This is a genomic window from Caldimonas sp., assembly GCF_046291045.1.
In the GTDB taxonomy this organism is placed as follows: domain Bacteria; phylum Pseudomonadota; class Gammaproteobacteria; order Burkholderiales; family Burkholderiaceae_C; genus Caldimonas.
In genome coordinates this window covers 1-57671 of record NZ_JBKBSL010000017.1, presented here as the reverse complement: position 1 = coordinate 57671, position 57671 = coordinate 1, and the positions used below count along the sequence as shown (strand labels likewise).

The following is a 57671-nucleotide window of genomic DNA, read 5'->3' as shown; positions in this document are numbered from 1 at the left end:
TGGGGCTGCCAGCGTCCTGGGCACCATGCGGGCCCTGGCCGAGCTCCGGCCCCGACTGAACGTGGTCGGCCTGATTCCGGCCTGCGAGAACATGCCCGATGGCCGCTCGGTCAAGCCGGGCGACGTGGTGACCAGCCTGTCGGGTCAGACGATCGAGATCCTCAATACCGATGCCGAAGGGCGTCTGATCCTGTGCGATGCGCTGACATACGCCGAGCGCTTCAAGCCCGCCTCGGTGGTGGATGTCGCCACCCTGACGGGGGCTTGCGTGATCGCGCTCGGACATCACCACAGCGGTTTGTTTACAGCCGACGACGCGCTGGCCGAGGCCCTGCAGGCGGCCGGCCAGGAGGCGCTGGACACGTGCTGGCGCATGCCGCTGGACGAGGAGTACGACGAGGCACTGAAGAGCAACTTCGCCGACATGGGTAACGTCGGCGGCCGCGCAGGCGGCGCGATCACGGCGGCCATGTTCCTGCGCCGGTTCACCGGCAAGTACCGCTGGGCGCATCTGGACATCGCCGGCACCGCCTGGAAGAGTGGTTCGGCCAAGGGAGCGACAGGCCGCCCGGTGGCCCTGCTGGCGCGCTATCTGCTCAGCCAAGCGCGCTGAAAGCCGCCTGCCCCGTGACGGCCATTGCTTTCCATTTCAACGTGCCCGACAAGCTGGCCTATGCGTGCCGGCTGCTGCGCAAGGCCAGCCGCGCTGGTGCCCAGGTCGGCGTGGTGGGCCGCGACGACGACTTGGCGGAGCTTGATCGGGCCCTGTGGGTGTTCGACCCGGTCGATTTCCTGCCTCATGCCCGTCTGCCCCTGCCCGAGGGCGACGTCGGCCGGCGTCTGGCTGAGCAGACCCGCCTGTGGCTGGCCTCGGACCCCACCGCGCTGCCACACCGCGAGGTGCTGGTCAATCTCGGGGACGAGGTGCCAGCCGCCTTCGATACGTTTGGGCGTCTCATCGAGCTGGTCGGGGCCGGCCAGGACGATCGCCGATTGGCTCGCCTGCGCTGGAAGCACTACCAGTCCCGAGGGTACGCTTTGACGTGGCACGAGGTGGGCGGCCGTTGAACACGGGCTCGGTCGGGGCAGCCAGGGGTTCGGATCGGCCCCTCCCGGTGGGACTGTGGGTGATCCCGGGACGTGACGCCGACGCAACATCAATCAGGGGCAACGCCATGGAGTTTTCTGCCCGGATTGATATACAGTTTGCGCTTCCAACCCGAGGCGCGGCATGGCCGTGCCCCAACTCAAGTTCGCAGCTCATTTTTCAAGGACATCTATGAAGAAGCTGACTCTCTTGGCAACTGCGGTCGCCTTGGCTGGCTTGGCCGCATGTGGAAAGAAGGAAGAGGCGCCCGCCGCCGCCGCGCCGGCTGCGGCCCCCGTCAGTGAGGAGGTGGTCCGTCTGGGCCATGTGGGCCCCACCAGCGGTGCGATCGCGCACTTGGGCAAGGACAACGAGATGGGCGCACGCCTGGCCGTCGACGAACTGAACGCCCAGGGCCTGGTCATCGGTGGCAAGAAGATCAAGTTCGAGCTGCTGGCCGAAGACGATGCCGCCGACCCGAAGCAGGGCACCGCAGCGGCCCAGAAGCTCGTCGATTCGGGCGTCAAGGGCGTGATCGGCCATCTGAACTCGGGCACCACCATCCCTGCGTCGAAGATCTACAGCGACGCTGGCATTCCGCAGATCTCGCCGTCGGCCACCAATCCCCGTTACACCCGTCAGGGCTTCAAGACCACCTTCCGCGTGGTGGCTGACGACGTTCACCTGGGCGGCACGCTGGGCCGTTATGCCGTCACCACTCTGCAGGGCAAGGCGATCGCCGTGATCGACGACCGCACCGCCTATGGCCAGGGCGTGGCCGACGAGTTCGAGAAGGGGGTGAAAGAAGCCGGCGGCAATGTCGTCGCGCGCGAATTCACGCACGACAAGGCCACGGACTTCACCGCCATCCTGACCACCATCAAGGGCAAGAACCCCGACATCGTCTTCTACGGCGGCATGGACGCCGTGGCCGGCCCGATGCTGCGCCAGATGAAGTCCCTGGGCATCAACGCCAAGTTCATGGGCGGCGACGGCATCTGCACGGGCGAACTGCCCAAGCTGGCGGCCGGCAGCATGGGTGACGAGCAGGTCTACTGCGCCGAGGCCGGTGGTGTCGAAGGCGAGCAGAAGGCGGGCATGGACGCCTTCAAGGAGAAGTTCAAGCAGAAGTTCGGCATCGACGTGCAGCTCTACGCTCCGTACGTGTACGACGCCACCATGGCGATGGTCGAGGCCATGAAGAAGGCCGACTCCGTCGACCCGGCCAAGTACCTGCCTGAGCTGTCCAAGATCGAGTACAAGGGCGTGACCGGCACGATCGCTTTCGACGAGAAGGGCGACATCAAGAACGGTGCCCTGACGCTGTACACCTACAAGGGCGGCCAGCGCGAGCAGCTCGCCGTGATCCGCTGATTTCTCGATCAGCCGATCTCCAGAAAGGGCGTCCCCTCCGGGACGCCCTTTTTTTGGTTTGGTTTCCGACATCCGCGGCCGGGTAGTAGTAGAACGGGGCCACCTTGTTGAAGCCCAGTTTCTCATCGTCGAAAGGGCCGACGAACTCCGCGGCGTCCAGGGTGCCTTTTTCCAGCGCCGGGTAGACCTCGCCGGCCGGCACTGGGCGCCACTCGGGCGGGCAGCAGCACCGACTCCAGGCACACGATGGCCTCGCTGTTCAAGCTACGGCAGTGCAGCTCAGCAGCGGCCTTCAGCCGCTCGTACAGAGCATCGGGGATGTTCTTCAAGGTCAGGGAGGCAGGCATGGCACCTCAAGCAACCGTGTGTGGCGCGGATTGCGGTGTCATCCCGATGCGGGCAAGCAATAAAGACAAAACCCCGCAGAGCGAGGCTACATGCGGGGTTCTGGCGGAGAGGGCGGGATTCGAACCCGCGGTGGGCTATTAACCCACACACGCTTTCCAGGCGTGCGACTTAAACCACTCATCCACCTCTCCAGAGGTGTTCATGGGGCCTGTTGGCCGAAGCTATAGATTATAGCAAGTTTGGTCTGGCTTGAGAAAGCCGTCCTTGGCCGGGGGGGGGGCTGGTATTCAGCGGCTCGCGGCTGTGCCGCTCTTCATGAGGGTCATCGCGGTCCCGATCAGGGCTGATACCTCGGTCATGTTGCCAGGCACGATCATGGTGTTGTTCTTCTGGGCGAGCTGGGCATAGGCTTCGACGGCCTTCTCGGCCACCTTCAGGTTGACGGCTTCCGCGCCGCCGGGCTGCTGGATGGCCGCGGCGATCTTGCGGATGGCCTCGGCCGTGGCCTCGGCCACGGCGACGATGGCGGCAGCCTGGCCCTGAGCGATATTGATCTCGGCCTGGCGCTCCCCTTCGGACTTGTTGATGAAGGCTTGGCGCTCGCCTTCGGCGATGTTGATCTGCTCCTGCTTGCGTCCCTCGGAGGCGGCGATCAGGGCACGCTTCTCACGCTCGGCCGTGATCTGGGCCTGCATGGCGCGCAGGATCTCGTTGGGCGGGGTCAAGTCCTTGATCTCGTAGCGCAGCACCTTCACCCCCCAGTTCGAAGCGGCCTCGTCCAGGGCATTGACGACGGCGACGTTGATTGCCTCGCGCTCCTCGAAGGTCTTGTCCAGTTCCATCTTGCCGATCACCGAGCGCAGGGTGGTCTGGGCGAGCTGCGTGATGGCAATGATGTAGTTCGACGAGCCGTAGCTGGCGCGCATCGGGTCGGTGACCTGGAAGTACAAGATGCCGTCGACGGCGAGCTGTGTGTTGTCCTTGGTGATGCACACTTGGCTGGGCACATCCAGCGGTATCTCCTTCAGCGAGTGCTTGTAGGCGACGCGGTCGATGAAGGGCACGAGGATGTTCAAGCCAGGGTTGAGCACACCGTGAAAGCGGCCCAGGCGCTCGACCACCCAGGCGTGTTGCTGCGGGACGACCTTGAGTGATCGCGCGATGAAGATCACGGCGATGACCAGCGCGACGAGGGCGACGATTTCCATGGTTCCTCCGATAGCGGGATGTGCAGATTCAGCGATCGACGAGCAAACGGTTGCCTTCGACCGAGCGGATGACGTAGACGCCGGGCTCGGGCGTACCCGCCCCGGCATAGCGGGCCGTCCAGATGGAGCCACGGTAGTTCACGCGGGCGGTGTGGTCCGGCTGCCACTGTTCGATGGTGATGCTCTCGCCGATGTCGAGATGGTTGTGGTCGGGCCGGCCGTCTGAGCCGCGCGCGGGGTTGCGGCTGCGCTGCCAGCGCCACAGGGCGACAGCGCATGCGCCGACGATGGCGGCTGCCACGAGCTGACCGGCCAAGCCCAGCCCGGTGTGGGCTGCGACGGCGCCGGCCGCCAGGCCCAGGGCCATCATGAGCAGATAGAAAGTGCCGGTGAGCAGTTCGGCGACCACGGTCAAGCCGGTCAGGAGCCACCACCAGGTGGCGTCGTGAAATTCCATGACTGGTGTCCTCCGGACGCAATGATGGAGCCGCTCGCAGTGTACGCGGCGGCGCGCGGGGCGACCTGCTTGCGCCCCTCGGGCGCTGTGGTACCGACGGAACAGACCGACCGGCGTCACGGCCCGAGGCCGATGCAGGCTCTACACTTTGCGGTTTGCATTTTCGACTCGCGCTCCGAGGGGCTTGCCATGCTGCGCTTTCACTTTCCTATCGTGATCATCGACGAGGACTTCCGCTCGGAAAATGCGTCTGGCTTGGGGATCAGGGCCTTGGCCGATGCGATCGAGAAGGAGGGCTTCGAGGTGCTGGGCGTGACCAGCTACGGCGACCTGTCCCAGTTCGCCCAGCAGCAGAGCCGGGCCAGCGCCTTCATCTTGTCCATCGATGACGAGGAGTTCGGCTCGGGCTCGAGCGAGGAGGTGGATGCGGCCTTGAAGAACCTGCGCGCATTCGTCAGTGAGATCCGCTTCAAGAATGCCGAGATCCCCATCTATCTGTACGGTGAGACGCGCACTTCGCAGCATATCCCCAACGATGTGCTCAAGGAGTTGCATGGTTTCATTCACATGTTCGAGGACACGCCGGAGTTTGTGGCGCGCCACATCATTCGCGAGGCCAAGAGCTACCTCGACTCGCTTGCGCCGCCGTTCTTTCGTGCCCTGGTGGGCTATGCCCAGGACGGCTCCTATTCTTGGCACTGCCCCGGCCACTCGGGCGGTGTGGCCTTCCTGAAGAGCCCGATCGGGCAGATGTTCCACCAGTTCTTCGGGGAGAACATGCTGCGTGCCGATGTGTGCAATGCGGTGGAGGAACTCGGTCAGTTGCTTGATCACACCGGACCGGTGGCTGCCTCCGAGCGCAATGCGGCTCGCATCTTCAATGCCGACCACTGCTTTTTCGTGACCAATGGCACCTCGACGTCCAACAAGATGGTGTGGCACCACACGGTCGCCCCGGGTGACGTGGTGGTGGTGGACCGCAACTGTCACAAGTCCATCTTGCATGCCATCACGATGACTGGTGCCGTGCCGGTGTTCCTGACGCCCACTCGTAATCACTACGGCATCATCGGGCCGATTCCGCAACGCGAGTTCACGCCCGAAGCCATCCAGAAGAAGATCGCGGCCAACCCCTTGCTCAAGGGGGTGGACCCGAAGAAGGTCAAGCCGCGTGTGCTGACCATCACGCAAAGCACCTACGACGGCGTGCTCTACAACACCGAGATCATCAAGTCGATGCTCGATGGTTATATCGACACGCTGCATTTCGACGAAGCCTGGCTGCCGCATGCGGCCTTTCACGACTTCTACTCGGGCATGCACGCCATGGGCAAGCACCGGGCTCGCACGAAGGAGTCGCTGGTGTTTGCGACTCAGTCCACGCACAAGCTGCTGGCCGGTCTGTCGCAGGCGTCGCAGATCCTCGTGCAGGATTCGCAGACCCGCAAGCTCGACCGGGCGCTGTTCAACGAGGCCTACTTGATGCACAGCTCGACGTCGCCGCAGTACGCGATCATCGCCTCGTGCGATGTGGCCGCGGCCATGATGGAGCCTCCGGGTGGCACGGCCCTGGTGGCCGAGAGCATCCTCGAAGCCCTGGATTTCCGCCGCGCCATGCGCAAGGTGGAGAAAGAGTTCGGGTCTGATTGGTGGTTCAAGGTCTGGGGGCCGGACAAGCTGGTCGAATCGGGGATCGGCCAGCGCGAGGACTGGATGATCAAGGGCTCAGCCAAGTGGCATGGCTTCGGCAAGCTGGCCGAAGGCTTCAACATGCTCGATCCGATCAAGTCGACCATCGTCACCCCAGGCTTGGATCTCAACGGTAAGTTCGCCAAGACCGGCATCCCGGCCTCGATCGTCACCAAGTACCTGGCCGAACATGGCGTCGTGGTCGAGAAGACAGGGCTGTACTCTTTCTTCATCATGTTCACCATCGGCATCACCAAGGGGCGCTGGAACACGATGCTGACGGCCCTGCAGCAGTTCAAGGACGACTACGACAAGAATCAACCGATGTGGCGCATCTTGCCGGAGTTTTGCGCCCAGCACCCGCGCTACGAGCGCATGGGTCTGCGCGACCTTTGCCAGGGCATCCACGAGATGTATGCCAAGCGTGACATCGCACGCCTGACGACGGAGATGTACCTGTCCGACCTGCAGCCGGCCATGAAACCCAGCGATGCGTATGCACGCATTGCCCATCGAGAGACCGAGCGCGTGGAGATCGACAAGCTCGAGGGCCGGATCACGACCTCTTTGCTGACGCCGTATCCGCCGGGCATCCCGCTACTCATCCCCGGCGAGCGCTTCAACCGCAAGATCTGCGATTACTTGCGCTTCACCCGCGAGTTCAATGCGGCTTTCCCGGGCTTCGACACTGACGTGCACGGCTTGGTGGAAGAGGACGACGCCAACGGGCACCGGCGATACTACGTCGATTGTGTGCGCTGAAAGCGTCTGTCACAGCACGTGGGAGATGAGCATGCCCGGAGGATGATCCGGGCCTGAGGTGTCGCCACTTGGTGTCGTTCGGGGAATGCTGCCGCCCGTTTCGCGCCGCACGGCCACGCCCACGGCCACCATGTCCACCACCAGCAGGTGCAAGATGCGCGAGATCATCGCGAGGAAGGTGGCGCTGTCCTCGTTGTGATCCACCGGGATACACACTGTGGCCTTCTTGGCCAGCGGTGACTTGCTGGCCGTGATGGCCAGGACGGCCGCGCCGCGGTCGCGTGCCAGGGTGGCGGCTCGCACCAGCTCAGGCGGCTGGCCCGAACTGGAGATGAAGACCGCCACATCCTGCGGCCCCAGCAGCTCGGCGGCCATCGACTGCATCGACGCATCGGTATGCGCCACAGAGGGAATGCGGAAGCGGAAGAGCTTGTGCTGGGCATCCAGGGCGACTACGGCCGAGTTGCCCATTGCATAGAACTCCACGCGCTTGGCTTGGCGCAGCCGTTCGATGGCTTGGTCTACGGCTTCGACGTTGAGGGACTCGCGGAACTGCACGATGGCCGAGATGGTGTTGTCCAGCACCTTGGCACACAGGTCGGGGGTCGCATCTTGCCGGCGCACTTGGGTGCGCTGCACGGGGATGTTGCCGGTCAGGCCTGAGGCCAGCTTGAGCTTGAAGTCGGCCAGTCCCTGGAAACCGAGCGAACGGCAGAAGCGGATCACCGTGGGCTGGCTGACCTCGGCCATCTGGGCGATCACGGCGATCGCATCGTTGAGCACCGTGCGCGGGTTGTCGAGGACGAAGTCGGCCACCCGCCGCTCGGCTGGCGTCAGGTTGGGCCGCGCTGCGCGCACCCGCTCCATCAGCGGGTTGCCGCCTTCGTGGGCCGGCACATGCTCGGCCAAGAGCGAGGACACACCGTGGAAGGCCGGATTCTCGGCGGTGAGCACATAGGTGGGAATGCGGGCCACGTAACCCGAGAAGCGCCCCTTGGCCTCAAAGCGCTGCCGGAAGCCCGAGCGCAGGAAGAACTCGCCCAGCCGCGGCACGATACCCCCGCCAATGTAGATGCCGCCGGTGGCTCCCAGGGTGAGAGCCAAGTTCGAGGCCACCGTGCCCAGCATATTGCAGAAGGTTTCGACGGCCTCGACGCACCAGGGGCACAGGTTTTGGATCGCGCGCTGGACGATGTCGGTGGTGCTCAGCCGGGCCGGCAGGTCGGAGCGGCCTTCGGTCAGGGCCTGGTAGATGATCTCGATGCCCGGGCCCGAGACCAGCCGTTCGGCCGAGACGTGGGTGAGCGACCTCCAGGCGTACTGCAGCACTTTGAGTTCACGCTCGTCGGCCGGAGAAAAGCTCACATGGCCGCCTTCGGTGGCCAGGGTGGCCCAGCGGTCTCCCACCGGCACCAGCCCCGAGACGCCCAGGCCGGTGCCTGGCCCGAGCAGTCCGATCACGCCGTTGGCCTGGGGTTCGCCGCCGCCAACCTGTGCGCGACCTTGCTCGCCCACACGGGGCAGCGACATGGCCAGCGCGGTGAAGTTGTTCACCACCAGCAAGGTGGACAAGCCCAGCAGACGCTGCGCGCCGGCGATCGAAAACGCCCAGTCGCGGTTGGTCATGCGCACCCAGTCGCCTTCGATCGGGTTGGCGATGGCCACGGCCGCGTGGCGAGGCTTCAGGCCGGCAGGCAGGCTGTCGAGGTAGGCCTGCACCACCTCCACGAAGCCGGGATAGTCGGCGCAGGGCAGCACCGTGACATAGTCGAAACGTCCGGGCTGCTGCTCCAGACAGAAGCGCGCATAGGTGGCGCCGATGTCGGCCAGCAAGCGCGGGTCGGGGTAGGGTGCGATGAAACCTGGCATGTCAGGTCCTCCCGTGGCCACGAGCATGGGCGTGGTGAGGACCGAACCGGCAGCATGGGATGGGGACGAAGGCATGGCAGACATTCTCCATGCGCACTGTACCCAAGATTGGGCCCAAGATTGGGCACCAGGCGGGTCGCTGGGCCGCTAGGACACTGCAAGGCTTCATGGGGTGGCGCGGCTCACCGTCCCGTCGCGACCGGGTCACGCTCTAGCAGCACGACCCGGCCGGCCTCCAGGCTCACCTGCCCATTGTCGACGACCACTGGTCGGCCGGTGTAGGCATCGCGCAGGCGCTCTCCATTTTGGAAGACTTGTCCCACCGGCAGGGTGACCGGCCCTGGGGCGGTCAAGGCCACCACGACGCGGTCCCCACTGGCGGTGTCGATGCGGCTGAACACATAGGGCGCAGCCTGCAACTGCTCGTGCACGCCGCGGGCGAGCGCCACATGACGGGTCCGGAAGGTTCCGAGCTTGCGCCAGTGGGCCAGGAGCTCGGCATCGATGCTACCCCAGTTCATGAACGAGCGGGTCGATTGCTGGGGGTCGGTGCGCGGGCGATGTCCTTCGGGTCTCGCGGTCTCGTCGCCGTAGAAGATCTGCACGCCGCCGGGCGCCAGCATCAGCGCGGTGCCGGCCTCGTACAGACGCTTGCGGTTGAAAAGTTCGGTGTCATGCGAGGAGATGTAGGCGAGATTGATGAACCCGGGCCTGCCGGCATAGACGCGTGCGTACTGTGCAAACAGGGCTTCGGGCTCGCTGAAGCGGCGCCCCTGCTGCTGGAAGTTGAAGTCGATCATCGCGTCGAATCCGGCGTCGTGCAGCGCGCTGCGCTCGGGTCCGTGGCCCCAGTATTCGCCCACCATCCAGAACGGCTCGTCGTCGATCTTCTTGTCAGGATTCCTGGCCTTCCATTCGGCCAGGGCTTGGGTGGCTTCGCGCTTGAGTTCGGCCCAGGCCTCGGGCTCGACATGCTTGACGGTGTCGGCGCGGAAGCCATCGATGCCATACTCGCGCACCCAGTCGGTCAACCATCGGATGAGATAGCCGCGCACCGTGGTGTCGGGCAGATCCCGAGCACGCGTGTCGGGCTTGTTGCGCAGGAAGGTGGGCAGCTTGACGGCCTGCTTGCTCTCGGTACGGAAGTCAGGCAGGTAGGCCAGTTGCATCGTGCGGTCGTCTCGACCACCGTCGATGTAGCTGGGCAGTCCGGCACGCACCCAGTCCCGACCCCACCATTCGCCGAAGGCGAAGCTGTTGTAGTCGATGAAGCTGTGGTAGTTGCGCAGGGTGGCCTGCTCGTGGCCGGGCCACAGGACCTTGGGCACCAACTCTGCGGCCGTGCGCAGGTCCAGGTAGCCGGGATGGTTGAGGACCACGTCGAAAAGCACACGGATGCCTTGTGCATGAGCGGTGTCGACCATCTCGCGCAGTTCCTCCGAGGTGCCCATGTTGCGGTCGAGCACGGTGTAGTCCAGCGCGTAGTAGCCGTGGTAGGCGTAGTGTTTGAATTCTTTGTCACCGCCCACCACCCAACCGCGGATCTGCTCATAGGGGGCCGTGATCCACAGGGCATTCACCCCCAGCGCCTTGAAATAGCCTTCTCTGAGCTTGATCGTCAGGCCCTTGAGATCCCCGCCGTGGAAGGTGCCTACATCGTCCTTGGGGTTGGCCTCTCGCTGGCGTCCGTAGCTGTCGTCATTGCCAGGGTTGCCGTTGAAGAAGCGGTCGGTGATGACGAAGTAGACGATGGGGTTGTCGGCGAATCGCCCCGGCACGCTGTGCGGCATGGCGGTGCCGGCCTGTGAGGCCTGAGAGGCCGGTGCGGCGGGGGCGGACGCGGGGGGAGGGGTCGCGGTGCCGCAAGCAACGATCAGGGGGGCGAGCAGCAGGGCCGGATGTCGAAGTTTCATGGCGGAAGGCAGGACGGGGCCGGCGCCAAGCTGGCGGCACGGGCCACAATGATGAACGGCCCCCGCGGCTCGCTGCATGCGAGCGGCGAGGGGCCAAGGCGTCTCAGTTCACTTGCAGGGCTTGGCCTCGCGGGCCTTCTTCGCATCGGCCAGCGAGGTGTAGATGGCGCGGTCGCCGTTGTTCACCCAGATCTGCTTGTGGGCCTTGCCATCGAAAGCCATGTCACGGCCACCCTGGTCCTTGGTGTCACCCTTGTGGATGATGTAGTTCACCCGGCCGTTCACGTAGTCGTCCAGCTTGGTGTGCCAGTACACGCCAAAGTCGTCCTTGCCGGTGGGCATCATGGGCTTTTGCCACTCGATGCCTGGCAGGGGGATGCCTCCATCCTTCCAAAGGTGTACGCCCCAGCCATCGTAGTTGTTGTCGCAGCGGTTGTAGTGGATGGACACGTACCCGGCGGGCGGCGCAGAACCCTGGGCCAAGGCCCCGATGCCGCTGGCAAGCGCGGCGGCGGCCACGGTCGCTTTCAAAAAGGAAGAAATGCGCTTCATCGTGATGTCTCCTTGCAGGTGGTTGGGGAGCGGTTGGGGATTCGTCGTGCAGGCGTCAGCCTTTCAGTCCGCCGGCCGTGAGGCCGGAGACCATCCATTTCTGGGCGAGGATGAAGACCACGGTGATGGGCAGCCCCGAGAGGATGGCAGCGGCGGCAAAGTCGCCCCACAGGTAGCGCTGTTCGTAAAGGAAGAGCTTGGAGCCCACGGCCAGCGTGAGCTGATCCTGACCCTGCAGCAGCACCGACGCCACCGGATACTCGATGATGGCGTGGATGAAGGCGAGCAGGAAGACGACCAGCAGGATCGGCACGGCCATGGGCAGCAAGACCAGCCGGAACGCCTGCCACGGCGAAGCGCCGTCCACTTTGGCCGCCTCCTCGATCTCGGAGGGGATGGTGTCGAAGTAGCCCTTGATCGTCCAGGTGAACAGGCCGATGCCTCCGGCATAGGCCAGCAGCAGCGAAGCATGGCTGTCGATGCCGAAGAAGGGGAAGACATTGCCAATGCGGTCGAAGATGGCGTAGATGGCCACCAGCGCCAGCACGGCCGGGAACATCTGGATCAGCAGCAGGGCGGAGAGGGCCTGCGACTTCCCGCGGAACTTCATGCGGGCAAAGGCATAGGCCGCGGTGGTGGACAGCAGCAGGGTGATGATCCCCGACAGCGTGGCCACCTTCACCGAATTCCACAGCCAGCGCAGGACGGGGAAGGGGGGCTCGACCATGCGGCCGTCGGGCCCCTCGTAGGGGATGCCCAGCGCGAGCTTCCAGTGCTCCAGGCTGATCTGGTCGGGGATCAGGCTGCCGGCGGCGAAGTTGCCCGGACGCAGCGAGATCGACAGGATCATCAGGAACGGGAAGATGATGACCGCGATGAGCGCGATCAGGAAGGCGTGAGCGGCCAGCACACGCCAGCGATGGGACTTGTCGAGAACGATGGCCATGGTGGGGAGTGCTCCTGGGTTCGTCTCAGCGGGCTTCGTCCTTGGTGATGCGCGTGGCGCGCAGGTTGATCCACGACAGCAGTGCCACCATCGTGAAGATCACCGTGGAGATGGCGGCGGCCAAGCCGAAGTTCTGTCCTGAATCCTCGAAGGCGATGCGGTAGGTGTATGACACCAGGATGTCGGTGGTGCCAGCCGGGATTTGGGTGTCGAGGAAATCGGGCCGCCCGCCGGTGAGCAGGTTGATCAGCACGAAGTTGTTGAAGTTGAACGCAAACGATGCGATCAGCAGCGGTGTGAGCGGTTTGATGACCAGAGGCAGCGTGATGCGAAAGAAGTTGGTGAGGGGTCCGGCGCCTGCCACGGCCGAGGCTTCGTAGAGATCCGACGGGATGGCTTTGAGCAGCCCCATGCATAGCACCATCATGTACGGGTAGCCCAGCCAGGTGTTGACGATGAGCAGCATCACCTTGGCGAGGAAGGGGTCCGAGAACCACGCGGGCTTGATGCCGAACAGGCCGTGCAGGATCAGATTGATTTCGCCGAAGTTGTTGTTGAAAAGTCCTTTGAACACCAGGATGGAGATGAAGCCCGGCACGGCATAAGGAAGGAAGAGCAAAGTCTGATAGACCCCGCGGAAACGCAAGGCCTCCCAGCTCAGCAGCACGGCCAGCACCATGCCCACCGAGGTGGCGAACAGCACGGTCAGCGCTGCGAAGACGACCGTCCAGATGAAGATGCGCACGAAAGGCTCGCGGAAGGCCTTGTCGGTGAAGATGCGCAGATAGTGGGTGGCTCCGATGTTCACCTGGAAGCCAGGAGCCACGTTCTCTCCGGCCTGGTTCTGGTAGAAGCCGGCCTCGAAGTTCGGGCGCAACACCGAGCCGTCCTGCCGGTTCGTGAGGCTGCCGTCGGCATTGCGTGCATAGAGCTTCTGGACGGGGCCGAACTGGCGCAGGCCGCTCATGCGCACTTCCGTGCCGTCGGGCATGGTGACGGTGAGGGCGCGTAGACGAGGCTGCAGGCCAATGAGCTCGCGCAGTTCGACGGGGGCCAGGCCTGGTGGGTCTGCCTGGGCCGCGACAGCGGCCACCGGGCCCGGCGTCGGATCGTCGAGATCGAGTTCCGGACTGAGGAAGATCTCGCCGGTGTCAGGATCTTCGAAGCGACCGACATGGCGGTGTCCGTCGCTGAGCAGCGTGAAGCCATAGCTGCGACCCTCGGCCTGGTAGGTCTCGTCCAGGAAGTAGGCCGTGGCGCGCTCGAAGCTGAGCAGGTTGCGCGAGCTGTAGTTGGTGAAGCTGATGGCCACCGTGTACAGCATCGGAAAGACCACGAAGATGACCACGGCGGCGATGCCCGGAAAGAGATAGCGCCAGGCATACAGGCGCTGCGAGGTATAGATCCAGGCTGCCAGGGCAATCACCACAAGCAAGGTGCCAGCCAGCAGCGTTTCGCCGGCAGCGTGGACGAGGGTGACGAGGTACAGCGCTCCCAGGGCCAGCACGGTGCCGGCGACCGGGGAAGCCCAACGCTGCAAGACGGAAGTCTGAGTCATACGCAATCTGCGGGTGGTCCGGCACGGATGCCGGACCACCAGGGAGCAGCCCTCGCGGGCAGTGGGTCAGGTCACTTGGCGGTGATGCGCTTGGCCGCGGCGTCCAGGGCCTCTTTGGGGCTTTGGCGTCCTTCGGTCATGTTTTGCAGCGCCGAAGCCATCGAGGACCAGAAGCGCCCCATCTCGGGGATGTTGGGCATGGGGGCGCCGTCCTGGGCGCTGGCCATCGTGGCCTGGATGTTCGGGTCGCTCTTGAGCTGGTTGAAGAAGGCCTTGGACGCAGGCGTGCCCAGGGGCACATCGTCGTTGATGGCCTTGAGGCCTGCCACGCTGAGCATATGGTTCTCGATGAACTCGACGGCGATGTCGCGGTTCGGAGAAGACTTGTTGATCATCGCACCCATCACGCCCACGAAGGGAGCGGCCTTTTTGCCAGCCACGGTGGGGATTTTGGCCACGCCGAAGTTGATCTTGGACTTTTTCAGGTTGTCCCAGGCCCAGGGGCCGTTGATCATCATTGCGACCTTGCCCTGGTTGACGGCGGCTTCCATGTCGGCGTAGCCGGCCCCCTTGGGCATCACACCGTCCTTGATCATCTTGGCGATCAGCTCGGCGCCCTTGAGGGCACCGGCATTGTTCACGCCGGTGTCGGCCGGGTCATAGGTTCCATCGGGCTTCTGCTTGAAGGCATAGCCTCCATTGGCCGCCAGCAGCGGCCAGGTGAAGTAGGTGTTGTTGTAGTCCCAGAGGATGGCCTTTTTGCCCTGGGCCGACAGCTTCTTGTCCAGCGCAATCACCTCTTCGAAGCTCTTGGGCGGGGTGGGCACCAGATCTTTGTTGTAGATGAGGGCCACCGCCTCGATCGAGATCGGGTAGCCCCAGGTGCGGCCACCGATGTTGAAAGCCTTCCAGGCCAGTGGGTCGATGTCGTCGATGATCTTCTTCGATGGGCTCACGGGCTGCAGCAGGCCGCCCTGGATCCACTCGCCCACGCGGTCGTGCGCCCAGATCCAGATATCGGGGCCCTTGCCGGCAGCCGCAGCCTGCTGGAACTTGCCCGGGGCGTCTTCCGGATGCTCGACCGTCACTTTCACCCCGGTTTTCTTTTCGAACTCATCACCGACCTTCTGCAGGCCGTTGTAGCCTTTGTCACCGTTGATCCAGATCAGCAGCTTGCCGGGCTCGACGGCCAGGGCCGGGGTTACGAAACCGGCTGAAAAGGCCAGCGCGGCGGCCGCAGCCACCAGCTTGATGCGTTGACGTTGAATGTTCATGACTTGCTCCTTTGGTTTCGGCCAGGTCGGCGCTTGGGTATGTCCAAAGACACGGTTGGGGAAAAGGGGGCGACGGTCATCCCGCGCGGGGCAGGGCCTGTCCGTCGACATCGAAGACGTGGCAGCGCTGGGGGGCCAGGCCCAGGTGGGCGGTGTCGCCGATGACCAGCGGGTTGTCCGGGGACGCACGCACGACCACGGGCGCCTGGGCGCCGGGAACGTCCACATACAGGTAGGTGACATCACCCAGGTGTTCGGCCGCCTGCACCGTGCCGCGCAGTTCGTTGGCCGGTGCGGCGGTCTGGGTGTCGATGTGTTCGGGGCGCACGCCCACGGTCACCTTTGCGCCGGCGGCCAGACCGGTGGCATCGACGGCCGCGCGGATGGCGCGTCCGTCGGCCAGCCGCAATAGGGCTTCGGTGGCGGCCGCCGACTCCAGCGTGGCCGAAATGAAGTTCATCTTGGGCGAGCCGATGAAGCCGGCCACGAAGAGGTTGGCCGGGCGGTGGTACAGCTCCATCGGCGTGCCCACTTGTTCGATGCGGCCCGCATGGAACACCACGATGCGATGGGCCAGGGTCATGGCCTCGACCTGGTCGTGGGTCACATAGACCATGGTCGTCTTCAGTTCACGGTGCAATCGGGCCAGTTCTACCCGCATCTGAACCCTGAGGGCGGCATCGAGGTTGGACAGCGGCTCGTCGAACAGGAAGACGCCCGGCTTGCGCACGATGGCACGGCCGATCGCCACACGTTGCCGCTGCCCGCCCGACAGGGCCTTGGGCTTGCGCTCCAGCAGATGCTCGATCTGCAGGATCTGCGCAGCGCGTTTCACGGCGGCTGCCTGTTCGTCCTTGTTGACCCCGGCCAGGCGCAGCCCGAAGGCCATGTTCTCGGCCACCGTCATGTGAGGGTACAGGGCATAACTCTGGAAGACCATCGCAATGCCTCGCTTGGCAGGAGGCACCTCGTTGACGAGTTGACCGCCGATGTACAGCTCGCCGCTGGTGATGTCTTCGAGACCGGCGATGCAGCGCAGCAACGTGGACTTGCCGCAGCCCGAGGGGCCGACGAAGACGATGAACTCGCCGTCGTGGATGTCTAGGTCGATGCCGTGCAGCGTCTCGATCTCGCCGTAGGACTTGCGCAACGCCTTGAGTTGGAGGTGGGCCATGGGTCGGGTCGGTTCAGGCTTGGGACATCACACCATCTTGCCGAAGTAGGCGCCGTGGGCGGGCAGGGTGAAACGCTGAGCCTGGCGATGCGCGCCGGCAAAGCCATGGCCTTCCAGTGCCGAAGTGGCCGGTGCCTGCGCCAGCTCGAAGCTCACCGGCTCGGGCCCCAGGTTGAACACGGCCAGCACTGCATCGCCGGGCAGGCCGGCGGCCGGGGTGCGGGCCAGCGCCAGCACGGGCTCGGGAGCATCGAAGAAGCGGATGTCGCCGGTCACGAGCGCCGGCTGCGTTTTGCGCCAGGCGATGAATCGGCGCAGCGCCTGCAAGGGCGACGCGGGATCGGCCTCGCTCACGTCCACTGCTCGTGCGAGATGTTCGGGCGGAACGGGCAGCCAGGGTTCCACCGTGGCGTCCCCGCTGAAGCCTCCATGCGGCCGCGTGCTCGACCAGGGCATGGGCGTGCGGCAACCGTCGCGACCCTTGAATTCGGGCCAGAAGGCGATGCCGTAGGGATCCTGCAGCTTCTCGAAGGGGATGTCGGCTTCGGTCAGGGCCAGTTCGTCCCCCTGCCACCAGCACACGCTGCCGCGCAGGCTCATCAGCATGGCGCCGGCCACCTTGATGTAATCGGGCGAGGCGCCCGGGCCGCCCCAGCGCGTCATCACGCGGGCCACATCGTGGTTGCCGAAGGACCAGCAGGCCCAACCGTCCTTCATCTGGGCTTCTAGCTCCTCGACCTGCTGGCGGATGTAGGTGGCGCTGTGTTCCGCCGTGAGCAAGTTGAAGCTGTAGGCCATGTGCAGCTTGTCGCCATCGGCCGTGTAGGCAGCCATGGTCTTGAGCGAGTCGTCGTCCCCAATCTCCCCCACGCTGGCGGCTCCGTACTCGTTCAGCAGGGCCCGCACGCGCTGCAGGAAGGTCAGGTTCTCCGGTTGGGTCTTGTCGTACAGGTGGCGCTGCATCCCGTAAGGGTTGGTCTCCATGACCGTCTTGGTGTCGCGGCGGATCGCCGGCGGGTTGTCGCGCAATTGCCGGTCGTGGAAGTGGAAGATGCAGGCATCGAAGCGGAAACCGTCCACGCCGCGGTCGAGCCAGAAGCGGATGTCTCCCAGCACCTGCTGTTGCACCGCCGGGTTGTGGAAGTTCAGGTCAGGCTGGCTCGTGAGGAAGTTGTGCAGGTAGTACTGTCGCCGGCGCGAATCCCATTGCCAGGCCGAGCCGCCGAAGACACTGAGCCAGTTGTTTGGGGGGGTGCCATCCGGCTTGGGGTCGGCCCACACGTACCAGTCCGCCTTGGGATTGTCGCGGCTGGCGCGGCTTTCGACGAACCAGGGGTGCTGGTCCGAGGTGTGCGAAAGCACCTGGTCGATCATGACTTTCAGGCCCAGTTCGTGTGCGCGCGCCACCAGGCGGTCGAAGTCGGCCAGGGTGCCGAACATCGGATCGACGTCGCGGTAGTCGGCGATGTCGTAGCCGAAGTCCTTCATCGGTGAGCGGAAGAACGGTGAGATCCAGATGGCATCGACCCCGAGGCTGGCCACGTAGGGCAGGCGCTCGACGATGCCAGGCAAATCGCCGATGCCGTCGCCGTTGCTGTCGGCGAAGCTGCGGGGGTAGATCTGATAGATGAGGGCGCCGCGCCACCAGTCGGTGGGCTGGGCGCGCAGGAGCGAGGCAGTGGTCACGTCGAAAAGTCCGTCGGTATCCGGTTGGGTGCGAAGCCCAGGTGCAAGGCGATGGGCACGGCATGTCGATGCCCATCGCCTTGCAGGCGGCGCGGGGCCGCCCGTGCAGTCGAGCCGCCGTGCCGGCTCAGGCCGGCACCGGCCCGATCACCACCAGGTTTCGGCCTGCACGCCGTAGGTGATGCCGTATTTCTTGTCGGCGAACACGTTGTTCGAGTTCGCATTCACGCCGTTGCGGGCCGCCTCGTTCCAGGTGGCGTAAGTCACGAAGCCGCGCAGCACCGGCCGCGACCAGAAGCCGCGCGACAGGGACAGCTGCGGCGCGATCGTCAGCTTGGTCAGCGTGGCCCACTTCGGATTGGTCTGGCTGTCATCCTTGGCCCGGTCCACGCCGAGCTCCATCGCCAGCGAGAAGTTGTCGCTGAAGTTGTACTGGGGACGCACGCCGAAGCTCATCCACTGGCGCTGCTCCAGATCCCAGGGGGCCTTCTTCAGGTTGTCCCAGATGAAGGTGCCCATGCCCGACCAGTTGCTGCCCGCCGGCGCGATGTAGATCTGTTCGACCAGGCGAATCGATTCGCCCTTGGTGCTGTTGTTGCCGCCGGCGTAGGCCGGGATCCAGTTCATGCCGGCTCCGTTGCCGCGGCCATACTGCAGCGCGAGTTTGTTGAAGCCGCCGAGAATGCCGCCCTGGAAGTGCTGGGCCGTCAGCAGGTAACCAGTCTTTTCGTCGCTGGCCGTGGCGTTGCTGCCACGGATCACCTGAGCGGCCAGCTCCAGCTTGCCGTTCGGGTTGACACCGATGTCGTAGAAGCGGAACTCATAGCGCTTGGCGGCGTTCACGCCCACGCCGCCACCGAACACGAAGCTGCCCGGCGCGCCGTCCAGGCCAGAGTTGCCGCCGTTCTGGTGGTAGGCAAAGGCGAACTTGGCCGGGCCCACGCCGATGTCTTCGATGCCGGCGCCGGGGCCGGTGTTGGCCCAGTAGTAGTAGTCGTTGATGTGGACGTCGTGGCGGTTGTAGAAGCGCTTGCCCACCCACAGCTTGGCGTCTTCGAGGGCACCCTCGGGGAAGAAGCCGCCGGCGATGACATAGTTCTCGCGGCTGGCGATGTCGAAGCTCTTGCCGTCACTCGAGGGGTTCTGGTCGATCACGCTTTCATAGTCCTGCGCCCCCTTCTCGCGCAGCGCCAGGCGCAGGTTGTACTTCGCCCAGGCACCGTCAGACTTGCCGAAGGGCACCGACACCGCCGCCTCGCCGTAGTTGTCGCATTCGTTGCCCAGGCGGTACTTGGCCTGCGCCGGGAAGCCCAGCCGGAAGCACTGCAGGTTGCCGCCTTCGCTGGTGCCGCCGACCTGGGTGCGCACGTAGCCGTGGAACTCGATGCCCTGCGCGAACGTGGCCGGCGCGGCGAAGGCGCCTGCCACGGCCGCGGCGGCAGCCAGCAGCTTGAACTTGTGATGCATAGTGGAACTCCTCATGGGTTGTGGCTTGGGGGTGTCATGCTGCGGACGGCCGAGGCCGCTTCACAGCGGTTGGGGAAAACCGACGGCGACAGCGAAAAAGAGGCGGCGCCCGGCCGGGCGCCGCGAACTCGCTCGCTCTGAAGACCGCTGGGCCACCACGGTTGCGGGCGGACGCCGCCAAGGAAGACTTGTCCGTCATGGCCATCTGTAGAATCACTACAAGTGATGATGTAGTTTGATAACAGACCGAACTCTAGTAACGAAACTACCTTTGCTGAACCAGGGATAACCCTTGATTGCAACTACTCTGGCGCCCGCCAGAAGTTCAAGGTCACCCGGAGATGCCCCGGCAAGCATGGACAGTGGGTTCGAACTCGTCTAGCATCATGATGTAGTTTACCTACATCATGTGCCGACCAGAAGTCGGTGCCAAAGGCTCATCGAGGAAGACAACATCGTGGATCAAACCTACCCCCGCCTGGTCGGGGACATCGGCGGGACGAACGCCCGTCTGGCCTGGGTGGCGGCGTCGGGTCGCCTGCCCGAACGTGTGAAGACCTATGCCTGTGCCGATCATGAGTCGCTGGAGTCGGTCATCCGGGCCTACCTCGTGCAGGAGGGCCTCGACATCCCGCCGTGGTGTGCGATCGGCATCGCCAATCCCGTGACCGGCGACTGGGTGCAGATGACCAACCACCACTGGGCCTTTTCCATCCGTGCCCTGCGCGAAAGCCTCGGGCTGCAGCGCCTGCTCGTGCTGAACGATTTCACGGCGCTGGCGATGTCGCTGCCCTCGTTGGCGGGCGGCGACCTGCGGCCTGTGGGCGGTGGGCAGGCCGTGCAGGGCGAGCCGAGGGCCTTGCTGGGCGCCGGCACGGGGCTTGGTGTCTCGGGCCTGCTGTCTTCGAGTGGTGGACGGCTCGTGCCGGTCAACGGCGAGGGGGGGCATGTGACGCTGGCGGCCGCCGACGAGGAAGAGGAGGTGGTCCTGCGTCTGCTGCGGCGGCGCTTCGGGCATGCCTCCGCCGAGCGGGCCTTGTCCGGCCCGGGGTTGGTCCATCTCTACGACGCCGTGTGCGAGTTGCGTGGTGTGGCGCCAGCGAGCCTGACGCCGGCCGACGTCTCGCGTGCGGCTTTGGCGGCCGAAGATCCCGCCTGCGAACAAGCGTTGGCGCTGTTTTGCAGCTTCCTGGGCAATGTGGCGGGCAATCTGGCGCTCACGCTGGGTGCGCGAGGGGGGGTCTACATTGGCGGCGGCATCGTGCCGCGCCTGGGGACGTGGTTCGACCGCTCCGCCTTCCGGCGGCGGTTCGAGGACAAGGGGCGTTTCAGTGCCTACCTCGCCGGGATTCCGACCTACGTCGTGCAGGCGGAGCATCCCGCCCTCTTGGGGGCCGCGCGAGCCTTGGACGAATTGAGCTGACGATGTGGATGAGGAGACGAGCGTGCAACACCCCCTTACCGGAACTCAAACTCAAACCTCTGTGGGCCGGCGTGTGACGGCGGCTGCAGCCGTGCTGCTGGCCCTGATGGCGGGGCTGACACAGCCGGTGCCGGTGGCGGCACAGGCGGCCGCCGACGCTTCGGTCTCGCAACGGGCGCGCGAGTGGCGCATCCACGAGCTCACCGTCGTCCGGCTGGCCCCCCCGGGAGCCGGGCAGCGACGCGCCCAACGCGCATCCCGCCACCGTGGCGCCGGAGGTCCTGCGCCGCGCGCTGGGCAGCATCACCACCGTCGTGCGGGGGCGCACGGAGAACCTGTTCAGCAACGACGAGCTGGACGACCTGGTCGGCCCGCTGGTGCAGGCTCTTGCGGCGGCCGGTCCGGGGCAGGATGTGGAGCTGCTCAGCACGGCCCGTCGCCATGGGAACTTCCTGAGCACGCCCTATGGCGTGACGGCGCGGCTGTTCGTCGGCGAGGAGGGGTTGAACCTGATCGTGCACGATGCACGCCTGGATTTCTTCCACGCCTACCGCGCCACGAAGGTGCTGCCGCGCTTTCAGTACGGCTCGCGCGCGCAGGCCGGCCCCTCGGCCGTGGCGAGTCCTCAAGGTCGGGCCCGGCGGGCCGACTGGCTGGTGTTCTCCTTGCAGTCCGCGGTCGCTGCGCCGGCGGCGGTGGCCGAGCCAGCCGTGGCACCTGGGCCAGCGGCCGCAGCCGACCCCGCCGGGCGACGGGATGAACGCTTTTTCGAGGAGCAGGCGCAGCGCCTGCGGGGTCTGCAGCGTCTGCGTGAGCAGGGTCTGATCACCGAAGAGGAATTCCAGCGCAAGCGCCGCGAGATCTTGCAGCTGCTGTGAGCGACTGCGCAGGGGTGGCCCGCTGTCGCGGAGGGGGCGCCTCACGGCTCGATCCGCGGTGGGCGCCTGGCCGAGCGGTTCGAGGGTTTCAGGCGTCGAGCAGTCCCGCCGGCACGCCGCCCATGACCTGACTGAATCCCCCGTCGACGTAGGTGATCTCGGCGGTCACGCCCGAAGCGAGGTCGGACAGCAAAAAGGCGGCGACGTTGCCCACGTCCTCGATCGTCACGTTGCGCCGCAACGGGGCGTTGGACTCGACGATCTCCAGAATCTTGCTGAAGCCTTTGATGCCCGAGGCGGCCAGGGTCTTGATGGGGCCGGCGGAGATGCCGTTGACGCGGATGCCTCGCGCGCCAAGCTGGGCGGCCAGGTAGCGCACGCTGGCCTCCAGTGAGGCTTTGGCCAGCCCCATCGTGTTGTAGTTGGGCACGGCGCGCACGGCACCCAGGTAGCTCAAGGTCAGCAGCGCGGCCTTGGGGTTCAGGCGGGGCAGGGCAGCCTTGGCCATCGCAGGGAAGCTGTAAGCCGAGATGTCATGTGCGATGCGGAAGGCCTCGCGCGATAGGCCGTCGAGGAACTCGCCGGCGATCGCTTCCCGTGGGGCAAAGCCGATGGAGTGCACGAAGCCATCGAAGCTCGGCCAGGCTTGGCCGAGCCGGTCGAACAGGGCCTGGATCTGGGCGTCGTCACCGACGTCGCAATCGAAGACCAGGTCGGAATCGAACTCGCGGGCGAACTCGGTGATGCGGTCCTTGAAGCGTTCGCCCACATAGCTGAACGCCAGTTCGGCCCCTTCGCGGCGGCACGCCTGCGCAATGCCGTAGGCGATCGAGCGGTTGGACAGCAGGCCGGTGATCAGAAAGCGCTTGCCGGCGAGAAATCCCATGGTGTCTCCGAGAAGGTCAAAGAAAGAAGATTTTGGCATGCAGCCCCTGGACGACGCCAGCCGGCGCCGGCTGCGCCGCAGGCAACACCGCAACGGGCCCAGGACTTGCTTGGTCCTGCCGGGCGAAGTACAATCCGACTTTCGCTAAGTCATTGTGAGCCATTGCAAATAATGGGCGGAGACATCCAGCCCATTTTTTTTGCTTGGCCCCGTTTGCTTTGCGGGTGGCTCGTTGTGCCGCAGGGCGCGGATGCTTGGCGGCGGATGCTTGGTGGCGGATGCTTGGTGCAGTTGCGGGGTGCAGTTGCAGGATGTGGGCGGTGATGCTGCAGGAGTGTTGGGAACACGATGGGTTGGCAGGCCTTGGTTGAGAACACGGTGACGGGGTTGGGTTATGACTTCGTCGAATGCGAGCGCAGTGCGGGCGGGCTGTTGCGCGTGTTCATCGACCGCGTGGTCGGCGATCCGAATGGCGCTTTCATCACCGTGGACGATTGCGAAAGGGTGACGCGTCAGCTCCAGTACGTCTTGGAGGTCGAGAATGTCGACTACCGGCGCTTGGAGGTGTCGTCGCCTGGGCTGGACCGGCCTTTGCGCAAGGAGGCCGACTACCGGCGCTTTGCCGGCCAGGAAGTGGACATCACCCTTAAACACGCCTTTCAAGGGCGCAAGAAGTACCGTGGCGTCCTGGAATCCCTGGACGAAGGATGGCGCCTCGTCCTGCGTGAGGGCACCCAGGAGCAAGCATTGGATTTTTCTCTGGACGAGGTGCGTGAAGCCCGCCTGGTGCCCGTGATCGACTTCAAGGGTCGGCGCAGGGGGCAGGCCGCGGCCGCATCCGCGGACAGTGCACAAGAAGACGGAGGTCAGGAATCATGAACCGCGAACTGTTGATGCTGGTGGACGCGATCTCGCGCGAGAAGAACGTGGAACGCGATGTCGTGTTCGGCGCGGTCGAGGCCGCCCTGGCATCCGCCACCAAGAAGCTCTACGAGGGCGAGGTCGACATCCGCGTGGTGATCGACCGAGAGACTGGTGAGTATGAGACCTTCCGCCGCTGGCACGTCGTGCCCGACGAGGCGGGGCTGCAGCAGCCCGACGCCGAGATCCTGCTGTTCGAAGCGCGAGAGCAGATTCCCGACATCGAGGTCGACGACTACATCGAGGAGCCGGTCGAGTCCGTGCCCATCGGCCGCATCGGCGCGCAGGCGGCCAAGCAGGTGATCCTGCAGAAGATCCGCGACGCCGAGCGCGAGCAGCTGCTCAACGACTTCCTGGCCCGAGGCGACAAGATCTTCGTGGGCACGGTCAAGCGTTTGGACAAGGGCGACCTCATCGTCGAGTCCGGTCGCGTCGAGGGGCGCCTCAAGCGCAGCGAGATGATCCCGAAAGAGAACCTTCGCACGGGCGACCGTGTGCGTGCGGTCATCCTGGAGGTCGATCCCACGCTGCGCGGTCCGCAGATCATCCTGTCGCGCAGCTCGCCGCAGTTCATGATCGAGCTGTTCCGCCAGGAGGTCCCCGAAATCGAGCAGGGCCTGTTGGAAATCAAGAGCTGTGCCCGCGACCCCGGCTCGCGAGCCAAGATCGCCGTGCTCTCGCATGACAAGCGTGTCGATCCCATCGGCACCTGCGTGGGTGTGCGTGGCTCGCGGGTCAATGCCGTGACCAACGAACTCGCCGGCGAGCGTGTGGACATCGTGCTGTGGTCCGAGGATCCGGCCCAGTTCGTGATCGGTGCGCTCGCACCGGCCAACGTCGTTTCCATCGTCGTGGACGAGGAGCGCCACGCCATGGACGTCGTGGTCGATGAGGAGAATCTCGCCATCGCCATCGGCCGCGGAGGGCAGAACGTGCGCCTGGCCTCGGAGCTGACTGGCTGGCGTATCAATATCATGACCGCCGAGGAGTCCCAGGCCAAGCAGGCCGAGGAGACCGGCGCGATCCGTCGTCTGTTCGTCGAGAAGCTCGACGTCGACGAGGAAGTGGCCGACATCCTCATCGAAGAAGGCTTCACCAGCCTCGAAGAGGTGGCTTACGTGCCCCTGCAGGAGATGCTGGAGATCGAGGCTTTCGATGAGGACACCGTCAACGAGCTGCGCACCCGTGCCAAGGATGCGCTGCTGACGATGGAGATCGCCCGTGAAGAAAAGGTCGAAGAAGTATCGCAGGATCTGCGTGACCTCGAAGGTCTGAATGCGGAGCTGATCGCCAAGCTGGCCGATGCCGGCATCCATACCCGCGATGACCTCGCCGACTTGGCTGTCGATGAGCTGACCGAGATGACCGGTGTCGATGAGACACAGGCCAAGGCGCTCATCATGAAGGCCCGAGAACACTGGTTCACGGCCTGAGAGGGGCTGCACAGAGGTTCCGCCCGTCCAGCCACCGCAAGCTCGTCAAGGATCACACACAATGGCCGTTACTACAGTCGCACAGTTCGCCTCCGAGCTGAACCGCCCCGCGGCGACGCTGCTCGAGCAGTTGAGATCCGCCGGGGTGGCGAAAGCCTCTCCGGACGACTCGCTGACCGAGTCCGACAAGGAACGCCTGCTGGACTACCTGCGCACGGCGCACGGGACTGCTGGCACCGAACGCAAGAAGATCACGATCACCAAGAAGTCGACCACCGAGATCAAGCAAGCCGATGCCTCCGGCAAGGCGCGCACCATCCAGGTCGAGGTGCGCAAGAAGCGCGTGTTCGTCAAGCGTGACGAGAGCGCGGCGCCGGTGGAAGAGGTGGCTGCTGCCAAGCCCGTCGTGGACGAAGCGGAGCTGCGCCGCCGTGAGGAAGAGGCCAATCGCCAAGCGGAGCTGCTTCGTCGCCAGGAAGAGGAGTTGGCCGAAAAGCGTCGGCAACGCGAGGAACAGGAACGGCGCCAGCGCGAGGAGGCCGAAGCCCGTGCGCGCGAAGCAGCCGAGCGCGAGGCCGCCGAGAAGGAGGCCCGCGCCGCGCAGGCGCGCCAGGCCGAGCTGGCTGCCGCCGGCAGCGACGTCGTCGAAGCCCCAACACCTGCGCCGCAGCCCGCAGCGGCGGCTCCCGCTCCAGCCCCGGTCGAACCGGCCAAGCCGGCCGTGCGCGTGGTCAAGGCCGTGGATGCCGAGGCCGAGGAGAAACAGCGCATGGCCGACCTGGAGAAGAGACGCAAAGCGGCCGAGGCCGAAGCCGCAGCGATCCGCGCCATGATGGCCTCGCCCAAGCGGGGTGTGATGACGGCCAAGAAGCCGGAAGAAGACAAGCCCAAGGCCGAAGCCGGCAAGGAAGGCATCAAGGGCACCATCCACAAGCCCAAGGCTGTCGCGCCTGGGGCTGCCGCGCCCGCAGCGCCAGGTGGCGCGTCCAAGCCGGGCGACAAGAAGTCGGTGAAGTCCGAGAAACTGTCGTCGAGTTGGGCCGACGATGCGGCGAAGAAGCGCGCCCTCAAGACCCGCGGCGATACTGTGGCTGGCACCCGTGGCGGCTGGCGGGCGCCCACCAAGGCAGGGGGCCGTCGTGGCGAGCGTGGTGACAGCGCCTCGACCTTCGTGGCGCCTTCCGAGCCGCAGGTGTACGAGGTCCATGTGCCCGAGACCATCAGTGTGGCCGACTTGGCCCACAAGATGTCGGTCAAGGCCTCCGAGGTGATCAAGCAGCTGATGAAGCTGGGCCAGATGGTCACGATCAACCAGCAGCTCGACCAGGAAACGGCCATGATCGTGGTCGAGGAAATGGGGCACAAGGCCTTTGCCGCCAAGCTCGACGATCCCGAGGCCTTCCTGGAAGAGAGCCAGGCCGCCCAGCAAGCCGAGCTGCTGACTCGTGCCCCGGTCGTGACCGTGATGGGTCACGTCGACCACGGCAAGACCTCGCTGCTCGACTACATCCGCCGCTCGCGCGTCGCCGCGGGCGAAGCCGGGGGGATCACTCAACACATCGGCGCCTATCACGTCGACACCCCCCGCGGCACGATCACCTTCTTGGACACGCCTGGTCACGAGGCGTTCACGGCCATGCGAGCCCGCGGCGCCAAGGCGACCGACATCGTGATCCTGGTGGTGGCGGCCGACGATGGTGTCATGCCGCAGACTCGTGAGGCCATCCACCATGCCAAGGCGGCAGGCGTGCCGATCGTCGTGGCGGTCAACAAAATCGACAAGCCCGATGCCAACCCGGATCGCGTGAAACAGGAACTGGTGGCCGAAGAGGTGGTACCCGAAGAATACGGTGGCGACGCTCCCTTCTGTCTGGTGTCGGCCAAGACCGGTGAAGGCATCGACAATCTGTTGGAGAACGTGCTGCTGCAAGCCGAGGTGCTCGAGCTGAAAGCTCCGGTGGAGGCGCCGGCCAAGGGCCTGGTCATCGAAGCCAAGCTGGACAAAGGCCGCGGCCCGGTGGCCACGGTGCTGGTGCAGTCGGGGACGCTCAGGCGCGGCGATGTGGTTCTGGCCGGTGCCAGTTACGGTCGTGTGCGGGCGATGCTCGACGAGGACGGGAAGCCCACCCAGGAGGCTGGGCCGTCGATCCCCGTCGAGATCCAGGGCCTCACCGAGGTGCCTCAGGCCGGCGACGAGTTCATGGTGCTGGCCGACGAGCGCCGTGCCCGCGAGATCGCCACCTTCCGCCAGGGCAAGTACCGTGACGTGAAGTTGGCCAAGCAGCAGGCTGCCAAGCTCGAAAACATGTTCGAGCAGATGGGGCAGGGCGACGTGAAGACGCTGCCGCTGATCATCAAGGCCGACGTGCAGGGTTCGCAGGAGGCGCTCGCGTCCTCGCTGCTCAAGCTGTCCACCGACGAGGTCAAGGTGCAGATTGTGCATGCGGCCGTGGGTGGCATCAGCGAGAGCGACGTCAACCTCGCACTGGCATCCAAAGCAGTCATCATCGGCTTCAACACGCGAGCCGATGCTGGAGCGCGCAAGCTGGCCGAACACAATGGCGTGGACATCCGCTACTACAACATCATCTACGATGCGGTTGACGAAGTGAAGGCAGCCATGTCGGGCCTGCTCGCGCCGGAACAGAAGGAGGAGGTCATCGGCACGGCCGAGATCCGCCAGGTGTTCCGCATCTCCAAGGTCGGAGCCATTGCCGGGTGTATGGTGCTGTCCGGCGTGGTTCGCCGCAACGCTCGCCTGCGTCTGCTGCGCGACAACGTCGTCATCTACACCGGAGAGCTGGAGTCGCTCAAGCGCTTCAAGGACGACGTGCGTGAGGTCAAGGAAGGCTTCGAGTGCGGCTTGAACATCAAAAACTACAACGACATCCAGGAAGGCGACCACCTGGAGTTCTTTGAGATCAAGGAAGTGGCACGCACGCTGTAAAGGCGGAGGCGCTCACGCGCTCGGACCCCGCCGATCGAAAGATGGGCGGGGTTTGTGTTTCTGGCACCAACCGGAGTCTCATCATGCGACACAAGCGATCGATTCCCAACCGAGCCCACCGCGTGGCCGACCAGATCCAGCGCGACGTGGCCGAGCTCATTCGCGAGCTGAAGGATCCGCGCATCGGCATGGTCACGCTCAATGCGGTAGAGGTGACGCCCGACTACGCCCACGCGAAGGTCTACTTTTCGCTGCTGGTGGGTGATCCTCAGGAGACCGAGACTGCCTTGAACGAGGCAGCCGGCTACCTGCGCAACGGCTTGTTCAAGCGCCTGCAAATCCACACCGTGCCGACGCTGCACTTCGTCTTCGACCGCACGACCGAGCGGGCCGCCGACCTGAACGCGCTAATCGCCCAGGCCAATGCCACCCGCGCCAAGGACTGACGTTGCCATGCCGGTTGCCGCTGCCTCCGCACCGTTGCGTTCGCGCATCCAGCGCCGTGCGGTCCATGGCGTGCTCCTGCTCGACAAACCCCTGGGCCTGAGCAGTAATGATGCCCTGCAGAAAGCCAAACGGCTGTTGCGGGCGCACAAGGCCGGTCACACCGGCACGCTGGATCCGATGGCCACGGGCCTGCTGCCGCTGTGCTTCGGGGCGGCCACCAAGTTTTCGCAGGCCAGTCTGGAGGCTGACAAGGCCTACCGTGCCGTGCTGCAATTGGGGCGCCGGACCACCACGGGGGATGCCGAGGGGGGCGTGCTCGAAGAGCGGCCCGTATCGCTGACGGCGGCCCAACTCGATGCGGCGCTGGCCCGTTTCGTCGGCGAGATCGACCAGGTGCCCCCCATGCACTCAGCCCTCAAGCGCGAGGGCCGGCCCCTGTACGAGTATGCCCGTGCCGGTGTCGAGGTGGAGCGCCAAGCCAGGCGTGTGAGGATCCATCGCTTGGACCTCGTGGCCTGGCAGGACGACCGGCTGGAGATCGACATTCTGTGCAGCAAGGGCACTTATGTGCGCACGCTGGCCGAGGATCTCGGTGAAGCCCTGGGTTGCGGTGCCCACCTGGCGGCTCTGCGCCGCACGGCCAGCGGCCCATTGTCGGTCGAGCAGGCCATCACGCTCGAGACGCTGGAGCAGATGGACGAGACCGGGCGCGATGCCTGCCTGTTGCCCCCTGACGTGCTGGTCGCGCACTGGCCGGCGGTACACCTGACGGCCGACGAGGCTGGGCGCTTTCTAGCCGGGATGCGCCGGCGCGTGGCCCATCGCGAGGCACCTGCCGTACGCGTCTACGGCCCGCAAGCCGGCGCCTTCCTGGGCAGCGCCCAGGTTCGTGCCGGTGAACTCATTCCCATGCGGCTGCTGAGCCCGCCCGAGGTTCAGGCCCTGCTCAAGGCCCCCTTTAACGAGTCCTGACCCATTCGCCGGGTCGCCTTTGTCTTTCCATCATGAGCAAGCCCATCCGCAACATCGCCATCATTGCGCACGTCGACCACGGCAAGACCACGTTGGTGGACCAGTTGCTGCGCCAGTCCGGCACCTTCCGCGAGAATCAGCAAGTCGGCGAGCGGGTGATGGACAGCAACGACCTCGAGCGTGAGCGCGGCATCACCATCCTGGCCAAGAACTGCGCGGTGAGTTGGCGGGGTACGCACATCAACATTGTCGATACTCCCGGGCACGCCGATTTCGGTGGCGAGGTCGAGCGAGCATTGTCGATGGTCGATGGTGTCGTGCTGCTGATCGACGCACAGGAGGGGCCGATGCCGCAGACCCGCTTCGTGACCAAAAAGGCTCTGGCGTTGGGCCTCAAGCCGATCGTGGTCGTCAACAAGGTGGACAAACCCGGTGCGCGCCCGGACTATGTCATCAATGCCGCCTTCGACCTGTTCGACAAACTCGGTGCCAACGAGGAACAGCTCGACTTTCCCGTGGTGTATGCCTCGGGCCTGAACGGCTGGGCCTCGCGCAGCGAGGGGGAACCCGGGACGCGCTGGGGCGAGGACATGAGCCCGCTTTTCGAGACGATCCTCAGCCACGTGCCGGCTCATCAGGGGGATCCGGCCGCGCCGCTGCAGTTGCAGATCTCCTCTCTAGACTATTCCAGCTACGTGGGCCGTATTGGTGTGGGTCGCATCAACGCGGGCACCTTGCGGCCGGCAATGGACGTTCTGGTGATGGAGGGTCCAGAGGGCCGCTCCTACCGCGGACGCATCAACCAAGTGCTGAAGTTCGAGGGTCTCGAACGCCGGCAGGCCGAGTCCGCCGGGCCTGGTGACATCGTGCTGATCAACGGAATCGAAGACATCGGCATCGGTGTGACCGTGACGTCGATCGAGCAACCGCAGCCTTTGCCCATGCTCAAGATCGACGAACCCACACTGACGATGAACTTCTGCGTCAACACCTCGCCGCTGGCTGGACGCGAGGGCAAGTTCGTTACGAGCCGACAGATTTGGGATCGCCTCCAAAAGGAGCTGCAGTCCAACGTGGCTCTGCGAGTGCGTGAAACCGAGGAAGACGGCGTCTTCGAGGTTTCAGGCCGAGGAGAGCTGCACCTGACCATCTTGCTGGAGAACATGCGGCGAGAGGGCTACGAGTTGGCCGTCTCCAAGCCTCGCGTGGTGTTCCGCGAGATCGACGGTGAGCGCTGCGAGCCCATGGAGCTCGTCACCGCTGATGTGGAAGAGCAGCACCAAGGTGGCGTGATGCAGGCTTTGGGGCTGCGCAAGGGTGAGTTGGTCAATATGGAGCCTGACGGTATGGGGCGTGTGCGCCTGGAGTATCGTATTCCGGCGCGAGGGCTGATCGGCTTTCAGAACGAGTTCCTCAATCTCACGCGCGGTACCGGCCTGCTGAGCAACATTTTCGATGGTTACGAACCCTACAAAGGCGAGATCGAGGGGCGCAAGAACGGCGTGCTCGTCAGCCAGGAGGATGGCGAGATCGTCACCTATGCCCTGGGCAAGCTCGACGACCGCGGGCGCATGTTCGTCAAGCCGGGTGATCCAGTCTATGAAGGGATGATCGTGGGCATCCACAGCCGGGAGAATGATCTCGTCGTCAATGCGGTGCGCACGAAGCAGCTCACCAACTTTCGCGCCTCGGGCAAGGAGGATGCGATCAAGCTCACCCCACCGATCGAGCTGACGCTGGAGTACGCCGTGGAGTTCATCGAGGACGATGAACTGGTCGAGATCACGCCCAAGTCAATCCGGCTGCGCAAGCGCTTCCTGAAGGAGCACGAACGCAAGCGCGCGCAGCGCGAGGCCACCTGAGTGGCCTGCGGATGGTAAGTAGGGCAGGCAAGGACATGACGCACGGCCGTGCCGTCGCGCTGATGGTGCTGGTGACGTTGATGTGGAGCATCGCCGGAGTGGTCACCCGCCACCTGGAGGTGGCACGTGCCTTCGAGGTGACGTTCTGGCGCAGCTTCTTCAACGCGGCGTTCATGGCCGTGGCCCTGCTTCTGTGGAAGGGCCGAGGACTGTGGGAGGAGCTGCGCCATGGTGGCTGGCCGCTGTGGGTGTCTGGCCTGATGTGGTCCATCATGTACACCTGCTTCATGGTGGCGCTCACGCTCACCACTGTGGCCAATGTGCTGGTGACGATGGCCCTGGGCCCGTTGATGACCGCGCTGCTGGCAGGCCTGGCGCTCGGCCACCGGTTGCCTGCCCGCACCTGGGGCGCCATCGCCGTGGCCGGCGCCGGGATCGCGTGGATGTATGGCCGCGAACTGGCGGGGGCCGAGTTGCGCCACCTGCTTGGCACCCTCGTCGCCCTGGGCGTGCCGCTGGCGGCGGCCGTCAACTGGACGGTGATCCAGCGCACCACCCACCAGCCTACCTATGCCCGGCGTCGGGATCTGCTGCCGGCGGTGCTGATCGGCGCCGCGATCTCTGCGGCCGTGACGCTGCCGCTGGCCTGGCCGCTGCAGGCATCTGCCCATGACTTGGGACTGCTGGCGACGCTGGGGGTGTTTCAGTTGGCTGTGCCTTGCCTGATCGCGGTTCAACTGGCACGCGTGCTGCCGGCCCCGGAGATGGCTCTGCTGGCCCTGCTGGAGGTGATCTTCGGGGTGGCCTGGGCCTGGCTGGGCGCCAACGAGGTGCCGTCCCCCCAAGCACTGCAGGGGGGACTGCTGGTGCTGGGGGCGCTGGTCGTCAACGAAGCCCTGGGTCTGCGTCGCGCACGCCTGGCCGCAGGCATCACAGTTCCCGAAGCTTCCATTTCACGACGAGGAGACCCATGATGATGTCCTCGACCCTTCCCGTGCTGAGCGGCGAGGGCTTGGTCCTGGCCGAGCGCCGCGGCAGCCTGGGCCTGATCACGCTCAACCGTCCGCAGGCGCTCAACGCCCTGTCGCTGTCGATGATCCGGGACCTCACCGCCTTGCTGCTGGCCTGGCGCGACGATCCCGCGGTACAGGTCGTGCTAGTGCGTGGAGCTGCCCGGGAAGGCAAGGGCGTGGCCTTCTGCGCCGGCGGGGACATCCGCTTCTTCCACCAGGCTGCCCTGGCGGGCGATCCGCGGCTGGAGGATTTTTTCACCGAGGAGTACACCCTCAACCACCTGATCCATGGCTACCCGAAGCCCTACATTGCACTGATGGACGGCATCGTGATGGGCGGAGGCATGGGCATCAGCCAGGGGGCGGCGCTGCGCATCGTCACTGAGCGCACGAAGATGGCGATGCCCGAGACCAACATCGGCCTCTTTCCCGACGTGGGCGGGGGCTGGTTTCTGTCACGCTGCCCGGGGCGGGTCGGTGAGTTCCTGGCATTGACTGGCCAGGTGATCGGTGCGGGCGACGCGATCGCTTGGGGGCTGGCCGATGGCTACGTGCCCAGCGAGGCACTGGACGGTCTGGTCGAGGCGCTGTCCGTCGATGCGGATGCTGTGAGTCTGCTGGCGCGGGCCCGGTCGTGCTTGCACGATGCACCGAGGCCCGTGCTCCAGGCCCATGGGGCGATCATTGATCGCTGCTTTGCCGGTTCAGAGGTTGCGGCCATCCTGGCTGCGCTGGACCGGGAGGCCGACAGCCCCTGGCCGGCCGAGATCGTGGCGACCCTGCGCAAGCGCTCGCCGCTGATGCTGGCGGTCACGCTGGAGCAGGTGCGTCGTGCCCGCCGCATGACGCTGGCCGAGGACTTGCGCATGGAGCGCGACCTGGTGCGCCACTGCTTCCACCTGCGCCCGGGCGCCGCCAGCGAGACGGTGGAGGGCATCCGGGCCCTGGCCGTGGACAAGGATCACGCGCCGCGCTGGAACCCGCCACGCATCGAGGACGTCACACCGGCGATGGTGCAGGCATTCTTCGCGAGCCCCTGGCCGGCCCACGCCCACCCCCTGAACGGGTTGCGCTGAACCATCACGCCACCAGCGGCCACGTGTTACGCTGAGCGACGGCGCGTGGCTCGGGAGTGATGCGATGCAAGCCCCTGCGAAATACCTGCTGATCATCGAGCAGGGCGGTGCCATGGTCGCCCGCCTCTTCGATCGCGAGCGCCGCCACCTGCTCGACTTCGATGCCAGTTCGGAGGAGGTGACCGTGATGACGGCCGGGCTGCAGCCCAGCGTCGGTGCCCTGGGCGATGAGTGGGGCCTGGCCCTGGCCGGTCACAACGAGCAGGAGCGCTCGACCGCCCAGGTCTACGTGCTCGACCTTTGAATCACCCGCGCCGGCGCGGACGGCGCTGCGCTGCGACAATCGCGTTTTGATCCTGCTGCTGCGCGTGTGACCCTGCTCCCGCCCGATTCCACCCCCTGGCGCCTGTCCGTCGCCCCGATGATGGACTGGACGGACCGGCATTGCCGCTACTTCCATCGGCTGATCACCCGGCGCACCCGCCTGTACACCGAGATGGTGACCACGGGTGCGCTGCTGCATGGGAACGTGGCCCGGCACCTGGACTACAACGCTGAAGAGCACCCGGTCGCGCTGCAACTGGGGGGCAGCGAGCCTGAGGATCTGGCCGCCTGTGCCCGACTGGCACAACGCTGGGGCTATGACGAGGTGAACCTGAACTGCGGCTGTCCCAGCGAACGCGTGCAGCGGGGGGCCTTCGGCGCCTGCCTGATGAAAGAGGCCGGCCTCGTGGCCGATGCGGTCAAGGCCATGCGCGACGCGGTGGATCTCCCGGTGACCGTGAAGCACCGCATCGGCGTGGACCATGTGGAGAGCTACGACTTCGTGCGCGATTTCGTGGGCACGGTGGCCGAGGCTGGCTGCGAGGTCTTCATCGTTCATGCCCGCAATGCCTGGTTGCAGGGGCTGAGCCCCAAGGAGAACCGCGAGATCCCGCCGTTGCGCTATGAGATCGTGCACCGCCTCAAGCGCGAGTTCCCCCAGTTGACCATTGCGATCAATGGCGGCCTGAAAGACGACGAGGCGATTGCCGCTCAGCTCGCGCACGTGGACGGCGTGATGATCGGCCGCGAGGCCTACCACAACCCCTATGCGATGGCTCATTGGGACACCCGGTTTTTCGGGCAGACGCAGCCCGCGCCCGAGCGGGCGGCCGTCGAGGCCGCGATGGTGAGCTACTGCGAACGCCAGCAGGCCCAGCATGGCGTGCCCTGGCCGCACATCGTGCGGCACATGCTGGGGCTGTACAACGGGGTGCCGGGCGCGCGCAGGTGGCGCCAGGTGTGGTCCGACCATCGCTTGCGGCAGCGTGCTCCCGCCGAGGTCATGGCCTTGGCCCGCCAGGCGATGGCCTGCTCAGCCGCAGCGGCGCGCGAGCCCGAAGGCGCGATCGGTTGAGGCCCAATCCTCGTCAGGCACGTCGTGCCGGCCAAGTGGCGAGCACCACACCAGCCACAGACAGGCCGAAGGCGAGCGCGTGCAAGGAGGTGAAGCGTTCGCCCAGGGCCAGCACCCCGACCAGCCCTGCGCTGATCGGCAGGAAGACGGTGAAGATGCCTGCCGAAGCGGCCGGAACGTGACGCAGGCCCGTCATCCATAGCCACACGGTGATCATGCTGGCCGCCAGCGAGTAGAAGACCAGCAGCAGCCAGTGGCCAGGCGAGACGCCGCTGAAGTCGAACTGCAGGGCCAGGACCAGTCCAAAAGGCGTGACCAGGACCCAGCCCCAGAGGTTCACCAGGGCGCTGATGCGCTGGGCCGAGACGTTGCCGGTGAGCTTCTTGCCGATCACCACGTACAGCGCTTCGCAGCAGACGGCGGCAAAGAGCAGGGCATTGCCCAGCAGGGTGCGCAGTCCCCCGGTCGCATGTCCGGAGTCGGCCGCCTTGGCCACCGAAAGCAGCACGATCCCGCCCACGGCCAACACGATGGCCCATTGCACCCGTGGGCCGATCCGTTCACCCAGCAGCAGCCATGACAGCACGGCCACCACCGCGGGGATGGACGCCATGATCACGCCGGCGGCCAGTGCCGACGTGAGCGACACGCCGAACAGCATGCACACCGAGAACAGGAAGTTGCCGAAAAAGGACTCCCAGAACAGCAGCCGACGGTCGGCCGGGGAGAGCGGCCGCTCGCCCGGCCGGCGGCATACCCAGCCGGCCATGGCCACCGCAGCGATGCCGAAGCGCAGCCAGGCCAACAGCATCACCGGGAAGACGAGCACCAGGACCTTGGACAGCGCGACGTAGCTGCCCACCAAGGCCATGCTCAGGGCCAGGCTGGCGTAGGCCGCCACGGGGACGGCCGAGCTCAAGGCGACACCCTCGCCTCGGGAGCACGACGACGGCATACGCAGCCCACAGGGTCAGCGCACCCGCCGGATGGCTGCGGCCACAGCCTCGACGATCCGGTCGATCTGTGCCTTCTCGATGATCAGGGGGGGCGACAGAGCGATCGTATCGCCCGTCGTGCGGATCAGGACGCCCTGTTCCCAGCAGTCGAGGAAGACTTCGAACGCGCGCTTGGCAGGTTCCTCGGGGCGGGGTGCGAGTTCGATACCGCCCACCAGCCCGATGTTGCGCACATCGATCACATGCGGCAGCCCCCGCAGCGCGTGCACCGCGTCGGCGAAGTACGCCTCCAGCTCGCGCGCTCGCGTGAGCAGGCCTTCCTCGGCGTAGGTGTCCAGCGTCCCCAGCGCGGCGGCGCAGGCCAGGGGATGGGCCGAATAGGTGTAGCCGTGGAAGAACTCGATCAGGTGTTCGGGCCCCTGCATGAAGGCGTCGTGGATCTCCTGCTTGACGAAGACGGCCCCCATCGGGACGCAGCCGTTGGTGATGCCCTTGGCCACTGTCATCAGATCGGGCGTCACGCCGAAGGTCTGCGCTGCAAAAGGTTGGCCGGTGCGACCGAAGCCGGTGATGACCTCGTCGAAGATCAGCAAGATGCCATGCTTATCGCAGATCTCGCGCAGGCGCTGCAGATAGCCCTGCGGCGGGATCAGCACCCCGGTGGAGCCGGCCACCGGCTCGACGATCACGGCGGCGATGGTCGAGGCGTCATGCAGCGCCACCAGGCGCTCGAGGTCGTCGGCCAACTCCGCGCCGTGAGCCGGCTGGCCGCGCGAGAAGGCATTACGCGCCGGGTCATGCGTGTGGCGGATGTGATCGACGCCCGCCAGCAGGGTGCCGAACATCTTGCGGTTGGCCACCATGCCCCCTACCGAGATGCCACCGAAGTTCACGCCGTGGTAACCCCGCTCGCGACCGATCAGCCGCGTGCGCTGGCCTTCGCCGCGCACGCGGTGGTAGGCGATGGCCATTTTCAGCGCCGTCTCCACCGACTCCGAGCCCGAGTTCGTGTAGAAAACCCTGTTCAGGCCGGGAGGCGTGAGTCTCACCAGCCGCTCGGCCAGCTCGAAGGCTTTGGGATGGCCCATCTGGAAGGGGGGCGCATAGTCCAGCTCACCGGCCTGTTGCTGGATCGCCTGCACGATCTTGGGCCGGGCATGACCGGCGTTGACGCACCACAGCCCAGCCACGCCATCGAGCACCTGGCGACCCTCCGGGGTCCAGAAATGCATGCCCTCGGCCCGGGCCAATAGCCGTGGGGCCTTCTTGAATTGACGATTGGCCGTGAACGGCATCCAGTAGGCGTCGAGCTCGGGGTGCATGGTGTTCTCCTCGATGGGGCGGGGTGAAACGTGAGTCTAGTGAGCCCGCGACGCAATGTGTGAGCGAGTCGGCGGGGCTGCGAAGCCCCCGACGCAATATCATGCGATCAGGATCTCGACCATTCGCAGAAGATGCAACAACCCGACGCGACCGTGCAACTCGATGCCATCGATCGGCAGATCCTGAGGATCCTTCAGGACGACGGCCGCATCTCCAACCAGGATCTGGCCGAGCGCGTACACCTGTCGCCCTCGGCCTGCTTGCGGCGCGTGCGGCGCCTGGAGGAGGAGGGCGTGATCGCCCGGTACGTGGCCCTGCTCCATCCGCGGGCAGTGGGACAACCGGGAACCTCCTTCACCATCGTCAACCTGGAGCGCATTACACCCGAGGCGATTCAGGCCTTCGAAAGTGCCGTGCGTGCCGAACCGGCCATTCTCGACTGCTACTACGTGGCCGGGAGCAACGACTACCTGATCCGCTTCACCTACCGGGACGCCGCCGACCTGGAGACCATCCACGGTGAGATCCTGTCTCGGCTGCCCGGCGTGGTGAGGTCGAATTCGATGCTGGTGTTGCGCACCGTCAAGCGCACCACTGCCTTGGAGGTCTGACCATGGACAGCCCGCTTGCCACCTTGCACCAGCCCAGCGGGCTGGACCACGTCTTCGTTTACGGCACTCTGCGTCGGGGGGGTGCCAATGACATCACCCGCCTCGATCCGCCCGGCCACTTCGTCGGCGCGGCGACCGTGCGGGGATGGCTGTACAGCTTGGGCAGCTACCCCGGGCTCCTTCTGGACGTGCAGGGGCCGGCGGTGGTGGGGGAGGTGTATGCCCTCGACCCCGTGCTCGAGCGCGTGCTTGATGGCATCGAGGAACTCTACCCCCAGCAGCGCGACGAGTACGTCAAGCGTCGTGTGGCGGTGGAGGTGGCGGGGCGGACGCTGGATTGTCTGGTCTATGAAATCCATCCGCGCTACGTCCAAGGGCGTCGCGCGCTGAACCCGCCCGATTGGTTGCACCACGCGCCCGCGCTGCCGCAGTCGCTGGGCGGCCCGATCCAGGGGGGGCGAGCGCCTTAATCTCTCACATGACGAAAATTGATTTTCGCGATATGGGATTGAGCCTTGATGCACCGCGCCAGAATTTTTCATTGTGGGAGTTACGTTTTCACAATGCGAAGTCAACTGCATAAGTTATTGATTTGATTGGATAAGTTTTTCAGTCTTATATAAGACATAAGTCTTGGCGAGGCGCCGGCGGCTCTCTATCCTTAGGGCCATTGCAACCTCTTGTCCCTTAGTCAGAACGGAGCCTCCCATGAGCAACCTGACCCGCGAACAACAAGCCGCCGCCCTCGAAAAAGACTGGGCCGAGAACCCCCGCTGGAAGGGGATCAAGCGCGGCTACACCGCCGCCGACGTGGTGCGTCTGCGCGGTTCGATCCAAATCGAGCACACGCTGGCCAAGCGTGGTGCCGAGAAGCTGTGGAACCTGGTCAACACCGAGCCCTTCGTCAATGCCCTGGGAGCGTTGACGGGCAACCAGGCCATGCAGCAGGTCAAGGCCGGTTTGAAGGCCATCTACTTGTCGGGCTGGCAGGTGGCCGGCGATGCGAACCTGGCCGGCGAGATGTACCCCGACCAGTCGCTGTACCCGGCCAACTCTGTGCCGGCGGTGGTGCGTCGCATCAACAACACCTTCCAGCGTGCCGACCAGATTCAGTGGTCCGAGGGCAAGAATGACATCGACTTCTTCGCGCCCATCGTGGCCGACGCCGAGGCCGGTTTCGGCGGCGTGCTCAATGCCTTCGAGCTGATGAAGGCCATGATCGAGGCGGGCGCGGCCGGCGTGCACTTCGAAGACCAGCTGGCCTCGGTGAAGAAGTGTGGCCACATGGGCGGCAAGGTGCTGGTGCCCACCCGGGAGGCCGTCTCCAAGCTCGTCGCCGCCCGTCTGGCTGCTGACGTGATGGGCACGCCCACGGTGCTGATTGCCCGCACCGACGCCGAGGCGGCCGATCTCATCACCAGCGACATCGACGACAACGACAAGCCCTACTGCACCGGCGAGCGGACTGTCGAGGGATTCTTCCGCACCAAGCCCGGGCTGGAGCAAGCCGTCTCGCGCGGACTGGCTTATGCACCGTATGCCGACATGATCTGGTGTGAGACTGGCAAACCGGACCTGACATACGCCAAGAAGTTCGCCGAAGCCATCCACAAGCAATTCCCTGGCAAACTGCTGGCCTACAACTGCTCGCCTTCGTTCAACTGGAAGAAGAACCTGGACGACGCCACCATCGCCAAGTTCCAGCGTGAGCTGGGTGCCATGGGCTACAAGTTCCAGTTCATCACGCTGGCCGGCTTCCACAGCCTGAACTACTCGATGTTCGAGCTGGCCTACGGCTACGCCCGCAACCAGATGAGCGCCTTCGTCGAGCTGCAGGAGAAGGAGTTCGCCGCCGCCGAGAAGGGCTTCACCGCCGTGAAGCACCAGCGCGAGGTGGGCACCGGCTACTTCGACGCCGTGACCACGACCATCGAGCGGGAGGCATCCACCGCCGCGCTCAAGGGCTCGACCGAAGACGAGCAGTTCTTCGACCAGAAGCACGGCTGAACCCCATGCCGATCGCCGGCTTGCCTAGCCGGCGATCGGCAGGTCAGACAAGCTCCCGCATCCTGGTGGATGCTCTTGGCTCATGGGTCGCAAGGCCTATGGGCCCTTTTTCTTTAGGGTACGGTACAATCGGGCTTCTTCAACGAAGAGCAAGAGCGAGAAAGGCACGACGGGTTATGACACCGCGAACTTCGGCCCCCTTCATTTGTGAGGTCTAGTCGGTCGGCCGCGGCTTTCGTGTGTTCTTTGTTCTTCCTTGTTGAAAAGCGCGGCGACTCCCGCGCTTTTTTGTTTTCGGAGATCCCATGGTCAGTGTTCAGCTTCCCGACGGCTCTCGCCGCGAGTTCCCCGCACCCGTCTCGTTGGCCGAGGTGGCTGCATCCATCGGTCCTGGGTTGGCCAAGGCGGCCTTGGCCGGACGCATCGGTCAGGGCGATACGTCGCGGCTGGTGGACTTGAGTCACGTGATCGAGGGTCAGAATGTGCCTGTGGCCATCGTCACAGCCAAAGACCCGGACGGGCTGGACATCTTGCGCCACTCCACGGCCCACCTGCTGGCTTATGCGGTGAAAGAGCTGTTTCCCGATGCCCAGGTGACGATCGGCCCGACTGTCGAGAATGGCTTCTACTACGACTTCGCCTACAAGCGCCCCTTCACGCCGGAGGATCTGGCCGCCATCGAGCGCAAGATGGCCGAGCTGGCCAAGAAGGATGAGCCGGTGGAGCGCAAGGTCGTGCCGCGCGATGAGGCGGTGGCCTACTTCAAAGGGCTGGGTGAGCACTACAAGGCCGAAATCATCGCCAGCATCCCGGCCGCAGAGGAGGTGTCGCTCTACAGCGAAGGCCGGTTCACCGACCTGTGCCGCGGTCCGCACGTGCCCAGCACGGGCAAGCTCAAGCACTTCAAGCTGATGAAGGTGGCCGGCGCCTACTGGCGGGGCGATCACCGCAACGAGCAGTTGCAGCGCATCTACGGCACGGCTTGGGCCACGAAAGAGGAGCTCGAGCAGTACCTGCACATGCTCGAGGAGGCCGAAAAGCGCGACCACCGTCGACTCGGGCGCGAACTCGACCTGTTTCACCTCGACGACCACGCGCCCGGCCTGGTGTTCTGGCATCCCAAGGGCTGGACGTTGTGGCAGCAGGTCGAGCAGTACATGCGTGCCGTGTACCGCGACAACGGCTACCAGGAGGTCAAGGGCCCGCAGATCCTGGACAGGACGCTGTGGGAGAAGACCGGCCACTGGGACAAGTACCGGGACAACATGTTCACGACGGAGAGCGAAAAGCGCGACTACGCGCTCAAGCCCATGAACTGCCCGGGCCATTTGCTGATCTTCAAGCAGGGCATCAAGAGCTACCGCGACCTGCCGCTGCGCTATGGCGAGTTCGGCCAGTGCCACCGCAACGAGCCCACGGGCGGCCTGCACGGCATCATGCGGGTGCGCGGCTTCACGCAGGACGATGGCCACATCTTCTGCACCGAGGACCAGATCCTGGACGAATGCGTGGCCTACACGGCCCTGCTGCAGAAGGTGTACAAGGACTTCGGCTTCGAGCAGATCATCTACAAGGTGGCCACACGGCCCGAAGCGCGCATCGGATCGGACGAATCCTGGGACAAGGCCGAGCATGCGCTGATGGAAAGCCTGCGGCGTGCCGGCTGCGAATTCGAGATCGCTCCGGGCGACGGTGCCTTCTACGGACCCAAGATCGAATACACGCTCAAGGACGCTCTGGGGCGCCAGTGGCAGTGCGGCACGATGCAGGTGGATTTCTCGATGCCCCAGCGGCTGGAGGCTGAGTACGTGGCCGAGGACGGCTCGCGTCGCGCGCCCGTGATGCTGCACCGGGCCATCGTGGGCAGCTTGGAGCGCTTCATCGGCATCCTGATCGAGCAGCATGCCGGGGCGCTGCCGGTGTGGCTGGCGCCGGTGCAGGTGGTGGTGGCCAACATCACCGACGCTCAGGCCGACTATGTCCGGGAAGTGGCCAAAACGCTGCAAAAACAAGGACTTAGAATCACGACCGATTTGCGTAACGAAAAGATCACGTATAAAATCCGCGAGCATTCCTTGCAGAAGGTTCCGTACATCCTCGTCGTGGGTGACAAGGAGAAAGCGTCCGGAGCCGTCGCGGTGCGCGCCCGAGGCAACCAGGATCTCGGTGTGATGGCCCTCGATACCTTCATCCAGAAGATCGCGAGCGACATTGCCCAGAAGCTGTGACGCGGGGTGGGGCCCCACCCCCGTGGCCGCAGGGTGCGTGTGTGTTTGTTGTTGGGGCCTGGGCCCTGGGGATTTGAACCATCGCTACTTTTCTTGACCGTCGCATCCCGAACGCGGAGCGCAAGCATCGCCTGAACCGTGAAATCACCGCGCCTGAGGTGCGGCTCAACGGGCCTGACAACGAGCCGCTGGGCATCGTGAGCCTCGCCGAGGCCTTGCGCATGGCCGCCGAAGCCGATGTCGATCTGGTCGAGATCGCGGCCACGGCAAGCCCTCCGGTGTGCCGCCTGATGGATTACGGCAAGTTCAAGTACCAGGAGCAGAAGAAGGCGCACGAGGCGAAGCAGAAGCAGCACGTCATCGACATCAAGGAGGTGAAGTTTCGCCCCGGCACCGACGAAGGCGACTACCAGATCAAGCTGCGCAACCTGCGCCGCTTCCTGGAGGACGGCGACAAGGGCAAGGTGACGCTGCGGTTCCGCGGACGCGAGATCACGCACCAGGAGATCGGCATGCGGCTGCTCGAGCGCGTGCGCGACGATCTGGCCGATGTGAGCGTGGTCGAGAACATGCCCAAACTGGAAGGGCGCCAGATGATCATGATCCTGGCGCCGAAGAAGAAAAAGTGATCACCCTCGGGTGATCGGCACCCCGGCGATGGTAGGTCGCCACGCCGGGGCAGTGGCCCGGGGCCGACAAGCCCGCGAAAGGTTCGCGGCGCCTCACGGGCACAACGAAGAAGGAGCAGTCATGCCCAAGATGAAGACCAAGAAGAGCGCGGCCAAGCGGTTCCGCGTTCGCCCGGGTGGCACCGTCAAGCGCGGCCAGGCGTTCAAGCGCCACATCCTCACCAAGAAGTCGACCACCCGCAAGCGCCAGCTGCGCGGCGCGGTCAACGTGCACGACACCAACATGGGTCACATCGCTCAGATGATGCCCTTTGCCGGTCTGTAAACGCTCGGGTTGAAGGAGAAAGCACATGCCTCGCGTCAAACGTGGTGTCACCGCACGCGCCCGTCACAAGAAGGTCCTGGCCCTGGCCAAGGGCTTCCGGGGTCGTCGCAAGAACGTCTTCCGCATCGCCAAGCAGGCGGTGATGAAGGCCGGGCAGTATGCCTACCGCGACCGTCGCGCCAAGAAGCGCGAATTCCGCCAGCTCTGGATCGCCCGCATCAACGCGGCGGTGCGTGAGCGCGGTCTGACCTACAGCAAGTTCATGAACGGCATCAAGAAGGCTGCGATCGAGATCGACCGCAAGGTGCTGGCCGACCTGGCCGTGCACGATCCGGCGGCTTTTGGCAGCATCGTCGACAAGGTGAAGGCTCAACTCGCTGCTTGATTGCCATGATGGGTCCGCAAGCCTGCGGGCCCGACATTGCAGCTCCCCGGCCTTGAAGCCGGGCAGCCGGAAAGGCCGACACCGGGTTCGGCCTTTTTTTATTGCCGCAGGGCTTGCCTGGCGAGCCCGGCACCGGAACCTGACGCCATCCACGCATGAACGAGCTCGAACAACTGGTCCACAGCGCCCGCGCGGACTTCGATGCCGCCCCGACCCCGGCCGACCTGGAGAACGCCAAGGCCCGCTATCTGGGCAAGTCCGGCCGTCTGACCGAGCTGCTCAAGGGCCTGGCCGCACTGCCGCCCGAGGAGAAGAAGACCCGCGGCGCGGCCATCAACGAGGTCAAGCAGCAGGTCGAGGCCCTGCTCAACGCCCGCCGGCAGGCCCTGGCCGATGCCGAGCTCGAGCGCCAGTTGCGCACTGAGGCTCTGGACGTGAGCCTGCCGGGGCGCCGCCGCGGTACGGCAGGCCTGCATCCCGTGACCCGGGCCATGGAGCGCATCGAGGCGATCTTCGGGTCGATGGGCTTCGACGTGGCCGACGGGCCGGAGATCGAGTCGGACTGGTTCAATTTCACGGCGCTGAACACACCGCAGGACCATCCGGCCCGCTCGATGCACGACACTTTCTACGTGGAGGGCGGCCACCTGCTGCGCACCCACACGAGCCCGATGCAGATCCGGCATGCGGTGCAGCACGTCAAGCGCCACAAGGCGTTGCTCGAGGCCGGCCATCCCATGCCGGACATCCGTGTGATCGCACCGGGGCGGACCTACCGCGTGGACAGCGACGCGACCCATTCGCCGATGTTTCATCAGGTCGAGGGCCTGTGGGTGGGCGAGAACGTGAGCTTCAAGGACCTGAAGTCGGTCTACGTCAACTTCCTGCAGGAGTTTTTCGAGACCACGGACATGCGCATCCGCTTCCGGCCCAGCTATTTCCCATTCACCGAACCGAGTGCCGAGATCGACATGATGTTCGGCAGCGGGCCCTTGAAGGGCCGCTGGCTGGAGGTGTCCGGCTCGGGCCAGGTGCATCCGCAGGTGATTCGCAACATGGGCCTGGACCCTGAGCGCTACATCGGCTTCGCCTTCGGCTCGGGCATCGACCGCCTGGCCATGCTGCGCTACGGCGTGAACGACCTGCGCCTGTTCTTCGACGGCGACCTGCGTTTCTTGTCGCAGTTCCGCTGACCCGTCCATCGTTCGAGACTCTGTCTGCAAGGAAGACGACGTGCAATTTCCCGAGTCCTGGTTGCGCGAGTTCTGCAACCCGCCGCTGAGCACCGAGGCCCTGGCCGAACTGCTGACGATGGCCGGTCTGGAGGTGGAGGATCTGCGCCCCGTGGCCCCGCCGTTCTCCTCGGTGGTGGTGGCCCGGGTGCTGGAGGTGGAGCGTCACCCGAATGCCGACCGCCTGAACGTCTGCCGTGTCGATGCCGGCACGGGGCAGACGCTGCAGATCGTGTGCGGTGCGCCGAACGTGTGCGCGGGGCTGAAGGTGCCCTGTGCCCTCGTGGGCGCCGAGCTGCCACCGCCGCAGGACGGGGGCGAGCCCTTGCGCATCAAGCTGGGCCAGCTGCGCGGCGTGGAGAGCCAGGGCATGCTGTGCTCGGCGCGCGAGCTCAAGCTCTCCGACGATCACGAAGGGCTGCTGGTGCTGGACGAGGATGCGCCGGTGGGACGCAACCTGCGGGAAGTCCTGGCGTTGGATGACACCCTGTTCACGCTCAAGCTCACGCCGAACCTGGCGCATTGCCTGAGCGTCTACGGCATCGCGCGCGAGGTGTCGGCGCTGACGGGCGCGCCGTTGAAACAACCGGTCTTCCCGCCCGTGAAAGTGAGCCATGCGGACAGACTGCCGGTGCACATCGAGGCGCCGGACCTGTGTGGCCGCTTCTCGGGCCGCATCATCCGCAACGTGAATCCGCGTGCGGCCACGCCGGCCTGGATGGTCGAACGCCTGGCGCGTTGCGGCCAGCGTTCGGTCAACGCCCTGGTGGACATCTCCAACTACGTGATGTTCGAGTACGGCCGGCCCTCGCACATCTTCGATCTCGACAAGATCCACGGCGGACTGACGGTGCGCTGGGGCCGCCCGGGCGAGCGCCTGGAACTGCTCAACGGCGACACCATCGAGGTGGACGCCCAGGTCGGCGTGATCGCCGACGAGCAGGCGGTGGAATCGCTGGCTGGCATCATGGGGGGCGAGCGCACGTCCACCTCCGACCAGACGCGCAACATCTACGTCGAGGCGGCCTTCTGGTGGCCCAAGGCCGTCGCGGGCCGCTCGCGCCGCTACAACTTCTCGACCGATGCCGGGCATCGCTTCGAGCGAGGTGTGGATCCGGCGCTGACGGTGGAGCATATCGAGCGCATCTCGCAGCTCGTGCTGGACATCTGCGGCGGTGAGGCCGGTCCGATGGACGACCATGTGCTGCGCCTGCCCGAGCGTGCCCCCGTGACGCTGCGCGTGGAACGAGCCTGCAAGGTGATTGGCATGCCGGTCACTCAGGAGGATTGCGCCGGTGTGTTCGAACGCCTTGGGCTGCAGGTCACGCAGGAACCAGGACGCCTGATCGTGCAGCCGCCCAGTTGGCGCTTCGACTTGCAAATCGAGGAAGACCTCATCGAGGAGGTGATCCGCGTGCTGGGCTACGACCGGCTGCCCGATACGCCGCCTCTGGCACCCACCGTGGCGAAGGTGCGTTCAGAGGCTCGCCGCAGCCTGCATGCGGTGCGCCACGCGCTGGCCGCGCTGGACTATCAGGAGACACTGAACTTCAGCTTCGTCGAGCCCCAATGGGAGCGCGACTTCGCCGGCAATGAGCGTCCCATCGAACTGCTCAATCCCATTGCCGCTCCCTTGAGCGTGATGCGCTCCAGCTTGATCGGCAGCCTGGTGCAGGTGCTGCGCTTCAACCTGGCGCGCAAGGCGCCGAGGGTGCGTGTGTTCGAGGCCGGCCGGGTGTTCCTGCGTGACGCTTCGGTGGCTGAGTCGGACACCACCGTTGCCGGGCTGCGTCAGCCGTTGTTCGTGAGCGGCTTGGCCTACGGTCCGGTGGACGAACCTCAATGGGGGCGCGAGGAGCGTGTGGTCGATTTCTTCGACGTCAAGGGCGATGTGGAGGCGTTGCTGGCGCCTCGTCAGGCCCGCTTCGAACCCGGGGAGCACCCGGCTTTGCATCCGGGGCGCTGTGCGCGCGTGCTGGTCGATGGGCGGCTGGTGGGCCATGTGGGAGAGTTGCACCCGCGTTGGCGCCAGCGCTACGAGCTGCCGCTTGCTCCGGTGGTCTTCGAGCTGGAGGCCGAGGTGTTGTTGCAACGTGCGCTGCCGACCTACCGGCCGATCGCGCGCCACCAACCGGTGTGGCGCGATATCGCGGTCATCGTGGGCGAAGGGGTGACGCACGATGCGCTGATGCAGGCCGTGGCGCAGGCGCCGACTGACGGGCTGGTGCGCCAGGCCGTGTTGTTCGATGTCTACCGGCCCAAGGCTCCCACTGCAGAGATCAGGCAGGGCGAGCGCAGCCTGGCCTTGCGGCTGGAGCTCCTGGACGACCGGGGGGGCTTGACGGACGAGCGCATCGATGCGGCCGTGCGGATCGTGGTTGACACCTTGGCCCATCGCCTGGGCGCGAGGCTGCGGGCCTGAGGCCGGCCTTTCCAACCGTGCGGGGCCGGGCCTGGAGCGCGCGGGCGATGAGTGTTGATGGAGAACGAGATGGACCGAGTGATCCTGCCGGTGATCGAGACGCCGACCTTGACCAAGGCCGAGCTGGCCGATCTGCTGTTTGAGCGCCTGGGTCTGAACAAGCGCGAGTCCAAGGACATGGTGGAGGCCTTCTTCGAGATCATCCATGCCAGTCTGAGCCGTGGCGAGGATGTGAAACTCTCGGGCTTTGGCAACTTCCAGATCCGCCGCAAAGCGCCGCGGCCCGGACGCAACCCGCGCACCGGCGAGTCCATCCCGATCAAGGCGCGCAATGTCGTCACATTTCACGCCAGCCACAAGCTCAAGGGCCTCGTGCAAGGTGAGACCCCATCAGGGGAAGACTTCGAGTAAAGTCTGAACATTCCCATCCGATCTCATTGATTTTCAATGGAGAAGGCGCTCCCAGCCATTCCTGCCAAGCGCTACTTCACCATCGGTGAGGTCAGCGAGCTGTGTGGCGTCAAGCCATACGTGCTGCGCTACTGGGAGCAAGAGTTCACGCAGCTCAAGCCCATGAAGCGGCGTGGCAACCGGCGCTATTACCAGCACCATGAGGTGCTGCTCATCCGTCGCATCCGCGAACTGCTCTACGAACACGGCTTCACGATCAGCGGGGCGCGCAACCGGCTGGCAGAGATGGGGCTGCCCGGTCGCGGCACGGCAGTCACCTTGCCCGATACGCTGGACAGTGGCGTCGAGCCGCTTGCGGCCGGGCCGTCCCCGACGGACGACGCGAGCCGAGGTGCACCGGCCACACCGGCCCAGGCCACCGTATCGCCGCTGTCTGCGGCACAGCCCGTCATCGGTTCTGACGTGCCGTACAGCTTGCAGCAAGTGCGAGAGGAGTTGCGAGCGATCCGCACGCTACTGGCACAAGACTGAATTTTCAGTCTATAATTCAAAGCTTCGTCGGGGTGTAGCGCAGCCTGGTAGCGCACTTGCATGGGGTGCAAGGGGTCGCGAGTTCGAATCCCGCCACCCCGACCATTGAACGCGGAGCCCGGTGTCCCTAAGACACCGGGCTTTTTGCTTTGAGCATGCTTTGCCTGGAGACTGAGAACGCTACAGTCTGCCCATGGCAACAGGATGCAAGAGCTCACGGCGAGGACCGTGCAGCCCGCACGGGTGAGGCATGTTCACGGCGCTGGCAGCCCATTCCTGGGCCTACCCCATGCTCGAAGTGGTGCATATCGTGGGCATTGCCTTGCTACTGGGCAATCTGGTGGCCCTGGAGCTGCGGGTGTGGGGACGGGCCCGCGCCTTGCCGGTGCCGGCACTGGCACGGTTGAGCCTCGGCTTGGCGCTGTGCGGGTTCGCGCTGGCAGCCGCATCAGGCTTGCTGATGTTGGGCACCCAGGCCTCGGAACTCCTGGGCAACCGGGCCTTCCTACTCAAGATGCTGTTGCTGGCGCTGGCCGGCATCAATGCAGCCTGGTTCCACATCCGGCGTTCGCTCGAACGGCTGGACGCGGTGGCCAAGGTGTCGATGATGGTGTCGACGCTGATCTGGCTGCTGGTGGTGGTCTGCGGACGCTGGATTGCCTATTGGTGAAGAAAGGAGCGGGCGCATGAAGCGGAGAGATGTCCTGGGCGCGGGGGCTGTGATGGCCGGGGGGTTGTGGGGGCGCCCGGCGTTGGCTCACCATGGCTGGAGCGGCTTTGATCAGGATCGGCCGTTGTACCTGGCGGGTCGCGTGGTCGAGGTGCGCTGGCGCAACCCGCATGCGGAACTGGTGCTGGAGGTGCCTTCGGGCTTGACCGTTCCGCAGGATCTGGCTCAGCGCGAGGTGCCGCGCCAGAGTGCTGCGGTCGATGGAGCCAGCTTGCTGGCCCGCGCCGTGGTGCCGACGCGGCAGGACACGCGCTGGGAGATCGAACTGGCCCCGCTGTTCCGTCTGAATCAGTGGCAGTTGGCGGCACCCTCGGTGGGTGTCCGTGTGGAGGTGGTGGGGTTCGGCTTCAAGGCCGAACAGGGTCCGGCGCTGGTGCGGGCGGAATACCTCTTCTTGGACGGTAAGGGGTACGGGCTGCGCTCGTCCCCCGTGTGAGATGCAAGCGGCGTGCCGAGGGGCCCCGCCCCGCGCGCGGGCAGCGTCTCGGCCCAGGGCTTCAGCGGTTCGTCTCGCGGTGAATGAGCCACTGCGAGCTGTCTTCCTGGCGCCAGGTCAGCACCTTGTGCATTTTGTCGCTGTAGTCCAGCGAGGTGTAGGTCTGCTCGAACGCGGTTTCGATGGTGTCGGGCGCCAGGGCGCGGGTGCGTACCGGCCCGAGTACGAGCCCAATGGGCCCAGGCTTGGTGACGCGCTGGCGGCGTTGGGCGACCCATTGGTCGTAGGTCATGGTCGTGGGCTGGAAGCGGGGTGAGTAGAAGCTCATGTAGCGTGGCAGGTCTTTCGCACGCCAGGCCGCCGCCCAGCCGTCGAGTTGGTGCAGCACGTGGGAGACTTTGTCGCCTTCGGGCTGCGATGTCTTGCTGGACGGAGCAGCCGCAGGCGGGGTCGGCGTGGCCGCAGGAGGCTGCGGGGCCGCCGGGGCGGCAGTGCTGCTCATCAGCTTGCGGGCGCGCTCGTCGAGTTCCGACCGAGGGGTGACTTCGACGACCGGGGTGACGATGGGGCAACGCTGTGCCCCGTCGTCCGCGGCGGTCCAGTCGGCATCGGGGGCGGCCTCGTCCAGCGGCCGGCTCAGGCCCAGCGCCGGCAGGAGTTCGCCCATCGCGGTGCGGGTGCGCAGCCGTGCAACGTCGAGATCGTGGCGGGCGTTGGTGTAGGCCCGCCGCGCGGTGTAGAGCTCGTTCTCGGCATTGAGCAGGTCCAGCAGGCTGCGCTGGCCTATGTCGAACTGGCGCCGGTAGGCGTCGCGGGCTTTCTCGATGGCGATCTGGTTGGCATCGAGGTACTGGAGCTGCTCGACGAGCTTGCGGGCGTCGTTGTGGGCGATGCTGGCGGTTTGCCAGACTTCGCGGCAGACGGCATCGCGCTGGTCGGCCGCCTGGTCCATCAGGCGTGCGGCCTGTTGCACCCGGGCGTGATCTGCACCACCGTTGTAGAGGTTCCAGTTCAGGACGATCTCGCCGATGGTGTCGCGCTTCTGGCCGGTCAGGCCTTCGTAGTTGTGCCCGGCGCCGGTGCGCACCCGGGCCTCGACGCGGGGCTGGTAGGCGGCCTCGCGCACCGAGGCTTGCGCACGCGCGGCACGCAGGTTTTCGACGGCGGCGGAGATGGCGGCGCTGCGGCTGAGCGCCGCTTTCAGTACGTCCTGACCGTTCTGGGGCAGGGGGATCTGGTCGAGCGTGACGGCCGGTCCCGCTTGCCGGGGCGGCGCACCGACGATGCGCAGGTAGCGTGCCGTGACATCGTGCAGGTTGGCGACCTCGGTGTTGAGGTTGGACTCGGCCAGGGCGAGGCGGGCTGCGGCTTGTTCGAGGTCGACGCCTCGGCTCACGCCGGCCTTGAAGCGGGACTGGATCTGGTCGAAGAAGGCTTTGTGCTGGACGTAGTTGTCCTCGGCCAGGCGCACCAGTTCGCGGTAGCGGGCGACGTCATAGTAGGCGCGCAGGGCCTCCAGGGCGATCTGCTCGGTGGTGTCGACCAGTTCGAAGTAGCGCACCAGCCGGCTGTGGTCGGCGCGGCGCCGGTCATGATGACCGGCCAGGCCATCCCAGAGGACTTGGGTGAGCGCCAGGCTCACACCGTTACGGTCGAGGGTGTCGGTGGCCGGGTTGCGGTTGTCGAAACGGTCCCGCTCACGGCCGGCATTGGCGTTCAAGTCCAGCCGAGGGCGGTAGGCGGCGCGGGCGGCATCGCTCTCATGGCCTGCGGCGCGGTAGGCGTTCAGGCGGGCGGCAAGCTCTGGGTTGCTCTGCAAGGCCTGCCGGGCCACGTCGTGCAGGGGGGCGGGGAGCAAGGCAGGGGACTGCGCCTGGGCGCTGGCACAAGTCAGTAGCCAGGCGATTGCAAGACAAAGCGGTGTGCGTGTCATGGGACTTCGACAGTGGAGGCGCAGGCAGTCTATCGACCGCGGAAACCATGCATCCCCCTTGCTTGAGGGGGGGTTGTGCAATCCGTCACGAAGTTTGCGCCCTGCGGCGGAGGTGATACCTCGGCGATCGGTGGTGGGCCCAGGGGCGGGCTCGCAGAAATAGGGGAGCGAGGCGGGGCTCCTCCGGGGGCGCATGGGATCGGAACACGATAGGCTTGCGGCTTCATATGTCTGCCCGCGCTCACATGTCCTGTTCCATGGGGCGGCTCGCCCGAGGAGGGCGGGTCGCGTGGTGCGGCGTGGCGGGTGTGCTGGCTGCCGGCCTGATGGCTTGGGCATTGTCGGCCCCCGATGCTCAGCGTCTGCAGCGTTCGGCCAGGGCGCTGGGGCCTCAGGCCGAGCAGAGGGCTGCGGCTTTGCTGTCGATGATGGGTCGGCTGGATCTGCGTGATATCGAGCAGGCGCTGGGAGAGGTCAACCGATTCTTCAACCGGCGCGTGGCCTTCCGGGACGACCGGGAGGTCTGGGCGGCGCCCGACCATTGGGCCAGCCCGCTCGAAACCCTGGCCAAGGGGGCGGGCGACTGCGAGGACTTCGCCATCGCGAAGTACTTTACTTTGCTGGCCGCCGGTGTGTCTGCCGAGCATATGCGCTTGGTGTATGTGCGGGCGCGCATCGGCGGGCCTTCGGGGGTGAGTCAGGCGCACATGGTGCTGGCCTACTATGCGCATCCCGAGACCGAGCCGCTGATCCTGGACAACTTGATCGACGAGATCCGTCCAGCCTCGCGCCGATCGGACCTCACACCGGTGTTCAGCTTCAATACGGAAGGTCTGTGGCAAGGGGTGGGGGCGGTATCGGCAGGTGATCCGGTGGCTCGTCTGTCGCGTTGGCGTGAGGTGCTGCTCAAAGCGGCGCAGGAGGGGTTCTTGCCATGAAGCATGTCGAGGGAGGGGGGCGCACATGTCGCTGATCCGACAGGTATGGCTGGTGGTGGTGGCCACCCTGGTGCTGGCGTTTGCCGGTAGTTTCGCGGTGACCATCGTATCGGCTCGTCACTATGTGCAGACGCAGTTGAGCGTGAAGAACAACGACAACGCCGCGGCGCTGGCCTTGTCGCTGTCGCAGCAAGGCGGGGACTGGGAGCTGATGGAGCTGTTGGTGGCCGCGCAGTTCGACACGGGGCACTACCAGGAGGTCTCGCTCACCGGGGTGGATGGGCGCAAGGTCGAGCGAAGCCTGCGCGAGGTGGCGGTGCAGGCTCCGTCATGGTTTGTGAGGCTCGTGCCTTTGGACTCGGAGCCGGGCGTCGCGCAAGTGTCAGACGGCTGGCGTGCAATCGGTACGGTGCGCGTGATCAGCCATGCAGCGTATGCCTATCGGGATCTGTGGCGTGCAACCGTGCAGGCCGCGGTGTGGCTCGCCACGGTGGGGCTGTTGGCGGGCTTGGCCGGGCATCTGATGGTGGGGGGCATCCGACGTCCGTTGAATCTGACGGTGCGGCAGGCTCAGGCTTTGGTGGAAGGCCAGTACCTGACGGTGGAAGAGCCCAGGGTGCCGGAGCTTCGGCACCTGACGCAGGCCATGAACTCGATGGTGCAGCGGGTGCGACAGACTTTCGAGGAGCAGGCTCGCCAGGTGGAGATGGTCCGACGCCAGGCAAGCTGTGATGCCATGACGGGTTTGTGGCACCGTCAGCATTTTTTGACCGTGTTCGAGCTGATGCTCGAGCGCGAGGATGCTGCGTCTGAAGGAACGCTGGTGCTGGTGCGGCTGCTCGATCTGGCTGGGCTCAATGTCCGCCTGGGACGGCGACAGACCGATCGGCTGATTGTGACGCTGTCGCAGGCTGTACAGGCATGGGGCGCAGGGGTCGATGACGCGGGAGCCGGACGCCTGAATGGTTCGGACTTCGCGCTCGTGCTGCCGAACCGGCAGGTGCGCAGTGAGGAGGTGGAGGCGTGGAGCCAGGGCTTGCGTCAGGTGTGCATCGAGGCGGGGGCCGTTTCTGGGGTGGCGCTGGCTGCCACGGGGTGGCTGCGGGGCGAGAAGCCGTCGGTGGTGCTGGCTCGCGCGGACGCTGGATTGGCGCACGCTGAGGCCCGCGGGGCCTTCGGGTGGCACCTGCAGGTGCAACAAGCTTCTCTGGCGAGTCTTTCGGGCGGAGAGGCCGCCTGGAAACGGGCGCTGGACGAGGCCCTGGCCTCCAGGCGTGTGCGGCTGGGTCGATTCCCGCTGCGTGATGCCCAGGGCATGCTCGTGCACTTGGAGTGCCCGTTGCGGCTGCAGTTGACCGATGCCGGTCCGTTCGAGCCGGCGGCGGCTTGGCTGCCGCTGGCGTTGCGCACGCAGGCCACGCAGGCCGTGGACTTGTGCGCCGTGGGCCAAGCCCTGCACGAGATCGAGTCCGATGGGCTGCCGAGGGGCGTGAACCTGGCCGCCGCGTCATTGCATGGGGCGGGCTTTACAGTCCGGTTGCGTGAGAGGCTGGCCGCGGCGGGTGCCGCGGCGCGGGCGCTGTGGCTGGATCTGCCCGAGGGGGCCGCTTGGCAACATCCGGAGCTGGTGCGCGATCTGGCGCAACAGCTCAAGGGCACGGGGACACGGCTGGGGCTGGAGCATGCCGGCGAGCACCTGGCACGCATCGATCGTCTTTACGAGATGGGGCTGGATTTCATCAAGATCGATGCCCGCTTCACGCGCGGGGTGGCAGTGCAGCCAGAGCAGGCGCGGTTCGTGCGCAGCACGGTGATGCTGGCCCATGGGCTGGGCCTGCAGGTCTACGCCGAGGGGGTGGCCCAGGCCGACGACCTGATGGTGTTGTGGGACTGCGGCATCGATGGGGCGACGGGGCCGGCCGTGACATCCTGAGCCGGCAGGGACGACCAGCCCCGGACTTTGACCTGCGCTGAGCCTCGATACGGCAGTTGACCGCATTGCTGCGCAAGGTCTTGAGACGCTTGACGAACGTGGATACGACGCGCCTCACCCTTGCGGGGGGGCGCGTCCGATGGCTGGACCTCGGCTCAGTCGGTGATCAGTTTGCCACGCTGCAGGAGGTCTTGAACGATTTGCAGGTCGCTGGTGAATCCATTGGTCAGATCCACGCCATTGATCTGAATGACTTGATCGACCGCAGCGCTGCTGAACCCTGAGGCAAAGCCTCCAGTCGAGCTGATGGAAATCGTGGTGTTGCCACCCGACGAACTGAAGTGGAGGTAGTTCGCAAGGTTTCCTGAATGCTCGCCGACCAGCAGATCTCGCAGATCGAGCACGTCGCCACCGGGGGCGTTGTCGAAGTCGGTGATGGTGTCAGTGGGCGCCGCCCCAGGGGTGCCTCGATCCGCCAGCTTCCAGGCAAAGACGTCCGCGCCGGCCCCACCGGTCAGGGAGTCGCTCCCGGCACCGCCAGCAAGGAAATCACGACCGGCACCGCCGATCAGGATGTCGTCACCGCTTCCCCCCATGAGGAGATCGTTCCCATCGCCACCTTCGAGCCGATCATTGCCGGCATCGCCGATCAAGACATCATCGCCTGCTCCGCCATAAAGTTCGTCATTGCCTGCGCCGCCGATGAGCATGTCGTGGCCTGCATTACCGTGGAGGATGTCGTTGCCGTCTCCGCCCAGGAGACGATCGTGACCATCGCCGCCGGTCAGGGTGTCGTTGCCGCCGCGTCCGAAGATGAGGTCGTTGCCGTTGCCGCCGCTGGGAGTGTTGGCATTGTTATTGCCGTTGATCAGGTCATCGCCATCCCCGCTGCTTGCAGCGGACGCCGTCATGTAGTTGTTGTCGGCAGTCCCGGACGAGGATGTGCCCGTCGTGGTGACGGATCGATACAGGTCGATCTGGTGTCTGACGGGATAGGCAGAACCGTCTTCGGCCGTGACTACGACGGTCGAATAGTTCGTCGAATTCGCCGTTGTGATCGCAGGGAACAGAGCGGTCAGCTGGGAAAGATCCCAGGTGCTCAAGCTCAGGGTGACTTCGCCACTGGCACCGACGGTGACCGATTGCGCCCCCGACTGGAGCACCGTGCCTTGGGGCAGACCGCTGATCCGGATGGTGTGCACGTTCGCGCCGTTGGCGATCTGGATGGGGAAGTTGATCGTCCGGTTCTCGGCGTTGCTGCCGGTGCCCGGTTGGTCGACGATGGTCAAGGCTTGGGGCACGTACACCTGCGGTTGAGCATGGACGCGCACCTGCAAGGAAGCGTTCGCGGTGGCGGTGTGCCCGTTGGCGCTTTCTTGCGATGTTGCGCTGACTTCCAAATCGATCACTCCTGCGTAACCGGCAGGTGGACGCAGTCTCAGCGTGGCCAGGTTCCAACCCAAGACGTCCACCGAGGTTTGCGCGGCGGTGGCCGTGAAGCTCGAGCTGCCATCGGTGAGTGTGGATCCGACCGGGAGGCCCGACAGGACGATCGACGAGATGGATTCTGATCCGTCGGTGTCGGTCAGGGTCGCGTTGATGCGACTCAGACTGATGAAGCTGTCAGGACTGCCTTCGTTCGCAACCAGCGGATAGTAGCCGCCAGAGCCTACGCTCACGAAGGGGCCGTGGGGCATGGATTGTGCGTCGACCACATCGATGCTGGTGAACAGAGGCAGCGAACTGAGCGGAGACGTCGAGCCGTCGCCATTGAGCACCTTGATTTCGACTGCCCCAGCCCCTGAGTTGTTGGCGAGGTACATCTCGAAGCTGTAGTAACCACTTTGAGATGGCGTGTAGTTCCACGTGCGGTTGCCCCAACTGTCGTGGTTTTCAGAGGCGATGATGTTGCCGCCGATGCGCAAGGTGTAGGTGTCGTCCACGTAGCCAGTGAAGGTGTACGCACGGCCGCCTTCGAGGTATACCAAGCCATTCAGACTCACCCCGTTGTTTGTGATGACTCCGGTTTGCGAGTTGCTGTCTAGGGCGTTGTTGTACAGATCAAAGTCGCTGACGACGGTCGAGGACGTGGGCGTCATCCCGGCCATGATGCCCGGCAAATTGGCGGCGGTACGCTCCGTGAGGCCTGAGCCCGCGGCCGCCACGTTGGTGTACTGATTCATGATCAGCCCACGACCCGAGGCCGTGTCGGTGCTCGGAGCCGGGCTGACGGGGGTGGGTGAGGTGAAGCTCAGTGCAGGTGCGTCGGCCACCGCGATGACATCGATGCTGGCTGTGGCTGGCGCAGATGCTGCACCGTCGTTGTCCGAGGCGGTGTAGGTGAAGCTGACCGAGCCGCTCCAGTGAGGGTTGGGAACGAAATACAGGGTCGGGGCGCTCACCGTGTCGCCAGCGTTGATCGCCGTGCTCAAGCCTGCGTCGGCGTACAGCGTTCCGTTGGCAGGCACGCTGGTCAGCGTGTAGCTTGCGATGGTGCCGTCGATATCGGTGGCGGCCAGAGCGATGGCAATGGGCCCGCCGTCTTCGGTTCCGGAACTGGAGACGTTGGTCGCGGTGGGGGCGTCGTTGACCGCGGTGATGCTCAGGAACACCGAAGCCGTCTCTGTCGTCCCTCCAGAGGTGACGGTGTAGGTGAAGCTGGTCGGACCGTGATAGTCGGCCTCGGGCACGAACACGAGCATTCCGCCCGCGGTGAGGCTGACGCTGCCATGGGCCACGGCCACTGGAGGGCCACCGGCGATGATGGGCTGAACATCGATGGCGGTGATGGTGCGGCCCGGATCGGAGAACGTGTCGTTGGCCAACACGTTCAGGTTGGCCGCAGAGTCCTCGCTGGTCGTGAAGCTGTCGCTGGCGATGTCGCTCACCGGAGTGATCGTCAGCGACAGCGTATCGGTGAGGGTGCTGGTGCCGTCAGTGGTCGTGACGGTGATGGAGGCCGGGCCGTGATAGTCGGCGGGCGGCACATACGTGGTGCCCACCAAGGCAGCATTGACGGCCGCCGGGGAACCCGAGAGTGTGACGCTGCCGCTGCCGTTGCCCGAAACCGTGACACCGCTGGTCGAGCCCAGGGTGAGAGTGCCCGTCGCGGTGCTGATCGTGGTGGTGATCGAAGCACTGTCGACGTCAGCCACGTAGGTGCCCGGCAACAAGTAGACAGAGGAGTCCTCGGCCATCACCACGGGATCGGGGAGGAAGTGCTGGGGCGCATCGTCGATGGCTTGCACCTCGATGACCGCCGTTGCGGCGGCGGAGGTGTTGCCGTTACGGTCGGTGACCGTGACGGTCACGATCCGATCGACTGTGGCGGGATCTTCGCTCGAGTTGGAAAAGGTCACGGACCGGATGGCCGTCTCATAGTCGGCCAGCGACGCTGTGCCGCTGAAAGTGATCGTGTGACCCGACAGCGAGGCGGTGATACCCGGAGGCAAGGTGCCGTAACTCAGCACATCGTCAGTCTGCGGGTTCGTCAAGACCACGGTCGCGCCGGTCAGGGTGGGCGAATCCGTATCGGTGATCGACAGATCGATATCGCTGATCGAAACCGGGCTTGAGTTTTCAGTGAATGTGGCCAGGTATCCCGTGCCCGCTTCGGACGCATCGAGGTCGATCACTGGGGCGTGGATGTCGGCTGTCAGGGACAGCGAAGCCGCAGTGCCCGGGTTGCCGGCGGTGTCGGTGTAGGAGCCGGCGCTGACGGCAAGGCTGGGCGTGTCGGTGCCCGATTGCGTGAAAGTCGCCGTCCAGGTGGTGGGCCCGGTCTGGGTCAAGCCGGAGAGCGTGCCGCCGGTGACGACCACATCCGAGGCGTCGAAGCCCGTGACGGCCTCGGAGAACGTGAAGGTCACGGTGGTGGACTCGCCGGCGGCCAGCAAGGTGTCGGCGGCGGAGAGGGTGAGCGTGGGCGCGGCAGTGTCGGCGCTCAGGCTCAAGGAGGCAGCGCTGCCGGCGTTGCCCGCCAGGTCGGTGTAGGAGCCGGCGCTGACGGCAAGGCTGGGC

The 57671-nt window shown here is 65.4% G+C and carries 47 protein-coding genes, 2 tRNA genes and 2 pseudogenes (1 of these 51 running past the window's edge); 32 read left to right on the top strand and 19 right to left on the bottom strand.

Annotation, left to right across the window (positions count from 1 at the left end):
- From ACK4ZD_RS08180 to ACK4ZD_RS08170, 3 genes are all read left to right on the top strand, one after another.
- Nucleotides 1–613 carry the final stretch of a leucyl aminopeptidase gene (locus ACK4ZD_RS08180; protein WP_409660410.1) on the top strand. 848 nt of this gene lie to the left of the window's left edge, so only the last 613 of its 1461 coding nucleotides appear in the window; its start codon lies off the left edge, out of view; it ends in the stop codon at nucleotides 611–613.
- A 14-nt stretch (nucleotides 614–627) separates the two neighbouring features.
- Nucleotides 628–1068, top strand: coding sequence for a DNA polymerase III subunit chi (locus tag ACK4ZD_RS08175; RefSeq protein ID WP_409660376.1), 441 nt, complete (start codon nucleotides 628–630; stop codon nucleotides 1066–1068).
- A gap of 211 nt (nucleotides 1069–1279) precedes the next feature.
- On the top strand, nucleotides 1280–2461 hold the full coding sequence (locus ACK4ZD_RS08170; RefSeq protein WP_409660374.1) for a branched-chain amino acid ABC transporter substrate-binding protein: 1182 nt from the start codon (nucleotides 1280–1282) through the stop codon (nucleotides 2459–2461).
- Nucleotides 2462–2540: 79 nt separating this feature from the next.
- Here the strand turns inward: ACK4ZD_RS08170 and ACK4ZD_RS08165 are convergent.
- The 5 genes and pseudogenes from ACK4ZD_RS08165 to ACK4ZD_RS08145 all read right to left on the bottom strand — a co-directional run.
- Nucleotides 2541–2663, bottom strand: a pseudogene (locus tag ACK4ZD_RS08165) (ABC transporter substrate-binding protein); the annotation flags it as partial.
- A gap of 37 nt (nucleotides 2664–2700) precedes the next feature.
- Nucleotides 2701–2808 (bottom strand): annotated as a pseudogene (locus ACK4ZD_RS08160) (FitA-like ribbon-helix-helix domain-containing protein); the annotation flags it as partial.
- Nucleotides 2809–2909: 101 nt separating this feature from the next.
- A tRNA-Ser gene (locus ACK4ZD_RS08155) sits at nucleotides 2910–3000 on the bottom strand.
- A gap of 96 nt (nucleotides 3001–3096) precedes the next feature.
- On the bottom strand, nucleotides 3097–4017 hold the full coding sequence (locus ACK4ZD_RS08150) for an SPFH domain-containing protein (protein ID WP_409660372.1): 921 nt from the start codon (nucleotides 4015–4017) through the stop codon (nucleotides 3097–3099).
- Nucleotides 4018–4045: 28 nt separating this feature from the next.
- Nucleotides 4046–4474 (bottom strand): NfeD family protein, encoded by a 429-nt coding sequence (locus ACK4ZD_RS08145; protein WP_409660370.1) that lies wholly within the window; start codon nucleotides 4472–4474, stop codon nucleotides 4046–4048.
- Between the two features lie 189 nt (nucleotides 4475–4663).
- On the opposite strand from ACK4ZD_RS08145, the gene ACK4ZD_RS08140 reads away from it, so the two are divergent.
- Nucleotides 4664–6925, top strand: coding sequence for an Orn/Lys/Arg decarboxylase N-terminal domain-containing protein (locus tag ACK4ZD_RS08140; protein WP_409660368.1), 2262 nt, complete (start codon nucleotides 4664–4666; stop codon nucleotides 6923–6925).
- Nucleotides 6926–6934: 9 nt separating this feature from the next.
- Here ACK4ZD_RS08140 and ACK4ZD_RS08135 read toward each other — a convergent pair whose 3' ends face one another.
- The 9 genes from ACK4ZD_RS08135 to ACK4ZD_RS08095 all read right to left on the bottom strand — a co-directional run bounded on the left by ACK4ZD_RS08135 (nucleotide 6935) and on the right by ACK4ZD_RS08095 (nucleotide 19364).
- Entirely contained in the window at nucleotides 6935–8794 is a 1860-nt protein-coding gene (locus ACK4ZD_RS08135; RefSeq protein ID WP_409660367.1) for a glucokinase, read from the bottom strand.
- A gap of 182 nt (nucleotides 8795–8976) precedes the next feature.
- Nucleotides 8977–10707, bottom strand: a complete 1731-nt coding sequence (locus ACK4ZD_RS08130) for an alpha-amylase family glycosyl hydrolase (RefSeq protein WP_409660365.1) — start codon at nucleotides 10705–10707, stop codon at nucleotides 8977–8979.
- Between the two features lie 108 nt (nucleotides 10708–10815).
- Complete coding sequence (locus ACK4ZD_RS08125) at nucleotides 10816–11259, bottom strand: pullulanase-associated domain-containing protein (protein WP_409660363.1); 444 nt, start codon at nucleotides 11257–11259, stop codon at nucleotides 10816–10818.
- Between the two features lie 55 nt (nucleotides 11260–11314).
- Nucleotides 11315–12205 (bottom strand): maltose ABC transporter permease MalG, encoded by an 891-nt coding sequence (malG, locus tag ACK4ZD_RS08120; RefSeq protein ID WP_409660361.1) that lies wholly within the window; start codon nucleotides 12203–12205, stop codon nucleotides 11315–11317.
- A 25-nt stretch (nucleotides 12206–12230) separates the two neighbouring features.
- The gene (gene malF / locus ACK4ZD_RS08115) at nucleotides 12231–13763 is read right to left on the bottom strand and encodes a maltose ABC transporter permease MalF (protein WP_409660359.1); all 1533 of its coding nucleotides are present in this window, start codon (nucleotides 13761–13763) and stop codon (nucleotides 12231–12233) included.
- A gap of 71 nt (nucleotides 13764–13834) precedes the next feature.
- The gene (gene malE, locus ACK4ZD_RS08110) at nucleotides 13835–15037 is read right to left on the bottom strand and encodes a maltose/maltodextrin ABC transporter substrate-binding protein MalE (RefSeq protein ID WP_409660357.1); all 1203 of its coding nucleotides are present in this window, start codon (nucleotides 15035–15037) and stop codon (nucleotides 13835–13837) included.
- 76 nt (nucleotides 15038–15113) lie between these two features.
- Complete coding sequence (locus ACK4ZD_RS08105; protein WP_409660355.1) at nucleotides 15114–16211, bottom strand: ABC transporter ATP-binding protein; 1098 nt, start codon at nucleotides 16209–16211, stop codon at nucleotides 15114–15116.
- 27 nt (nucleotides 16212–16238) lie between these two features.
- Nucleotides 16239–17897 carry an alpha-glucosidase gene (locus ACK4ZD_RS08100; protein ID WP_409660353.1) on the bottom strand — a complete coding sequence of 553 codons (1659 nt, stop codon included), beginning with the start codon at nucleotides 17895–17897 and terminating at the stop codon, nucleotides 16239–16241.
- Nucleotides 17898–18044: 147 nt separating this feature from the next.
- Nucleotides 18045–19364, bottom strand: a complete 1320-nt coding sequence (locus tag ACK4ZD_RS08095; RefSeq protein ID WP_409660351.1) for a maltoporin — start codon at nucleotides 19362–19364, stop codon at nucleotides 18045–18047.
- A gap of 457 nt (nucleotides 19365–19821) precedes the next feature.
- Between ACK4ZD_RS08095 and ACK4ZD_RS08090 the strand changes: the two genes are divergently transcribed.
- Nucleotides 19822–20787 carry a glucokinase gene (locus ACK4ZD_RS08090; RefSeq protein ID WP_409660349.1) on the top strand — a complete coding sequence of 322 codons (966 nt, stop codon included), beginning with the start codon at nucleotides 19822–19824 and terminating at the stop codon, nucleotides 20785–20787.
- Between the two features lie 266 nt (nucleotides 20788–21053).
- Nucleotides 21054–21665 carry an SHOCT domain-containing protein gene (locus ACK4ZD_RS08085; RefSeq protein ID WP_409660348.1) on the top strand — a complete coding sequence of 204 codons (612 nt, stop codon included), beginning with the start codon at nucleotides 21054–21056 and terminating at the stop codon, nucleotides 21663–21665.
- Nucleotides 21666–21753: 88 nt separating this feature from the next.
- On the opposite strand, the gene fabI is transcribed toward ACK4ZD_RS08085, so the two are convergent.
- A complete protein-coding gene (gene fabI, locus ACK4ZD_RS08080) occupies nucleotides 21754–22551 on the bottom strand; it encodes an enoyl-ACP reductase FabI (protein WP_409660346.1) in 798 nt (265 codons plus the stop codon).
- 348 nt (nucleotides 22552–22899) lie between these two features.
- On the opposite strand from fabI, the gene rimP reads away from it, so the two are divergent.
- From rimP to dusA, 10 genes are all read left to right on the top strand, one after another.
- Nucleotides 22900–23430, top strand: coding sequence for a ribosome maturation factor RimP (gene rimP / locus ACK4ZD_RS08075; RefSeq protein WP_409660344.1), 531 nt, complete (start codon nucleotides 22900–22902; stop codon nucleotides 23428–23430).
- Nucleotides 23427–24905: a transcription termination factor NusA gene (gene nusA / locus ACK4ZD_RS08070; RefSeq protein WP_409660343.1), complete on the top strand. Its 1479-nt coding sequence runs from the start codon at nucleotides 23427–23429 to the stop codon at nucleotides 24903–24905. The genes rimP and nusA overlap by 4 nt, the downstream gene beginning before the upstream one ends.
- Before the next feature lie 61 nt (nucleotides 24906–24966).
- Nucleotides 24967–27852, top strand: a complete 2886-nt coding sequence (gene infB, locus ACK4ZD_RS08065; protein WP_409660341.1) for a translation initiation factor IF-2 — start codon at nucleotides 24967–24969, stop codon at nucleotides 27850–27852.
- Between the two features lie 83 nt (nucleotides 27853–27935).
- Nucleotides 27936–28298 (top strand): 30S ribosome-binding factor RbfA, encoded by a 363-nt coding sequence (gene rbfA / locus ACK4ZD_RS08060; protein ID WP_409660339.1) that lies wholly within the window; start codon nucleotides 27936–27938, stop codon nucleotides 28296–28298.
- 7 nt (nucleotides 28299–28305) lie between these two features.
- The gene (truB, locus tag ACK4ZD_RS08055) at nucleotides 28306–29271 is read left to right on the top strand and encodes a tRNA pseudouridine(55) synthase TruB (protein ID WP_409660337.1); all 966 of its coding nucleotides are present in this window, start codon (nucleotides 28306–28308) and stop codon (nucleotides 29269–29271) included.
- Between the two features lie 32 nt (nucleotides 29272–29303).
- Complete coding sequence (gene typA / locus ACK4ZD_RS08050) at nucleotides 29304–31133, top strand: translational GTPase TypA (protein ID WP_409660335.1); 1830 nt, start codon at nucleotides 29304–29306, stop codon at nucleotides 31131–31133.
- Between the two features lie 35 nt (nucleotides 31134–31168).
- Nucleotides 31169–32107: a DMT family transporter gene (locus ACK4ZD_RS08045; RefSeq protein ID WP_409660333.1), complete on the top strand. Its 939-nt coding sequence runs from the start codon at nucleotides 31169–31171 to the stop codon at nucleotides 32105–32107.
- Between the two features lie 2 nt (nucleotides 32108–32109).
- The gene (locus tag ACK4ZD_RS08040) at nucleotides 32110–33222 is read left to right on the top strand and encodes an enoyl-CoA hydratase/isomerase family protein (protein ID WP_409660408.1); all 1113 of its coding nucleotides are present in this window, start codon (nucleotides 32110–32112) and stop codon (nucleotides 33220–33222) included.
- 64 nt (nucleotides 33223–33286) lie between these two features.
- Nucleotides 33287–33526, top strand: coding sequence for a hypothetical protein (locus tag ACK4ZD_RS08035; RefSeq protein ID WP_409660331.1), 240 nt, complete (start codon nucleotides 33287–33289; stop codon nucleotides 33524–33526).
- 66 nt (nucleotides 33527–33592) lie between these two features.
- Nucleotides 33593–34621: a tRNA dihydrouridine(20/20a) synthase DusA gene (dusA, locus tag ACK4ZD_RS08030; RefSeq protein ID WP_409660329.1), complete on the top strand. Its 1029-nt coding sequence runs from the start codon at nucleotides 33593–33595 to the stop codon at nucleotides 34619–34621.
- 13 nt (nucleotides 34622–34634) lie between these two features.
- Here the strand turns inward: dusA and ACK4ZD_RS08025 are convergent, their stop codons facing one another.
- Both ACK4ZD_RS08025 and ACK4ZD_RS08020 read right to left on the bottom strand, forming a co-directional pair.
- Entirely contained in the window at nucleotides 34635–35540 is a 906-nt protein-coding gene (locus tag ACK4ZD_RS08025) for a DMT family transporter (protein WP_409660327.1), read from the bottom strand.
- 51 nt (nucleotides 35541–35591) lie between these two features.
- Nucleotides 35592–36899, bottom strand: coding sequence for an aspartate aminotransferase family protein (locus ACK4ZD_RS08020; RefSeq protein ID WP_409660325.1), 1308 nt, complete (start codon nucleotides 36897–36899; stop codon nucleotides 35592–35594).
- A 132-nt stretch (nucleotides 36900–37031) separates the two neighbouring features.
- Between ACK4ZD_RS08020 and ACK4ZD_RS08015 the strand changes: the two genes are divergently transcribed.
- The 14 genes from ACK4ZD_RS08015 (at nucleotide 37032) to ACK4ZD_RS07950 (ending at nucleotide 48847) form a co-directional block, all read left to right on the top strand.
- On the top strand, nucleotides 37032–37511 hold the full coding sequence (locus ACK4ZD_RS08015; RefSeq protein WP_409660324.1) for an Lrp/AsnC family transcriptional regulator: 480 nt from the start codon (nucleotides 37032–37034) through the stop codon (nucleotides 37509–37511).
- A 2-nt stretch (nucleotides 37512–37513) separates the two neighbouring features.
- Nucleotides 37514–37981 (top strand): gamma-glutamylcyclotransferase, encoded by a 468-nt coding sequence (locus ACK4ZD_RS08010; protein WP_409660322.1) that lies wholly within the window; start codon nucleotides 37514–37516, stop codon nucleotides 37979–37981.
- Nucleotides 37982–38228: 247 nt separating this feature from the next.
- Nucleotides 38229–39518 (top strand): isocitrate lyase, encoded by a 1290-nt coding sequence (aceA, locus tag ACK4ZD_RS08005; RefSeq protein WP_409660406.1) that lies wholly within the window; start codon nucleotides 38229–38231, stop codon nucleotides 39516–39518.
- Between the two features lie 305 nt (nucleotides 39519–39823).
- The gene (thrS, locus tag ACK4ZD_RS08000; RefSeq protein ID WP_409660320.1) at nucleotides 39824–41746 is read left to right on the top strand and encodes a threonine--tRNA ligase; all 1923 of its coding nucleotides are present in this window, start codon (nucleotides 39824–39826) and stop codon (nucleotides 41744–41746) included.
- Nucleotides 41747–41826: 80 nt separating this feature from the next.
- On the top strand, nucleotides 41827–42375 hold the full coding sequence (gene infC, locus ACK4ZD_RS07995; protein ID WP_409660404.1) for a translation initiation factor IF-3: 549 nt from the start codon (nucleotides 41827–41829) through the stop codon (nucleotides 42373–42375).
- Between the two features lie 121 nt (nucleotides 42376–42496).
- Nucleotides 42497–42700, top strand: coding sequence for a 50S ribosomal protein L35 (gene rpmI / locus ACK4ZD_RS07990; RefSeq protein WP_047195226.1), 204 nt, complete (start codon nucleotides 42497–42499; stop codon nucleotides 42698–42700).
- A gap of 25 nt (nucleotides 42701–42725) precedes the next feature.
- A complete protein-coding gene (gene rplT / locus ACK4ZD_RS07985; RefSeq protein WP_409660318.1) occupies nucleotides 42726–43085 on the top strand; it encodes a 50S ribosomal protein L20 in 360 nt (119 codons plus the stop codon).
- 155 nt (nucleotides 43086–43240) lie between these two features.
- Nucleotides 43241–44278, top strand: a complete 1038-nt coding sequence (locus ACK4ZD_RS07980; RefSeq protein WP_409660316.1) for a phenylalanine--tRNA ligase subunit alpha — start codon at nucleotides 43241–43243, stop codon at nucleotides 44276–44278.
- A 40-nt stretch (nucleotides 44279–44318) separates the two neighbouring features.
- Nucleotides 44319–46739, top strand: a complete 2421-nt coding sequence (gene pheT, locus ACK4ZD_RS07975; RefSeq protein WP_409660314.1) for a phenylalanine--tRNA ligase subunit beta — start codon at nucleotides 44319–44321, stop codon at nucleotides 46737–46739.
- A gap of 69 nt (nucleotides 46740–46808) precedes the next feature.
- Nucleotides 46809–47150, top strand: a complete 342-nt coding sequence (locus ACK4ZD_RS07970) for an integration host factor subunit alpha (RefSeq protein ID WP_409660312.1) — start codon at nucleotides 46809–46811, stop codon at nucleotides 47148–47150.
- Between the two features lie 36 nt (nucleotides 47151–47186).
- A complete protein-coding gene (locus ACK4ZD_RS07965; protein WP_409660310.1) occupies nucleotides 47187–47681 on the top strand; it encodes a MerR family transcriptional regulator in 495 nt (164 codons plus the stop codon).
- A gap of 28 nt (nucleotides 47682–47709) precedes the next feature.
- Nucleotides 47710–47786, top strand: a tRNA-Pro gene (locus ACK4ZD_RS07960).
- Between the two features lie 145 nt (nucleotides 47787–47931).
- Nucleotides 47932–48351 (top strand): hypothetical protein, encoded by a 420-nt coding sequence (locus ACK4ZD_RS07955; RefSeq protein ID WP_409660308.1) that lies wholly within the window; start codon nucleotides 47932–47934, stop codon nucleotides 48349–48351.
- 16 nt (nucleotides 48352–48367) lie between these two features.
- The gene (locus ACK4ZD_RS07950; RefSeq protein ID WP_409660306.1) at nucleotides 48368–48847 is read left to right on the top strand and encodes a DUF6152 family protein; all 480 of its coding nucleotides are present in this window, start codon (nucleotides 48368–48370) and stop codon (nucleotides 48845–48847) included.
- Nucleotides 48848–48908: 61 nt separating this feature from the next.
- On the opposite strand, the gene ACK4ZD_RS07945 is transcribed toward ACK4ZD_RS07950, so the two are convergent.
- The gene (locus ACK4ZD_RS07945) at nucleotides 48909–50705 is read right to left on the bottom strand and encodes a TolC family outer membrane protein (protein ID WP_409660304.1); all 1797 of its coding nucleotides are present in this window, start codon (nucleotides 50703–50705) and stop codon (nucleotides 48909–48911) included.
- A 320-nt stretch (nucleotides 50706–51025) separates the two neighbouring features.
- Between ACK4ZD_RS07945 and ACK4ZD_RS07940 the strand changes: the two genes are divergently transcribed.
- Nucleotides 51026–51718: a transglutaminase-like cysteine peptidase gene (locus ACK4ZD_RS07940; RefSeq protein ID WP_409660303.1), complete on the top strand. Its 693-nt coding sequence runs from the start codon at nucleotides 51026–51028 to the stop codon at nucleotides 51716–51718.
- Between the two features lie 25 nt (nucleotides 51719–51743).
- Nucleotides 51744–53651 (top strand): LapD/MoxY N-terminal periplasmic domain-containing protein, encoded by a 1908-nt coding sequence (locus tag ACK4ZD_RS07935; protein WP_409660301.1) that lies wholly within the window; start codon nucleotides 51744–51746, stop codon nucleotides 53649–53651.
- A 155-nt stretch (nucleotides 53652–53806) separates the two neighbouring features.
- Here ACK4ZD_RS07935 and ACK4ZD_RS07930 read toward each other — a convergent pair whose 3' ends face one another.
- On the bottom strand, nucleotides 53807–57604 hold the full coding sequence (locus ACK4ZD_RS07930) for a tandem-95 repeat protein (RefSeq protein ID WP_409660299.1): 3798 nt from the start codon (nucleotides 57602–57604) through the stop codon (nucleotides 53807–53809).
- Nucleotides 57605–57671: the final 67 nt, after the last annotated feature.

Excerpts from the sequence above, each read along its gene's own strand:
- ACK4ZD_RS08170 (WP_409660374.1), top strand. The coding sequence starts at position 1,280 with ATGAAGAAGCTGACTCTCTTGGCAACTGCGGTCGCCTTGGCTGGCTTG.
- ACK4ZD_RS08150 (WP_409660372.1), bottom strand. The coding sequence starts at position 4,017 with ATGGAAATCGTCGCCCTCGTCGCGCTGGTCATCGCCGTGATCTTCATC.
- ACK4ZD_RS08145 (WP_409660370.1), bottom strand. The coding sequence starts at position 4,474 with ATGGAATTTCACGACGCCACCTGGTGGTGGCTCCTGACCGGCTTGACC.
- ACK4ZD_RS08140 (WP_409660368.1), top strand. The coding sequence starts at position 4,664 with ATGCTGCGCTTTCACTTTCCTATCGTGATCATCGACGAGGACTTCCGC.
- ACK4ZD_RS08135 (WP_409660367.1), bottom strand. The coding sequence starts at position 8,794 with ATGCCAGGTTTCATCGCACCCTACCCCGACCCGCGCTTGCTGGCCGAC.
- ACK4ZD_RS08130 (WP_409660365.1), bottom strand. The coding sequence starts at position 10,707 with ATGAAACTTCGACATCCGGCCCTGCTGCTCGCCCCCCTGATCGTTGCT.
- ACK4ZD_RS08125 (WP_409660363.1), bottom strand. The coding sequence starts at position 11,259 with ATGAAGCGCATTTCTTCCTTTTTGAAAGCGACCGTGGCCGCCGCCGCG.
- malG (WP_409660361.1), bottom strand. The coding sequence starts at position 12,205 with ATGGCCATCGTTCTCGACAAGTCCCATCGCTGGCGTGTGCTGGCCGCT.
- malF (WP_409660359.1), bottom strand. The coding sequence starts at position 13,763 with ATGACTCAGACTTCCGTCTTGCAGCGTTGGGCTTCCCCGGTCGCCGGC.
- malE (WP_409660357.1), bottom strand. The coding sequence starts at position 15,037 with ATGAACATTCAACGTCAACGCATCAAGCTGGTGGCTGCGGCCGCCGCG.
- ACK4ZD_RS08105 (WP_409660355.1), bottom strand. The coding sequence starts at position 16,211 with ATGGCCCACCTCCAACTCAAGGCGTTGCGCAAGTCCTACGGCGAGATC.
- ACK4ZD_RS08095 (WP_409660351.1), bottom strand. The coding sequence starts at position 19,364 with ATGCATCACAAGTTCAAGCTGCTGGCTGCCGCCGCGGCCGTGGCAGGC.
- fabI (WP_409660346.1), bottom strand. The coding sequence starts at position 22,551 with ATGGGATTTCTCGCCGGCAAGCGCTTTCTGATCACCGGCCTGCTGTCC.
- rimP (WP_409660344.1), top strand. The coding sequence starts at position 22,900 with ATGGGTTGGCAGGCCTTGGTTGAGAACACGGTGACGGGGTTGGGTTAT.
- nusA (WP_409660343.1), top strand. The coding sequence starts at position 23,427 with ATGAACCGCGAACTGTTGATGCTGGTGGACGCGATCTCGCGCGAGAAG.
- infB (WP_409660341.1), top strand. The coding sequence starts at position 24,967 with ATGGCCGTTACTACAGTCGCACAGTTCGCCTCCGAGCTGAACCGCCCC.
- rbfA (WP_409660339.1), top strand. The coding sequence starts at position 27,936 with ATGCGACACAAGCGATCGATTCCCAACCGAGCCCACCGCGTGGCCGAC.
- truB (WP_409660337.1), top strand. The coding sequence starts at position 28,306 with ATGCCGGTTGCCGCTGCCTCCGCACCGTTGCGTTCGCGCATCCAGCGC.
- typA (WP_409660335.1), top strand. The coding sequence starts at position 29,304 with ATGAGCAAGCCCATCCGCAACATCGCCATCATTGCGCACGTCGACCAC.
- ACK4ZD_RS08045 (WP_409660333.1), top strand. The coding sequence starts at position 31,169 with ATGACGCACGGCCGTGCCGTCGCGCTGATGGTGCTGGTGACGTTGATG.
- ACK4ZD_RS08040 (WP_409660408.1), top strand. The coding sequence starts at position 32,110 with ATGTCCTCGACCCTTCCCGTGCTGAGCGGCGAGGGCTTGGTCCTGGCC.
- ACK4ZD_RS08035 (WP_409660331.1), top strand. The coding sequence starts at position 33,287 with ATGCAAGCCCCTGCGAAATACCTGCTGATCATCGAGCAGGGCGGTGCC.
- ACK4ZD_RS08020 (WP_409660325.1), bottom strand. The coding sequence starts at position 36,899 with ATGCACCCCGAGCTCGACGCCTACTGGATGCCGTTCACGGCCAATCGT.
- ACK4ZD_RS08015 (WP_409660324.1), top strand. The coding sequence starts at position 37,032 with ATGCAACAACCCGACGCGACCGTGCAACTCGATGCCATCGATCGGCAG.
- ACK4ZD_RS08010 (WP_409660322.1), top strand. The coding sequence starts at position 37,514 with ATGGACAGCCCGCTTGCCACCTTGCACCAGCCCAGCGGGCTGGACCAC.
- thrS (WP_409660320.1), top strand. The coding sequence starts at position 39,824 with ATGGTCAGTGTTCAGCTTCCCGACGGCTCTCGCCGCGAGTTCCCCGCA.
- rpmI (WP_047195226.1), top strand. The coding sequence starts at position 42,497 with ATGCCCAAGATGAAGACCAAGAAGAGCGCGGCCAAGCGGTTCCGCGTT.
- rplT (WP_409660318.1), top strand. The coding sequence starts at position 42,726 with ATGCCTCGCGTCAAACGTGGTGTCACCGCACGCGCCCGTCACAAGAAG.
- ACK4ZD_RS07980 (WP_409660316.1), top strand. The coding sequence starts at position 43,241 with ATGAACGAGCTCGAACAACTGGTCCACAGCGCCCGCGCGGACTTCGAT.
- ACK4ZD_RS07970 (WP_409660312.1), top strand. The coding sequence starts at position 46,809 with ATGGACCGAGTGATCCTGCCGGTGATCGAGACGCCGACCTTGACCAAG.
- ACK4ZD_RS07965 (WP_409660310.1), top strand. The coding sequence starts at position 47,187 with ATGGAGAAGGCGCTCCCAGCCATTCCTGCCAAGCGCTACTTCACCATC.
- ACK4ZD_RS07955 (WP_409660308.1), top strand. The coding sequence starts at position 47,932 with ATGTTCACGGCGCTGGCAGCCCATTCCTGGGCCTACCCCATGCTCGAA.
- ACK4ZD_RS07950 (WP_409660306.1), top strand. The coding sequence starts at position 48,368 with ATGAAGCGGAGAGATGTCCTGGGCGCGGGGGCTGTGATGGCCGGGGGG.
- ACK4ZD_RS07940 (WP_409660303.1), top strand. The coding sequence starts at position 51,026 with ATGTCCTGTTCCATGGGGCGGCTCGCCCGAGGAGGGCGGGTCGCGTGG.
- ACK4ZD_RS07935 (WP_409660301.1), top strand. The coding sequence starts at position 51,744 with ATGTCGCTGATCCGACAGGTATGGCTGGTGGTGGTGGCCACCCTGGTG.